The 54,027-nt window shown below is 67.3% G+C and carries 59 protein-coding genes and 3 tRNA genes (2 of these 62 only partly in view); 28 read left to right on the top strand and 34 right to left on the bottom strand.

The features are described 5' to 3' along the window. From MAA8898_RS16680 to MAA8898_RS16670, 3 genes are all read left to right on the top strand, one after another. Positions 1–1,259 carry the 3' portion of an AAA family ATPase gene (locus tag MAA8898_RS16680; protein WP_245853441.1) on the top strand. It extends 1,042 nt beyond the left edge of the window, so 1,259 of the gene's 2,301 nt are visible here — the last part of the coding sequence; its start codon lies beyond the left edge, outside the window; its stop codon occupies positions 1,257–1,259. Next, complete coding sequence (locus tag MAA8898_RS16675) at positions 1,256–2,560, top strand: McrC family protein (protein ID WP_094022157.1); 1,305 nt, start codon at positions 1,256–1,258, stop codon at positions 2,558–2,560. Before MAA8898_RS16680 ends, MAA8898_RS16675 begins: the two co-directional genes overlap by 4 nt. 92 nt (positions 2,561–2,652) lie before the next feature. Then, a protein-coding gene (locus MAA8898_RS16670) for an IS3 family transposase (protein ID WP_094022156.1) occupies positions 2,653–3,788 on the top strand; the annotation gives its coding sequence in 2 pieces (ribosomal slippage) (positions 2,653–2,943 and positions 2,946–3,788; 1,134 coding nt in all). Between the two features lie 347 nt (positions 3,789–4,135). Here the strand turns inward: MAA8898_RS16670 and MAA8898_RS16665 are convergent. Together MAA8898_RS16665 and MAA8898_RS16660 are read right to left on the bottom strand one after the other, a co-directional pair. Further along, positions 4,136–5,116, bottom strand: coding sequence for a phosphopantetheine-binding protein (locus MAA8898_RS16665; protein WP_094022155.1), 981 nt, complete (start codon positions 5,114–5,116; stop codon positions 4,136–4,138). Continuing rightward, complete coding sequence (locus MAA8898_RS16660; protein ID WP_176445199.1) at positions 5,113–6,069, bottom strand: radical SAM/SPASM domain-containing protein; 957 nt, start codon at positions 6,067–6,069, stop codon at positions 5,113–5,115. The genes MAA8898_RS16665 and MAA8898_RS16660 overlap by 4 nt, the downstream gene beginning before the upstream one ends. A gap of 288 nt (positions 6,070–6,357) precedes the next feature. On the opposite strand from MAA8898_RS16660, the gene MAA8898_RS16655 reads away from it, so the two are divergent. Then, positions 6,358–7,344, top strand: coding sequence for a UDP-glucuronic acid decarboxylase family protein (locus MAA8898_RS16655; protein WP_094022153.1), 987 nt, complete (start codon positions 6,358–6,360; stop codon positions 7,342–7,344). A gap of 28 nt (positions 7,345–7,372) precedes the next feature. On the opposite strand, the gene MAA8898_RS16650 is transcribed toward MAA8898_RS16655, so the two are convergent. After that, positions 7,373–7,795 (bottom strand): DUF6768 family protein, encoded by a 423-nt coding sequence (locus MAA8898_RS16650; protein ID WP_094022152.1) that lies wholly within the window; start codon positions 7,793–7,795, stop codon positions 7,373–7,375. Positions 7,796–7,923: 128 nt separating this feature from the next. Here MAA8898_RS16650 and MAA8898_RS26325 point away from each other — a divergent pair, with 128 nt between their 5' ends. Next, positions 7,924–8,139, top strand: a complete 216-nt coding sequence (locus tag MAA8898_RS26325; RefSeq protein ID WP_176445191.1) for a Mu transposase C-terminal domain-containing protein — start codon at positions 7,924–7,926, stop codon at positions 8,137–8,139. A gap of 39 nt (positions 8,140–8,178) precedes the next feature. Then, positions 8,179–8,691: a tyrosine-type recombinase/integrase gene (locus MAA8898_RS26320; RefSeq protein ID WP_245853440.1), complete on the top strand. Its 513-nt coding sequence runs from the start codon at positions 8,179–8,181 to the stop codon at positions 8,689–8,691. A gap of 90 nt (positions 8,692–8,781) precedes the next feature. Here the strand turns inward: MAA8898_RS26320 and MAA8898_RS16640 are convergent. Next, positions 8,782–8,856, bottom strand: a tRNA-Phe gene (locus MAA8898_RS16640). A gap of 135 nt (positions 8,857–8,991) precedes the next feature. Here MAA8898_RS16640 and mnmH point away from each other — a divergent pair. Further along, positions 8,992–10,050 carry a tRNA 2-selenouridine(34) synthase MnmH gene (gene mnmH, locus MAA8898_RS16635; protein WP_094022151.1) on the top strand — a complete coding sequence of 353 codons (1,059 nt, stop codon included), beginning with the start codon at positions 8,992–8,994 and terminating at the stop codon, positions 10,048–10,050. Here the strand turns inward: mnmH and selD are convergent. From selD to MAA8898_RS16585, 10 genes are all read right to left on the bottom strand, one after another. Next, positions 10,032–12,158 carry a selenide, water dikinase SelD gene (selD, locus tag MAA8898_RS16630; protein ID WP_094022150.1) on the bottom strand — a complete coding sequence of 709 codons (2,127 nt, stop codon included), beginning with the start codon at positions 12,156–12,158 and terminating at the stop codon, positions 10,032–10,034. The two genes, mnmH and selD, sit on opposite strands and share 19 nt — an antisense overlap. Positions 12,159–12,241: 83 nt before the next feature. Next, positions 12,242–12,778 (bottom strand): chemotaxis protein CheD, encoded by a 537-nt coding sequence (locus MAA8898_RS16625; protein WP_094022149.1) that lies wholly within the window; start codon positions 12,776–12,778, stop codon positions 12,242–12,244. Beyond that, the gene (locus tag MAA8898_RS16620; RefSeq protein ID WP_245853439.1) at positions 12,778–13,965 is read right to left on the bottom strand and encodes a CheB methylesterase domain-containing protein; all 1,188 of its coding nucleotides are present in this window, start codon (positions 13,963–13,965) and stop codon (positions 12,778–12,780) included. The genes MAA8898_RS16625 and MAA8898_RS16620 overlap by 1 nt, the downstream gene beginning before the upstream one ends. A gap of 56 nt (positions 13,966–14,021) precedes the next feature. Then, complete coding sequence (locus MAA8898_RS16615) at positions 14,022–14,381, bottom strand: DUF8776 family protein (RefSeq protein ID WP_094022148.1); 360 nt, start codon at positions 14,379–14,381, stop codon at positions 14,022–14,024. Next, positions 14,378–14,764 carry a response regulator gene (locus tag MAA8898_RS16610; RefSeq protein WP_094022147.1) on the bottom strand — a complete coding sequence of 129 codons (387 nt, stop codon included), beginning with the start codon at positions 14,762–14,764 and terminating at the stop codon, positions 14,378–14,380. Before MAA8898_RS16610 ends, MAA8898_RS16615 begins: the two co-directional genes overlap by 4 nt. Before the next feature lie 9 nt (positions 14,765–14,773). Next, positions 14,774–15,655 carry a CheR family methyltransferase gene (locus MAA8898_RS16605; RefSeq protein WP_094022146.1) on the bottom strand — a complete coding sequence of 294 codons (882 nt, stop codon included), beginning with the start codon at positions 15,653–15,655 and terminating at the stop codon, positions 14,774–14,776. After that, positions 15,652–16,119: a chemotaxis protein CheW gene (locus MAA8898_RS16600; RefSeq protein WP_094022145.1), complete on the bottom strand. Its 468-nt coding sequence runs from the start codon at positions 16,117–16,119 to the stop codon at positions 15,652–15,654. The genes MAA8898_RS16605 and MAA8898_RS16600 overlap by 4 nt, the downstream gene beginning before the upstream one ends. Beyond that, positions 16,112–18,271, bottom strand: coding sequence for a chemotaxis protein CheA (locus MAA8898_RS16595; protein WP_094022144.1), 2,160 nt, complete (start codon positions 18,269–18,271; stop codon positions 16,112–16,114). Before MAA8898_RS16595 ends, MAA8898_RS16600 begins: the two co-directional genes overlap by 8 nt. 1 nt (position 18,272) lies before the next feature. Continuing rightward, on the bottom strand, positions 18,273–18,647 hold the full coding sequence (locus MAA8898_RS16590; RefSeq protein ID WP_094022143.1) for a response regulator: 375 nt from the start codon (positions 18,645–18,647) through the stop codon (positions 18,273–18,275). Continuing rightward, positions 18,644–18,928 carry an STAS domain-containing protein gene (locus MAA8898_RS16585; RefSeq protein WP_094022142.1) on the bottom strand — a complete coding sequence of 95 codons (285 nt, stop codon included), beginning with the start codon at positions 18,926–18,928 and terminating at the stop codon, positions 18,644–18,646. Before MAA8898_RS16585 ends, MAA8898_RS16590 begins: the two co-directional genes overlap by 4 nt. A 339-nt stretch (positions 18,929–19,267) precedes the next feature. Here MAA8898_RS16585 and MAA8898_RS16580 point away from each other — a divergent pair, with 339 nt between their 5' ends. Continuing rightward, on the top strand, positions 19,268–19,729 hold the full coding sequence (locus tag MAA8898_RS16580) for a thiol-disulfide oxidoreductase DCC family protein (protein WP_094022141.1): 462 nt from the start codon (positions 19,268–19,270) through the stop codon (positions 19,727–19,729). Next, positions 19,726–20,259 (top strand): DUF4166 domain-containing protein, encoded by a 534-nt coding sequence (locus MAA8898_RS16575; protein WP_176445198.1) that lies wholly within the window; start codon positions 19,726–19,728, stop codon positions 20,257–20,259. The genes MAA8898_RS16580 and MAA8898_RS16575 overlap by 4 nt, the downstream gene beginning before the upstream one ends. A 9-nt stretch (positions 20,260–20,268) precedes the next feature. On the opposite strand, the gene MAA8898_RS16570 is transcribed toward MAA8898_RS16575, so the two are convergent. From MAA8898_RS16570 to MAA8898_RS16515, 12 genes are all read right to left on the bottom strand, one after another. Then, entirely contained in the window at positions 20,269–20,772 is a 504-nt protein-coding gene (locus tag MAA8898_RS16570) for an HD domain-containing protein (protein WP_176445197.1), read from the bottom strand. Between the two features lie 58 nt (positions 20,773–20,830). Further along, positions 20,831–23,029 carry a 3-hydroxyacyl-CoA dehydrogenase NAD-binding domain-containing protein gene (locus MAA8898_RS16565; protein WP_094022138.1) on the bottom strand — a complete coding sequence of 733 codons (2,199 nt, stop codon included), beginning with the start codon at positions 23,027–23,029 and terminating at the stop codon, positions 20,831–20,833. 2 nt (positions 23,030–23,031) lie between these two features. Further along, complete coding sequence (locus MAA8898_RS16560; RefSeq protein WP_094022137.1) at positions 23,032–23,469, bottom strand: hypothetical protein; 438 nt, start codon at positions 23,467–23,469, stop codon at positions 23,032–23,034. Beyond that, entirely contained in the window at positions 23,466–23,933 is a 468-nt protein-coding gene (locus MAA8898_RS16555) for a cupin domain-containing protein (RefSeq protein WP_094022136.1), read from the bottom strand. Before MAA8898_RS16555 ends, MAA8898_RS16560 begins: the two co-directional genes overlap by 4 nt. Before the next feature lie 85 nt (positions 23,934–24,018). Continuing rightward, positions 24,019–24,936: a hypothetical protein gene (locus MAA8898_RS16550; protein ID WP_094022135.1), complete on the bottom strand. Its 918-nt coding sequence runs from the start codon at positions 24,934–24,936 to the stop codon at positions 24,019–24,021. A 9-nt stretch (positions 24,937–24,945) separates the two neighbouring features. Next, the gene (locus tag MAA8898_RS16545) at positions 24,946–26,157 is read right to left on the bottom strand and encodes an acetyl-CoA C-acetyltransferase (RefSeq protein ID WP_094022134.1); all 1,212 of its coding nucleotides are present in this window, start codon (positions 26,155–26,157) and stop codon (positions 24,946–24,948) included. Positions 26,158–26,172: 15 nt separating this feature from the next. Beyond that, positions 26,173–26,811 (bottom strand): glutathione S-transferase family protein, encoded by a 639-nt coding sequence (locus MAA8898_RS16540; RefSeq protein WP_094022133.1) that lies wholly within the window; start codon positions 26,809–26,811, stop codon positions 26,173–26,175. A 321-nt stretch (positions 26,812–27,132) separates the two neighbouring features. Further along, positions 27,133–28,272 carry an acyl-CoA dehydrogenase family protein gene (locus tag MAA8898_RS16535; protein ID WP_094022132.1) on the bottom strand — a complete coding sequence of 380 codons (1,140 nt, stop codon included), beginning with the start codon at positions 28,270–28,272 and terminating at the stop codon, positions 27,133–27,135. A gap of 10 nt (positions 28,273–28,282) precedes the next feature. After that, positions 28,283–28,495, bottom strand: a complete 213-nt coding sequence (locus tag MAA8898_RS16530) for a hypothetical protein (protein WP_094022131.1) — start codon at positions 28,493–28,495, stop codon at positions 28,283–28,285. A gap of 60 nt (positions 28,496–28,555) precedes the next feature. Further along, positions 28,556–30,337: an acyl-CoA dehydrogenase C-terminal domain-containing protein gene (locus MAA8898_RS16525; RefSeq protein ID WP_094022130.1), complete on the bottom strand. Its 1,782-nt coding sequence runs from the start codon at positions 30,335–30,337 to the stop codon at positions 28,556–28,558. 34 nt (positions 30,338–30,371) lie between these two features. Continuing rightward, the gene (locus tag MAA8898_RS16520) at positions 30,372–30,773 is read right to left on the bottom strand and encodes a MerR family transcriptional regulator (RefSeq protein ID WP_094022129.1); all 402 of its coding nucleotides are present in this window, start codon (positions 30,771–30,773) and stop codon (positions 30,372–30,374) included. 233 nt (positions 30,774–31,006) lie between these two features. Continuing rightward, the gene (locus tag MAA8898_RS16515; protein WP_094022183.1) at positions 31,007–31,384 is read right to left on the bottom strand and encodes a MerR family transcriptional regulator; all 378 of its coding nucleotides are present in this window, start codon (positions 31,382–31,384) and stop codon (positions 31,007–31,009) included. Positions 31,385–31,508: 124 nt separating this feature from the next. On the opposite strand from MAA8898_RS16515, the gene MAA8898_RS16510 reads away from it, so the two are divergent. The 11 genes from MAA8898_RS16510 (at position 31,509) to MAA8898_RS16460 (ending at position 39,405) form a co-directional block, all read left to right on the top strand. Then, positions 31,509–31,931 (top strand): PaaI family thioesterase, encoded by a 423-nt coding sequence (locus MAA8898_RS16510; RefSeq protein WP_094022128.1) that lies wholly within the window; start codon positions 31,509–31,511, stop codon positions 31,929–31,931. Then, entirely contained in the window at positions 31,931–32,440 is a 510-nt protein-coding gene (locus MAA8898_RS16505) for a PaaI family thioesterase (protein ID WP_094022127.1), read from the top strand. The genes MAA8898_RS16510 and MAA8898_RS16505 overlap by 1 nt, the downstream gene beginning before the upstream one ends. A gap of 134 nt (positions 32,441–32,574) precedes the next feature. Continuing rightward, a complete protein-coding gene (locus tag MAA8898_RS16500) occupies positions 32,575–33,897 on the top strand; it encodes an MATE family efflux transporter (RefSeq protein ID WP_094022126.1) in 1,323 nt (440 codons plus the stop codon). Between the two features lie 36 nt (positions 33,898–33,933). Further along, a complete protein-coding gene (locus tag MAA8898_RS16495) occupies positions 33,934–34,164 on the top strand; it encodes an N-(5'-phosphoribosyl)anthranilate isomerase (protein WP_094022125.1) in 231 nt (76 codons plus the stop codon). A 273-nt stretch (positions 34,165–34,437) separates the two neighbouring features. Continuing rightward, positions 34,438–35,682, top strand: a complete 1,245-nt coding sequence (gene trpB / locus MAA8898_RS16490) for a tryptophan synthase subunit beta (RefSeq protein WP_094022124.1) — start codon at positions 34,438–34,440, stop codon at positions 35,680–35,682. Between the two features lie 268 nt (positions 35,683–35,950). Then, entirely contained in the window at positions 35,951–36,385 is a 435-nt protein-coding gene (locus tag MAA8898_RS26315) for a hypothetical protein (RefSeq protein WP_094022123.1), read from the top strand. Positions 36,386–36,436: 51 nt separating this feature from the next. Next, entirely contained in the window at positions 36,437–36,838 is a 402-nt protein-coding gene (locus tag MAA8898_RS16480; protein WP_094022122.1) for a hypothetical protein, read from the top strand. A 27-nt stretch (positions 36,839–36,865) separates the two neighbouring features. Next, a complete protein-coding gene (locus MAA8898_RS16475; protein WP_306456461.1) occupies positions 36,866–37,471 on the top strand; it encodes a helix-turn-helix transcriptional regulator in 606 nt (201 codons plus the stop codon). 246 nt (positions 37,472–37,717) lie between these two features. Then, positions 37,718–37,790: transfer RNA gene (locus MAA8898_RS16470), tRNA-OTHER, on the top strand. 4 nt (positions 37,791–37,794) lie between these two features. Next, positions 37,795–37,869 (top strand) — tRNA-Asn (locus tag MAA8898_RS16465). 387 nt (positions 37,870–38,256) lie between these two features. Then, complete coding sequence (locus MAA8898_RS16460; RefSeq protein ID WP_094022121.1) at positions 38,257–39,405, top strand: slipin family protein; 1,149 nt, start codon at positions 38,257–38,259, stop codon at positions 39,403–39,405. A gap of 235 nt (positions 39,406–39,640) precedes the next feature. Here the strand turns inward: MAA8898_RS16460 and MAA8898_RS16455 are convergent, their stop codons facing one another. Genes MAA8898_RS16455 through pth form a run of 3 tightly spaced genes read right to left on the bottom strand, consistent with a single transcriptional unit; the run spans position 39,641 to position 41,875 of the window. After that, a complete protein-coding gene (locus MAA8898_RS16455; protein WP_094022120.1) occupies positions 39,641–40,021 on the bottom strand; it encodes a DUF2237 family protein in 381 nt (126 codons plus the stop codon). A 16-nt stretch (positions 40,022–40,037) separates the two neighbouring features. Further along, positions 40,038–41,186, bottom strand: a complete 1,149-nt coding sequence (locus MAA8898_RS16450) for a serine hydrolase domain-containing protein (protein WP_094022119.1) — start codon at positions 41,184–41,186, stop codon at positions 40,038–40,040. After that, positions 41,183–41,875: an aminoacyl-tRNA hydrolase gene (gene pth, locus MAA8898_RS16445; RefSeq protein WP_094022118.1), complete on the bottom strand. Its 693-nt coding sequence runs from the start codon at positions 41,873–41,875 to the stop codon at positions 41,183–41,185. The genes MAA8898_RS16450 and pth overlap by 4 nt, the downstream gene beginning before the upstream one ends. A 71-nt stretch (positions 41,876–41,946) precedes the next feature. On the opposite strand from pth, the gene hmuQ reads away from it, so the two are divergent. Then, positions 41,947–42,261 carry a heme-degrading protein HmuQ gene (gene hmuQ / locus MAA8898_RS16440; protein WP_094022117.1) on the top strand — a complete coding sequence of 105 codons (315 nt, stop codon included), beginning with the start codon at positions 41,947–41,949 and terminating at the stop codon, positions 42,259–42,261. Between the two features lie 79 nt (positions 42,262–42,340). Here hmuQ and MAA8898_RS16435 read toward each other — a convergent pair whose 3' ends face one another. After that, a complete protein-coding gene (locus MAA8898_RS16435) occupies positions 42,341–42,973 on the bottom strand; it encodes a 50S ribosomal protein L25/general stress protein Ctc (RefSeq protein ID WP_094022116.1) in 633 nt (210 codons plus the stop codon). A 168-nt stretch (positions 42,974–43,141) separates the two neighbouring features. On the opposite strand from MAA8898_RS16435, the gene MAA8898_RS16430 reads away from it, so the two are divergent. Then, positions 43,142–44,305 carry an MFS transporter gene (locus tag MAA8898_RS16430; protein ID WP_094022115.1) on the top strand — a complete coding sequence of 388 codons (1,164 nt, stop codon included), beginning with the start codon at positions 43,142–43,144 and terminating at the stop codon, positions 44,303–44,305. Positions 44,306–44,366: 61 nt separating this feature from the next. On the opposite strand, the gene MAA8898_RS16425 is transcribed toward MAA8898_RS16430, so the two are convergent. Then, positions 44,367–45,530, bottom strand: a complete 1,164-nt coding sequence (locus MAA8898_RS16425) for an alpha-hydroxy acid oxidase (protein WP_094022114.1) — start codon at positions 45,528–45,530, stop codon at positions 44,367–44,369. Positions 45,531–45,660: 130 nt separating this feature from the next. Here MAA8898_RS16425 and MAA8898_RS16420 point away from each other — a divergent pair, with 130 nt between their 5' ends. Then, the gene (locus tag MAA8898_RS16420; RefSeq protein ID WP_094022113.1) at positions 45,661–46,197 is read left to right on the top strand and encodes a heme NO-binding domain-containing protein; all 537 of its coding nucleotides are present in this window, start codon (positions 45,661–45,663) and stop codon (positions 46,195–46,197) included. Between the two features lie 3 nt (positions 46,198–46,200). Continuing rightward, positions 46,201–47,556, top strand: coding sequence for an ATP-binding protein (locus MAA8898_RS16415; RefSeq protein ID WP_094022112.1), 1,356 nt, complete (start codon positions 46,201–46,203; stop codon positions 47,554–47,556). Positions 47,557–47,639: 83 nt separating this feature from the next. Here the strand turns inward: MAA8898_RS16415 and trpA are convergent, their stop codons facing one another. Beyond that, positions 47,640–48,431, bottom strand: a complete 792-nt coding sequence (gene trpA, locus MAA8898_RS16410) for a tryptophan synthase subunit alpha (RefSeq protein WP_094022111.1) — start codon at positions 48,429–48,431, stop codon at positions 47,640–47,642. A 162-nt stretch (positions 48,432–48,593) separates the two neighbouring features. On the opposite strand from trpA, the gene ppk2 reads away from it, so the two are divergent. Next, positions 48,594–49,631, top strand: a complete 1,038-nt coding sequence (gene ppk2 / locus MAA8898_RS16405; protein ID WP_094022110.1) for a polyphosphate kinase 2 — start codon at positions 48,594–48,596, stop codon at positions 49,629–49,631. Between the two features lie 21 nt (positions 49,632–49,652). On the opposite strand, the gene MAA8898_RS16400 is transcribed toward ppk2, so the two are convergent. Further along, a complete protein-coding gene (locus tag MAA8898_RS16400) occupies positions 49,653–50,294 on the bottom strand; it encodes a TIGR02453 family protein (RefSeq protein ID WP_094022109.1) in 642 nt (213 codons plus the stop codon). A 103-nt stretch (positions 50,295–50,397) separates the two neighbouring features. On the opposite strand from MAA8898_RS16400, the gene MAA8898_RS16395 reads away from it, so the two are divergent. From MAA8898_RS16395 to ychF, 3 genes are all read left to right on the top strand, one after another. Further along, positions 50,398–51,771 carry an MATE family efflux transporter gene (locus MAA8898_RS16395; protein WP_094022108.1) on the top strand — a complete coding sequence of 458 codons (1,374 nt, stop codon included), beginning with the start codon at positions 50,398–50,400 and terminating at the stop codon, positions 51,769–51,771. Positions 51,772–51,914: 143 nt separating this feature from the next. Next, positions 51,915–52,313, top strand: a complete 399-nt coding sequence (locus tag MAA8898_RS16390; protein ID WP_094022107.1) for a DUF805 domain-containing protein — start codon at positions 51,915–51,917, stop codon at positions 52,311–52,313. Positions 52,314–52,452: 139 nt separating this feature from the next. Beyond that, the gene (gene ychF / locus MAA8898_RS16385) at positions 52,453–53,550 is read left to right on the top strand and encodes a redox-regulated ATPase YchF (RefSeq protein ID WP_094022106.1); all 1,098 of its coding nucleotides are present in this window, start codon (positions 52,453–52,455) and stop codon (positions 53,548–53,550) included. Positions 53,551–53,952: 402 nt separating this feature from the next. On the opposite strand, the gene MAA8898_RS16380 is transcribed toward ychF, so the two are convergent. Further along, positions 53,953–54,027 carry the 3' end of a hypothetical protein gene (locus MAA8898_RS16380; protein ID WP_094022105.1) on the bottom strand. 453 nt of this gene lie beyond the right edge of the window, so the window shows 75 of its 528 coding nt (coding positions 454–528); its start codon lies beyond the right edge, outside the window; the stop codon is at positions 53,953–53,955.

Genomic DNA, 54,027 nt, shown 5'->3' with positions numbered 1-54,027 from the left:
TTGGCTTTCGTCTGGAACCGACGCGGGGGATATTCCGGGAAGTTGCCGAAAGGGCCGAAACTGCGTGGCGCGCGGAGGATGCATCCCGACTTGATCCCCGGCAGCGCATCTACCGATTTGCGCTCTCGGGCAACGACTGGCGCGACAGGTTTTCGCGGATCCTGACGACCGGTCTGCTCGACTGGCCTTTTGGCGGGGACATCGATTGGTCAGCACCGGAGTACGAAAACTGGGAGGAAATCAAGGCGCGCAGGAAGCTGGACGATCCGGCGGTGCGCGGGCACCACGCGTCCGTCTACGGCACGTGGTTGTTCCGCGGCACAGCTGAAAACGGGTCCTACGTTCTTCTGACCAATGGACGAAACAGCATCCATGCCTTGGGACGGATCGCAGGCAACTACCGCTTCCAGCCTTCGAAAGGCTCAGAGCCGGCGCGGCATGAGCGTCCCGTGGAGTGGCTGTGGCATGATGCCGACGGAATAGACCGGGCGGGTCTTTATGAGTCCGCATTCACAGGGGGGCATCCCTTCTACCCTCTTTTCGAGGAAAAACTTGATCGGGTCATGCTTGAGCGCGCCATCTTCGGGCAGGTGGCAACGCCCTCCGGCCCAGGCCCGGCGCATGTCCTGATCATCGACGAGATCAACCGCGCCAACATCTCCAAGGTCTTCGGAGAGCTCATCACCCTGCTCGAACCCGACAAGCGGCTGGGGATGCACAATGAAATCCGCCTCACGCTACCCTATTCGAAACGCGCCTTCGGCGTTCCGGCAAACCTGCACGTGATCGGCACGATGAACACGGCCGACCGCTCCATCGCGTTGCTCGACACGGCGCTGCGGCGGCGGTTCCGGTTCCGCGAACTGATGCCTCGTCCGGACCTGCTGGGCGAAGACGTCGACGGAATTGACCTGCGCAGTCTGCTGACCCGGCTGAACGAGCGGATCGAATATCTCTTCGACCGCGAGCACCAGATCGGCCATGCCTATTTCATCGACTGCAAGACGAAGGCCGATGTGGAGGCGATGCTGCGCGACGCCGTGATTCCGCTGCTGGCCGAGTATTTCTACGAGGACTGGTCGAAGGTCGCGATGGTCCTCGAGGGCAGGCCGATCCCAGAGGACGCCGATTTCCAAGGGCAATTCCTGACAGGTCGCCGGTTCACTCCGAACGGCTTCGACTTGGCCGAGGAAGGCCGCGCCCGGATGCGCTGGAGCGTCAACGCGAGCTTCGACTTCACGGCCTACGCCGCGGGATGATCCAGCGCACGATCCTGGAGTGGCGATCGCTGCCCTACGGCCCGGATCCGGCCAGCCCGGAGACGATCCCGGACTGGGCCGCCGACCGGATCGCGGCGGTCGCCGCTGCTTCGGCGCTTTCGGGCGGCGGCACCGGTGTTCTGGAACACGGGCGCAAGGCGCTGCGGGCGAGGGGTGTCGTGGGCGTGATCGCGGCCGAGGGCTGCGCGCTTGAGATCCTGCCCAAGATCGATATGGCCTGCCCGCCCGAGGGCCGGACGCCCGCGATCCGACGGCGGCTGATCCATATGCTCGCCGTGGCGCTGGACCTGACGATCGAAGCCGGTGCGCTGAGCACGCTCGACTGGCAGGACGAAACCATCCTGGAGATCCTGATCCGCCTCTTCGCCGACAAGCTGGCCGATGCGCTGCGCCAGGGAATGCCGCGCGCCTACCTCGGCGAGGAGGACGATCTGCGGGCCCTGCGCGGTTCACTCGACGTGGTGCAGCAGTTCACCCGGCATGCCGTGAACCCGTCGCGGCTTGCCTGCCGGTTCGACGAGCTTTCGCCCGACATCGCTCTGAACCGGATCATGAAGGCGGCGGTGCAGCGCCTCTTGCGCGCGACCCGCAGCCTGCGGAACCAACGCCGCCTGCAGGAGCTGTCCCTTGCCTATGCCGATATCGCGGATATCCCGGTGCCGCGGCTCGACTGGGATGCGGTGCGAATCGACAGGACGAACCGGCGCTGGAGCGAATTGCTGGCGCTGGCCCGCCTGTTGTTGTCGGACCGCTTCCAGACCACGACGAGCGGCGACAGCCGTGGTTTCGCGCTGCTCTTCGACATGAACGTTCTGTTCGAGAGTTACGTGGGCCAGCTGGTCCGCCGGGCGCTGGCGGGCAGCGGTTTTCAGGTCAGCCTGCAAGGCGGGCGCCTGTTCTGCTTGACCGAGGAAGAGACCGGTCGCGCGGTCTTTCAGACCCGGCCCGATATCCTGATCCGCCAGGGTGGGGCGGTGGTGCACGTGGTCGATACAAAGTGGAAGCGTATCGCCGCGCAGGTGGACGACCCGAAACGCGGGGTATCGCAGGCCGACGTCTACCAGATGATGGCCTATGCGCAGGTCTACGACGCGCCGCTCCTGACGCTGCTGTTTCCGCACCACGACGGGTTGCCGCTCGCAGAAGGCGGCCATGCGCGTCACAAGGTAGGACAGGGCGAAGCACGGCTTCAGACCATGACCTTCGACGTGGCGCTTGGTGTTGATGCGGTAGCGCGGTTGCGTGCGATGCTGTTGCCAACCTCTGCTCCAGCCATGTGACATGGACGAGGCCGGCAAGTCTGTGGTGAGAGGTGGTCGCAGGATTTCGGACCAGTTGCTAAGCTGTAGCGACTGACGAAGGAACGACCCAGATGACGAAGCGGAAACGCTATTCGGCAGAGTTCAAGGCCAAGGTTGCGCTTGAAGCCATCCGCGAAGAGCTGACGACGGCCGAACTGGCCAAGAAATACGGCATCCACCCGACGATGATCAGCGGGTGGAAAAAAACGGCGATCAAGAACATGGCATCCGCGTTCGGCGGGAAGGCCGAAGAAGAGCCGCCGATTTCGCAGAAGGACGTGGAAAAGCTGCATGCCAAGATCGGCCAGTTGGTAGTGGAATGCGATTTTTTGTCCGAAGCCTCCAGCCTTATCCTCGGGACTGGAGGCAGAAAGCGGTGACGCAAAATTATCCCGATCTCAGTGTCCGGCGGCAGTGCAGTCTGCTGTCACTGGTGCGCTCCGGTCTTTATTACCACCCGCGCGGCGAAAGCATTGAAAACCTGGCATTCATGGAAATCATCGATCGCCAGTTCCTCGAAACGCCTTGGTACGGCTCGCGGCAAATGGCCCGTCACATGCAGCGAGAGGGGCATAAATGCGGTCGTCATCGCGTGCGCAGGCTGATGCGTCTGATGCGACTGGTGCCGATCTATCAGGAGCCCAAGACCAGCCAGAAGCACCCGGAACACAAGATTTACCCGTACTTGCTCAGAGACTTACCCATCACCCGGCCCAATCAGGTCTGGTGTACCGACATCACCTACATCCCCATGCGCCGGGGCTTCCTGTATCTCGTGGCGATCATGGACTGGCACAGCCGGAAGGTGCTGAGCTGGCGGCTGTCGAATTCCATGGACGCCGGGTTCTGCGTCGAGGCGCTGAAAGAGGCACTGGCCAGATACGGCCCGCCAGAGATATTCAACTCGGACCAGGGCTCGCAGTTCACCAGCATCGACTTCACTGCAGTACTGCACGACGCCAAGGTGAAGATCTCGATGGACGGCCGCGGTCGCTGGATCGACAACCGGATGATCGAGCGCTTCTGGCGATCCCTGAAATACGAGTGCGGCTACCTGAACGCCTTCGAGACAGGCTCAGGAGCCCGCGAGGGGATCGGCGCCTGGATTACCTACTACAACGAAAAGCGCCCGCACTCATCGCATGGGCTGCTGACGCCAAACGAGGCCTATGATACGCCGCCTCAGACCCTGAAAGCCGCCGCCTGACATGAAACCAATGCCACAGCTTAGCCAGGCGGAAAACTGGTCGAAAATTTAGGACCACCTGTGTTCCGATCCAGACCACAAAGTGTCACCTAACGATTCTGAACCCCGGTCAGTGCGGGGACAGCCCGAACGGGGCGCCCCCGCAGTGCCGCCTGTGCGGCGGCTCACGATGACCGGTGCAACTGATGATGCCTCACCCCCGGACCGGATGATCCGGAGCGCCGTTCAAGGACCGTTCGGGGGCAATTCCCGGCCACCTGCGTAGCTGCTGAAGCGGCCTCACCGCCGGCCTGACGTCGCAGCAAGGCAACCTGCCCGAAGGCCGAGAGGCCCCCACAGGGACAGCATCAGGAGCGCGCGTGCAGGCGGCGCTGGCGCAGGGTTGCCCTGGAGGGGCGGGCGGGGGTGCCTTGTCCCCCGAGCACATGGGCCGCCAGCAGGGCCGGGGTCGGGAACTGGAAGATGTCGACGATCCGCACGGGACGCCCGAGCCTTTCCCCCAGCATCAGCTGCAACTCCAGCGCGCGCCGCGAGTCGCCTCCGGCGTGGAAGAAGTTGACCTCGCTGCCGATCGAGGACACGCCCAGGACCTGCGCATAGATGGCGCGCACCTCGGCCAGGAGAGCCGATCGGTCGGCCTCCGGCACGGGTGCAGGGGCTTGCGGGGGCGCTTGCGGGACGGACGCCGCCGACATCGGTCCGCCAAGGTTCTCGGCAGGCACCCCAAGCGCGGTGGCGCCGGGCGGGACGTCGAAGACCGCCGCCGAGCAGGCGCTGACGGTGGCGTCCTCTCCGATCTCGAGGTCAGGCAGAACCGAGGCGTTGGAGCCGATATAGGCGCGCGCGCCGACCCGGACCCGCGCGTTGACCACCGCCCCGGGGGCGAGCACGGCGCCGGCGCCCAGCGTGGCCCCGTGTCCGAGCACCGCCTGCGTGAAGATCACCGCGTGATCGCCGACCGTGGACAGCGCCGAGACGACGCTGCCGCCATAGATCGTGACCGCCCGCCCCTGGGTGGTGCCGCGCAGGTCCACCGCGGGGTGGACAAGGCTGGCAAGTGCGATCCCGAAGCCCTCGATCTTTTCCCGGGCGCGGTCGCGTCCCTTGGTCGAGCGCGCCACCAGGTTCACCGCCTCGTCGCCCGGCTGGTGCCCGGCCAGCGCCGCGAAGGGGCCGACGACCGGCACCCCCATGATCTCAACGCCCTGTTTCGCAGGATCATCGTCCAGCAGCACGATGCGGTCCCAGCGCGGGCTGGCCTCGTTGACCGTGAGCGCGAGGCGGACCGCCTCGGGGTTGCCCGCCGCGCAGAGATAGAGCGTTGTCATGACGGCGAGCGCCGGCGGTCGTAATGGTCCTTCTGGCCCGGCCGCAGCTTGACCGAAACGCCGGTCTTCCAGTCGGTGCAGGTGTCGCAGCGGGCGGGAAGTTCGTCGAACCGGTGGTCGAGGTGCAACTGGCGATAGCCGCGCAGGTTGGCCCAGAGATCGACCAGGCTGTCGTCCCAGGCATTGCCGGCGCTTTCCTCGCCCTCGGTATCGCCCGGGCAGCGCGGCACGCGGCCGTCCCAGAACAGGTGCATCATGGTGATCGCCCAGGGGCAGGCGATGCGCTTTTCGTCGGCCACATCGATCGCGGTCTCGAACTTGCCGCCCCAGCTCAACTGCCGGCGCAGCTTGACCGTGGCGCCCAGGCCCAGCCAGTGATCGCGGTAGACCTCGAACTCGGTGACATTGTCTTCCATCTCGATGAACTGGACCATGATCTCGGGGCCGCTGCCGCGGCGCTGGCGCTCTTCCAGCAGGAACTGGACATTGGCATAGACGATGTCGCGATTGCCGAGGAACCGGTATTTCTCATAGGTAGCCTTCTCGAACCCGTCGATCCCGATGACGATCGTCGACAGCCTGGTATCGAGCAGCCTTCTGGCCACGTCTTTGGTCAGCCGCATGCCGTTGGTATTGAGGTTGAGCGAGCGCAGGCCGACGCCGGCGCCATAGGTCAGCATCTCGATCAGCCGGTCGGGCATCAGCAGCGGCTCGCCGCAGAACGAGAACCAGACATTGGTGGCCGGGGCCACCTCGGCGATCTCGTCCGCACATTTCTGCCAGAGCTGCATGGGAAGATTGCCCTTCGGGCGCTGCATCCGGTCGTGGTGGCACATGGTGCAGTTGAGGTCGCAGTCGGCGCAGAGCTCGACGGCAAAGATCTTCGGGAAGGCCGGGTTCCTGAGCCCGGACTCGATGCGGGTCAACTCGGCGATGTGTTCGGGCTTTTCCATGCAATTCGGCTCCAACCGCTGGATCAATTGAATTGCCCCACCCTCCTTCTTGATACGGGATCGCGGGGCTGCCCGATTTGACATGGATCAACTCAAATTGGCTGCAAAACCGGCTTAGTTGTCAGGCCGGGCGCCACCCTGCGTGTGCCGCCGACAGGGGCTCGGATCGGGACCGCGACGGCGCCGGGCGCGCGTCTGCGGCAGTTCGGGCGTTTCCGGGGATACCGAGGGCCATGCGGGTAACATCATGAGGACAAGAGAAAAACGGATGATGGGATCGCAGGCGGCATGACGACGCGACAGTTTCGCCGCACCCGCAGCCTCGTCACCGGGGGCGCGGGGTTCATCGGCTCGCACCTGTGCGACAGCCTGCTGGGTTCGGGCCACGAGGTGATCTGCGTGGACAATCTGTTTACCGGAACGAAACGCAATATCGACCATCTGCTCGGGCGGCGCCGCTTCGAGTTCCTGCGCCATGACGTGACCCGCCCGCTGAAACTCGAGGTGGACGAGATCTACAACCTCGCCTGCCCCGCCTCGCCGATCCATTACCAGCATGACCCGGTGCAGACCATCAAGACCTCGGTGCATGGCGCGATCAACCTGCTGGGCCTGGCCAAGCGCCTCGACTGCCGGATCCTGCAGGCCTCCACCAGCGAGGTCTACGGCGATCCGCTGGAGCATCCGCAGCGCGAAACCTACTGGGGCAACGTCAACCCCATCGGCATCCGGTCGTGCTATGATGAAGGCAAGCGCTGCGCCGAAACCCTGTTCTTCGACTACCACCGGCAGCACGGGGTAAAGATCAAGATCGCGCGGATCTTCAATACCTACGGGCCAAGGATGACCCCCGATGATGGCCGGGTCGTGTCGAACTTCATCGTCCAGGCGCTGTCGGGCGCGCGCATCACGGTGCACGGGACGGGCGCGCAGAGCCGGACCTTCTGTTATGTCGATGACCTCGTCACCGGGTTGCGGCGCCTGATGGACACCCCGGACGGGATCTGCGGGCCGGTCAACCTGGGCAGCGCGCGGGAATCCTCGATCAAGGATCTCGCGGTCCTGATCCGCGATCTGACCGGCTCGACCGCGCCGCTGGATTTCGTCGCCCGGCCGAGCGACGACCCGAGCCGCAGGCAACCCGACCTGCGGCTGGCCCGGGATCTTCTCGACTGGCAACCGGTGACCGATCTGAGAACCGGGCTGCTGGAAACGATCGGTTTTTTCCGCGCCGTGCTGGCCGAGGCACCCCCCGCGCGGCCTGCGAAGCACTAACCGCGCCGCCTCGGTGAGGCGAATTGCATCAGCTGTCGCCCTCGGTGGTTTGCATCGCCGCAGACGGATCGGCCCCGGCCTGCGCTTCGATTTCGTGCCGCGCCAGGACCAGGATCTCGATACGTTTGAGGGCGCGCAGGATGCGTTCGCTGTGAAGATGCGGCGCCATGCTGGTCTTGATCTGCACCGCCAGGATCAGCGCCGTCGTCGCGGGCAAGCCGGATTTCAGCGCCGCCAGTGCATCGGTCGCCGCGAAAAAGCGCAGCCCCCAGATTACGGCCAGAACGAAGAGCGCCAACTGGACCACCCAGCTGATCCAGAATATCCAGGCCAGCCGCCCGGCCCGCATGGCCCTCACCAACCCGAGCCACCCATGCGGCTGCGAGGACCGCAGCAGGTGCTGTTCGGTGTCGGTTGCCAGTTCCTTGATCCGAGCATCGAGATACGACATGGTGCCCCCTTTGAAGCCTCTGGTCCGTTTCCTGTGCAAGGTCACAGTCGAAGTCGCGCCCGGAACCGTCAAGAGAGGCGCAGTGCCGCACTTTCCCTGTCACCAAATGGGAGGCGCTCTCATCGGAGATGATGGGCGACATCCCCTTCGAGATTGAAGCCTTTCAGGTGAGCTTCCTGCCCAGCGAACTGCGCAAGGCCTGGCGTGACGGCATCCATCTCTTCGAGATACGGCACTGGTCCGATGCCCTTGCAGGCCGTGTTGGGCGCGGGGAAAGAAAGGTGGTCGTTCGCTATGACCCTCGCGATCTTTCGGTGATCTGGGTCGAACTGGACGATGGCTGATACGTTGAGGCGCGGTATCGCAACCTGGAATTCCCGCCCGTGTCTCTTTGGGAATATCGCGAGGCCATTGGGAAGGCGCGTGCCCTTGGAAAGTCGGGGGCGAATGAATTGGTCCTCGCTGAGCTGATCCGACAGCAACGCCAGATCGAGGCTGAAAGCCGGGGCCTGACCTTCATTCAGCACAAGGGGCGGAACCGCAATCCTGTGCGCATGGAAATTCCGATCATTCCCGAACTTCAACGGATCATCGAAGCAACCCCAACCGGCGATCTCACCTATCTTGTGAACGAGCGTGGCACGCCCTGGACGGCGGGCAGCTTTGGCAACCGATTCCGAAAGTGGGCGCGTGAAGCGGGGCTTGAAGATTGCCCCCTGCATGGGTTGCGGAAGGCGGCGGCTGCGCGGCTGGCCGAACTTGGCTGCACGGAATTCGAGATCATGGCGATCACCGGGCACCGGACCTTGAAAGAAGTGACGCGCTACACATGCGCAGCGCGACAGAAGACACGCGCGGAGTCCGCTCTCAGGAGGCTTACAGATGGACAGAACTAGAACGAAAGTGTCCCACTTTTGGGGGCGGTGCGAACGGGTGGGACAGAACCGACATGCAACCCGTTGAAATCACATGATGCGCTCAGGAAGTGGTGCCCGGGGGCGGAATCGAACCACCGACACGAGGATTTTCAATCCACTGCTCTACCCCTGAGCTACCCGGGCACGGGAGAAGGAAGTCCTTCGGGTGCGGGCGGTTTAGCCGAGGTCTCAGCCGGTGTCCAGCGGGTTTTGCAGCGGAAATCGAACCACCCGTGCAGGGCGCTTTTCAACCCCGACGGGGCGGGATAGACCGTCGGAATGACCCTCGCCGCCGACAGCCTCGATACCTTCTACACGCACGGCTTCGACGCCGTCATCGACGTCCGCAGCCCGGCCGAGTTCGCCGAGGACCGGGTGCCCGGGGCCATCAACCTGCCCGTCCTCGACAACGACGAACGCGCCCGGGTCGGCACGATCTACAAGCAGGAAAGCCCGTTCAAGGCGCGCAAACTGGGCGCCGCGCTGGTGTTCCGCAACGCCGCCAACCATATCGAGCAGCGTCTGTCGCATCACGACGGCGCCTGGCGGCCGCTGGTCTACTGCTGGCGCGGCGGGCAGAGGTCCGGCGCCTTCACCTGGATGCTGCGCGAGATCGGCTGGCGCGCCGACGTGGTGCAGGGCGGCTACCGCACCTATCGCCGGCTGGTGACCGCCTGTCTCTACGACATGCCGCTGCCGCACCGGCTGGTGCAACTGGGCGGCTATACCGGCACCGCCAAGACGGCCCTGTTGCCGCGGCTGGCCCGACGCGGCGTTCAGGTGTTGGACCTCGAAGGGCTGGCGCGGCACCGCGGATCTCTGCTGGGGGACATGCCGGGCGGGCAGCCGGCGCAGAAGGGATTCGAATCGGACCTGGCGCAGGCCCTGCATCATCTCGATCCGGCGCGACCGGTCGTGGTCGAGGCGGAAAGCAGCAAGATCGGCCAGATCAACCTGCCGCCCGCGCTCTGGGACGCGATGAAAACCGCCCCCTGGGTCGAGATCGCGGCCCCGCTGAAGGCACGCGCGCGCTACCTGGCCGAGGCCTACGAGGATATCCTGGCCGACGGCGAACGGCTGAAGGCAAAGCTCGCGCCGCTGCGCTTTCACCGTGGCCACGCGCTGGTCGACGCCTGGGAGACGCTGATCGCCGATGGCGACCGCCTGGCCCTCTGCCGCTCGCTGGCCGAGGATCACTACGATCCGGCATACCGCACCTCGATGCGCGCGACCGCGCCGCAGGTGCTGCACCGCGAGGAGACCGCGGCGCTGGATCCCGCATCGCTGGACGATCTCGCCGACCGGCTTGCCGAGCGTCTTCACACGATCCGGATCTGACCCGCCGCGTCGGTCATCCGGCCGATGCAGACCGCGCCGTAGCCCGCCGCCGCCAACTCTGCCAACAGCGCCGCCGGGTCGCCGGGCACCGCCGCCAGCAGGCCGCCGGAGGTCTGCGGGTCGATCAGCAGGTCATGCCGGGGCGTGTCGGCCAGGTCGGGGAAGGGCGCGCGATTGTCAGGGTAGAGACTGGAGCGGACGCCTTCCGCGGCCAGCCGCAGCGCCCCGGGCAGGACCGGCACGGCTTCCAGCTTGATCTCGGCGCCGGTGCCGGAGTTCAGGCAGATGTTGCGCAGGTGGCCCAGCAGGCCAAAGCCGGTGACATCGGTCATCGCATGGGCCCCCCGCAACACCGCAGCGGCCGCCCCCTGCGACACCTGCATCGCCTCCAGCACCGCCGCCACCTCGTCGCCCCGCGCCGTGCCGGCCATCTCGGCGGCCATGACCACGCCGGATCCGATCGGCTTGGTCAGGATCAGCGCGTCGCCCGGCCGGGCGCCGGACAGGCGGATCGGTGCGCCCTCGCATATCCCGGTCACGGTAAAGCCGATCGTCAGTTCCGCCCCTTGCGAGCTGTGGCCGCCGACGATCTCGGCCCCGGCCTCCGCCATGACCTCGCGTGCCGCCGTCATGATCTCGGTCAGGCTGCGCGCGGCGAGAGTCGGCGCCATGCGCGGCAGGATCACGCTGGCGACCGCCGCCCGGGGCCGCGCGCCCATGGCCCAGATGTCGCTCAGCGCGTGTTGCGCCGCGATCCGCGTCATGACCACCGGATCGGCCTCCATCTCGCGCAGGTGGTCGGTGCTGAGCACGGTGTTCACGCCGCCGATCTCGATGACCGCCGCGTCGTCGCCCGGCAGCAGCCCGCAGCCCAGCGCGGCGTTCAGCGCGCCCTGGCCCAGCTTGGCGCCGCAGCCACCGCACAGCACCTTGTCGCCCAGCTCCGCGCTGCCGGCGGCGCGCGGCCGGGGCAGGGCGGGCGCGGCCATCTTCGGCAAGCGCTTGAACTTGTCCATGAAGCTGCGGTCGATGCGGTCCTTCCAGCGCCAGACCCAGGGGCCTGAGAATGTCAGGCCAAAGCGGTCGCCCATCGCGGATTTTTCGCCCAGCGAGATCAGCTTGAGGTAGTCGCTCTGTGGCCGGTACGTCTTGAACGGCCCGGTTTCGCGCAGCGCGGCCAACAGGTTCCGGTGCAGGACCGGGGCCTGCCGGACGGCGTAGACCCCGGCCTTGGGGCGCGGCGCATAGGCCATGTGCGCGCAGTCTCCGGCGGCAAAGACGCGCGGGTCCGAGGTCCGCAGCTGTGGGTCCACCGTCAGGAACCCTGCCGAATGGGTCAGCCCGGTCTCCGCCAGCCAGGGGTGCGGCCGTGCGCCCGCCGCCCCGCAGACAAAGCCCGCGTGGATCGTCCCGTCCGACAGCGCCAGGCCTTCGGCGGTGACAGCCGTGACCTCGGCCTGTTCGCGCAAGCAGACACCGGCCTCCGCCAGGCCGCGCCGCAGGCGCCGTGCCGCGGCCGGGCGCAAGGCGCTCAGCGCGGTGCCCTTCTCGACCAGGTGGATCACCGCCGCCCGCCCCTTTGCGCGCAAGGCGTGCCCCATGGCCAGCGCCAGCTCGGCCCCCGCCACGCCGCCGCCGATCACCGCCACCTCGGCCGGTCCGTCCCCGGACAGGTAGGCCTGCCAGGCCGTGGCAAAGGCATCAAGCGGCTTGGCCGGCACGGCATGGTCTGCAAAGCCGGGCAGGTCGGGCAGGTCCGTGGTGATGCCGATGTCGATCGACGCGATGTCATACGCGACGGGCGGGCGCCCGGGGACATGGATCAGCCGCGCGGCGCGGTCGATCCCCGTGGCCGCGCCGATGACCACCCGCGCCCCGGCGAACCGCGCCAGCCGCACCAGGTCGATCTCCAGCGCGTCCCGCAGGTAGTGTCCCGCCACGTGGCCCGGCAACATGCCCGAATAGGGTGCGGTCGGTGCCGGGTTGATCACCGTGACCCGCGTGCCGGGCAGCGGGTTCATGCCCCACATCCGCAGCACCAGCGCATGCGTGTGCCCGCCGCCGATCAGCACCAGGTCACGGGTGAAGGGATGTGCGCTGTTCTGCATTCCGGCCTTCCTGACTGGGCGCGGGCGAGGTCCTGCCTTGGGACGCCGCACCGCCGCAGGTCGGGATAGCGCCGAACGCCCGGTCAGAAAAGCGTGATTTCCTCCGCACGTTTCGGGCGCGGGATCGGCGCGGGCTTTTCCACCGGCAGCGCCGCCACGTCGCCCGAGACCATCAGCTGCCGCACCCGCCCGGTTGTCGGCCAGAAGCGGATGCGCCGGGCCGAGGTGCCGCCCACGCTTTCCGCGACGCAGGGGATCCCCTCGTCGGACAGGAATTTCCGCGCAAAGGCGGCGTTCGAGGCGCCGATGTCGCGCAGGTTGCCCATCATGCTGGCCCCGCCGAACATCTTGGCCCGCAGTTCGCTCCGGTCCGCGCCCTGCCGCAGCAGCCCGTTGATCAGCAGCTCCATCGCGTAGGCGCCGTAGCGCACGTTGGCAACGTGCTCACCCTCGCGGCTGGGCAACAGAAAGTGGTTCATGCCGCCGATCCGGCGCATCGGGTCAAACATGCAGACGGCGATGCAGGAGCCCAGCACCGTCGTGAGCATGACCTCCGCCTGCTCGGATATGCTGAATTCCCCCTGCACGACGTTGATCACCTGTTCCTGGTCTTTTGTCATTAGTGCAACTCCCTGCCATGGCGTCTGTCGGATGCCCGGGCGGCAAGCAGCGCATCGCCGATCCGGTCGAGAGGCAGCACTCTTTGCACCGCGCCGCAGTCCACCGCCGCCCGCGGCATGCCGTAGACGACGCAGCTTGCCTGGTCCTGGGCGATGGTGCAGGCCCCGGCATCGAACAGCGCCTTCATCCCGGCCGCGCCGTCGCGCCCCATGCCGGTCAGCAGCGCCGCCGTCACCCGGGCCGCGACGGGCACGGCAGAGTAAAACAGCATGTCCACCGAGGGCACGTGCCCGGAAACCGGCCCGTCCTCCAGCAGGCAGGCCCGGGTGGCCGATCCCTTTTGCAGGACCAGGTGCGCCCTGGTCCCGGCGCCGATCAGGACCTGCCCGCGCCCCACGCTCTCGGTCCCGGTCGCCAGCCGCACCTGCGGCAGGCATTGCCGGTTCAGCAGCCCGGCAAGGCTTTCGCCGAAACCGGACCCGGTGTGCTGCACGACGAGGGTCGGCGGGCAGTCGGCCGGAAAGCGCGACAGCACCGTGAGCAGCGCATCGACCCCCCCGGTGCTCGCCCCGATCAGGATCACCCGATCCTCACCCTCCGGCGGCACCGGGGCCGGAGGCGGCGGCCGCGTCATCGCCGGGACCGCCGCCAAGGCCGGCGAACGGCGCGCCGAAAGCGGCTGCACGGGGCCGGCGGCCAGCCGGTCGGCGACGGCAGGCCGCGGCGTGGACACGGCGGCACGGGGTGGCGGGGCCATGTCCGGTGTCGCGTCCGGCGTCGCGGCCGGCACGGCGCGCCGTTCGGTGCGGGTCAGGGCGTACATCTGCTGGGCAAATGCCTCGTCAGAGGCGTCCGCGCCGATCGAAAACAGGTCCGACCCGGCTTCGCGGCCGCCAAAGACCTGTTTGCCGCCAGCCACGCCGCCGCTGCGATGCGCGGAGGTCATCACCAGCCAGCGCACGTCCAGCGTCGCGAACAGCGCCCGCATGACCTCGAACTCGGGCAGCGTCGCCAGCACGTCCGAGATCAGCACAGCCTGCGGTTGCCGCTCTTCGACCTCGTTGTAGGTGTTCATCAGGTCCGCGGTCCGGGCGACGATCCGGAACTCCGGCAGAGTGTCCACCAACTGCTCCATCAGGGTCCGCTGGCGGGCATCTGGTGAGGCGATGACGACGGTCTTCTTCATGGGACTGGCACCTGGACAACAATCGACCTCACCGCGCACAGCAGCCGCGCGCGGTGTCAGAACAGTTCGGGATGGCCGGCCGCCGCGGCGGGTTTCTGCCGGCCGCCCAGCCGCTCGGCCATGTCGCGCAGGGGCACGGCGCTGAGCGCATCGGCGGTGTTCACCAGGCCGTCGGACCCGGTCTCGGCCGCGACCTGCCCAAGGTAGTCGGCCAGGGCGCCGATGGACTGCCGCAGCATGTCCAGCTCCTGCAACATCCCGATGGACTGGGTGTCCAGCGCCGCGGGCGTCGCCACCAGCACCGCGTCAAGCCCGCGCTCCAGCCGTTCCAGGCGCATGTACAGCCCCTCCAGTTCGGACGATGCGCGCTGCGTCGCGACGCGCAGCGGCAGAACGGTCCCCGTGCCGAAACTCATAGGCGCCCAACCACGCTTTCGATGCATTGCTTCATGGAGGCCGAGGTAAAGGGCTTCTTGATCATGTTGTTCAGGCCCAGGCGCTTTGCCTCGGCGACGATCTCCGGTGTCGGCCGTCCCGTCACCAGGATAAAGCCGATCTTCTGCGTCGCCTGATGGCTGCGCACCGCCTTCAGCAGGCCCAGCCCGTCGAGACCGGGCATGTTGAAATCCGACAGCACCAGGTGCACCGGGTTCGTCGCCATCCGTTCCAGCGCGGCGCGGCCGTCGTTCTCGGTGACGTAGTTCTTGACGCCGATGTCATCGAGCGCCTGGGTGATCAGGCCACGGCTTGTCGCCATGTCGTCGACGACCATGACCCTGAGTTGGTCCTTCAATCCCATCTTGCTCTCCTATTGCAGCGGCGGCTTTGCCGCGCCTTGCAGCTTGCGGTAGCTGGTGATCCCGACGCCCTGGACGTCTTGCAGGGCGGGGCCGGAGACCCGCTCGGAATGACCGATGAACAGCAGGCCCCCGGGTGGCAGCATCGCGATGAACCTCTGCCAGAGCGTCTGCTGGGTCTGCTGGCTGAAATAGATCGCCACGTTGCGGCAAAAGATGACGTCGAAAGGCCCCTTGACCGGCCAGCTGTTGACCAGGTTCAGCTCGTTGAAGGTGATCAGGGCCTTGAGGTCCGCCGACACGGCATGGCGCGTCTCGTCGCCGGGCAGGGCGGACAGCCATTTTCCCCGCGGACCGGCCGGGATGCCGGCGACCTCCTCGGCCGGGTACGCCCCGGCGCGGGCCTTCTCGACGATCTTGGGGTCGATGTCGGTGGCGAGGATCCGCAGGTCCAGCCGCGCGGCCTCGGGGACCGCCTCCAGCACCGTCATCGCGATCGAATAGGGCTCCTGGCCCGAGGAACACCCGGCCGACCAGATCCGCACCCGGCCGCCGTCGCGCGCGCGTTTGCCGAGGTCGCCGGCCAGTGCCTCGCGCAGCGTGTCGAAATGGTGCCTTTCGCGAAAAAAGCTGGTGACATTGGTCGTCAGGGCCGAGATCAGCTCCAGCCGCTCGGCTTCCTCGTCGCGCCGGTTGAGCAGCGCAAGGTAGTCGGAAAAGCTGGTCACCTGCCGCGACTTCAACCGCCGCGAGAGGCGGGAATAGACCAGCGGCTTCTTGCTTTCGGCGAGGTTGAGGCCAAAGCGGGCCTGCGCCAGTTCCGCGATGGCCCGGAAATCCGCGTCGCTGAAGGGAATGTCGCGCATGAAGGCGCCCGGCGGCGGCGTGCTCATGAAGGCAGGCCTTTCCCGGAGTCGATCACCGCGCCCAGGTTGACCACGCGCACCATGGCGTCATCCACCGAGATCATGCCCAGGATGCTGTTGCGCGTCGCCTCGGACTTGATGTCCGGGGTTTCCTGGATGGCGCCTTTTTCCACCGACAGGATTTCCGACACCGACTCCACCAGCAACCCGATGGTGGCCCCCTCCACCGCGGCGACGATCACCACGTTGCGTTCGTTCGCCGGGGTGCGGCCCAGGCCGAAGCGCGCCGAGAGGTCAAAGATCGGGATCACCGCCCCGCGCAGGTTCATCACTCCCAGCACGTCGTCCGGGGTGTGCGGCAGGGCGGTGACCGGGGTCCAGCGGCGGATCTCGCGGATCTGGGTGATCTCCAGGCAGTAGCTCTGGCCGCCGGCCGAAAAGGTGATGAATTCGAATTGCGTATCGACAAGCGCTTCCGCGGGCTCAGCCATGACGAAGCTCCATTCTGCTGTGCTGTGCAAAGGGGTCGGTGCCCGAGGTGTGGGCGAGCCTGATCAGCTCTTCCGGGTCCAGGATCAGGGCGATCTTGCCGTCGCCCAGGATCGTCGCGGCCGAGACGCCGGGGATCGCGGCATAGTTGCTTTCCAGGCTCTTGATCACCACCTGGCGCTGGTCGTGGATGGCCGTCACCCGCAGCGCGGTCAGCCCCTGCATCTCGGTGCTGACCAGCAGCAGGATGCCGGTGCCCTTGTCGTCGCCGCTGCCGTGCAGGCCCAGGCTCTCGGCCACGTCGACGATCGGCACGTAGGACCCGCGCACGCTGACCACCTCGCTGTCGGTCCCCACCACGTGGATGTCGCGCGGGTTGGGTCGGATCGTCTCCAGGATCGACGAAATCGGGATCACCATCGTCTGGTCGCCGACGGAGATCACGAAGCCGTCCATCACCGCTAGCGTCAGCGGCAGGACGATGGCAAAGGTCGTGCCCTTGCCCGGGGTCGAGGTGATCGACACCCGCCCGCCCAGCGCGTGGACCGCGTTCTTGACCACGTCCATGCCCACGCCGCGCCCGGACAGGGCCGAGACCTGGCCCGCGGTGGAAAAGCCGGGCAGGAACAGCAGGTTGTCGATCTCGGCATCGGACAGTTCGGCCTCCGGCGGCACCAGCCCCTTCTCGACCGCCTTCTGCAGGATCCGTTCGCGGTTGAGCCCGGCACCGTCGTCGGCGATTTCGATGAACACGCTGCCCGAGCGGTGCGCGGCCGAGAGGCGGATCGTGCCGGTCGGGTCCTTGCCTTCGGCGGTGCGGACCTCGGGCTGTTCCAGGCCGTGGTCCACCGCGTTGCGCACCATGTGCGTCAGCGGATCGGCCAGCCGTTCGATCACCGTCTTGTCGACCTCGGTCGAATCGCCGACCGTCACCATCTTCGCCTTCTTGCCGGTGGCGTCCGAGGCCTCGCGCACGATCCGCGACATGCGCTGGAACAGCGGCTTGACCGGCTGGGCGCGGATCGCCATCACGCCTTCCTGGATGTCGCGCGCCAGCAGCTTGTAGGCTTCCAGCTCGTTGGTCAGATGGGCGACGGTCGGCAGGTCCAGTTCCTCGATCCGCTGCGAGATCATCGCCTGGTTGATGATCAACTCGCCCACGGTGTTGATCAGCCGGTCCACCCGGTCGAGATCGACGCGCAGCGTCGGCTTGGGGCCACGCGCCTCCTTGGAGGCGGATGCCGCGGCGGCAGACCCGGCGGCGGCCTTGCGGTCCGGCTCCGGCCCGCTGCGCGGCTCGGGGCGCGATGGCCCGGCCTCTGCCGACGCGGCCGGGCTGCTCTCGTCCTCGGCGACGTCGTCATCGGTTTCCGGCACCGCCACGGGCACGGCCGGCAGGGGCAGGGCGGAGGCATCCACCGACACCTCGAGCGCGCACAGCCCCTCGACGAATTCGAACACCTCATGCAGCGTCGTTTCCGGCTCGGAGGTGGTCAGGCGCAGCGTCCAGGACAGCACCGCGTCCGACGGGTCAAAGCTGTCGAACTCCGGCAGCTTGCCCAGGTCCGCCTCGACCTCCAGCGTGCCCAGTTCGGCCAGCGCGTCGAAGATCAGCAGCGGCTCGTGCCCGTTCTCGTACAGCGCCCGTGTCGGGGCAAAGCGGATGTCGAACACCCGCAGCCCGGCGGCGTCGTCGGCCGGCGGCAGCGCCACCTCGGGGCCGTCGAAATCCAGCGTCACCGCTTCAAAGCTGAATTCTTCCTCGGCGCTCTCGGTGCCGAGATAGGCCTCCAGCTCCTTCAGCAGTGCGGTTTCCGCGTCGTCGTCAAGCGGGCTGTCGTCCCGCGCGGCGGCGACAAGGTCGGCCAGCTGGTCGCCGGACCTGTGGAACAGGCTCATCAGCTTGGCATCGACGGCAAGCTCGCGGTCGCGGACCTTGTCCATCACCGTTTCGAACGAATGCGCAAAGGACACGAGCCGGTCCAGGCCAAAGGCCCCGGCGCCGCCCTTGATCGAATGGACCGACCGGAAGACCGCGTTGATCACCTCCATGTCGTCGGGGCTCGCCTCCATCTGGGCGAGCCCTTCGACCAGGGCTTCGAGAAGCTCTTCGCATTCCTCGAAGAAGGTGTCCTTGATGGAATTGCCTGACATTTCAGCCCATATGCCCCGTCAAACGCCGCAGCACCGACACCAGCGAGGCATCGTCGAAAGGTTTCACGATCCAGCCGGTCGCCCCGGCCGCCCGCGCCCGCGCCTTCAGCGCGTCCGAGCTTTCGGTGGTCAGCACCAGGATCGGCACGTTGGTGCGGTTCGGCCCGCTGCGCAGGGTGTCGATCACGCCAAAGCCGTCCATCTTGGGCATGTTGATGTCGGTGATGACGACATCCGGGTCCACGTCGGGAAAGACATCGACCCCTTCCTGCCCGTCGCAGGCCGAGTGGAATTCGAACCCCGCGCCTTCGAGGGACACGCGCAGCAGGTTCCGGATCGTTCGTGAATCGTCGATTGCCAGGACTTTTGTCGTCATTGCAGCTGTTCCTTGTCGAAATGATCGGGGGAGAGACCAAGCCTTTCGAGCCCCTCGCGGAAACTGGGCGCCATCTCGGTCACCTCAAAGCCGATGCCGTCGACCGCCCATTGCCTCTGCGCCACCAGCAGCAGTTGCAGCCGGTGCGAGTCGAGTCGCGCGACATTGCGCGCCGAGACGGTCACCGGCATCCGCCGGGCGTCGAGCAGGAAAGAAACCAGTGGATCTTCGCCGGATCGGGCCCGGGCCGGACCCAGGGCATGGAAACTGATGTCTGACATCGCGATATGGCATCCTCGGTGGCACGGCATGTGCGTCGTCACGGCACATCTGACGGACCGCAGGATTACGGACGCGAAATTAACAAAGCGTTCCAAAAGCCGGTCCGGCCGCCCCGGCGCCCCCAACCGCCACGGGGGCAAATGTCCGCCCGGTGCCATCAGGGGTTGTGCGCGTCGTCAACTGCATGGTTTCGTTCTGAAAATCGGAATGCACCCGGGCCGGGCCGGACCGTGGCGCGCAGGCGCCGGAAAACCGACAATTCTAGCCATTGCCCCGGGCCGCGCCTTTCGATTGGCGCGCGCCGCGACCCCGGCTATACCACCATCCGGAGGTTCCACATGCGCCCCATCGACAGACAGCCCTATTCCTGGCGCGACGATCCCGCGGTGCCGGCGTTCGACGAAACCCGCATGCTGGTGGTGCTGGATGGCGCCTGCGGGTTGTGCTCGGCGACGGCGCGGCGCATTGCGCGGCTGGACCGCGGCGACGCGGTGCGCCTGTGTACCGCGCAATCGGCGCTGGGGCAGGGGCTGCTGGCGCACTTCGGCCTCGACCCGGAGGACCCCGACACCTGGCTGCTGATCCGTGACGGCCGGGCCCAGGGCTCGCTCGACGCGGCGGCGACGCTGTTTCCCCTTCTCCACCGCGCCTTTGTGCCCCTGCGGCTGCTGCACCTCTTGCCGCGCCGTGTGCAGGACTGGCTCTACGCCCGCGTCGCGCGCAATCGCTACCGGCTGTTCGGCGGCGGCGATCTCTGCGGCCTGCCGGACGCCGAAGTGCGCCGCAGGCTGGTCGGGTGACCCCCTATGCCCAGCTGCTGGGCGCGGCGCTGGCCGATCTGCCAGGGCCGTGCCGGGCGCTGCATGGCGGTTTCGGCCGGTTTCAGGGGCGGATCACCGTGTTGGCCGCCCCGCTGGCCCCGCTGCGCCTGCTGGCGCGGCTGGCGGGGTTGCCCGGCGCGGTCACCGATGCCCCGCTGGTGTTCGAAACCGCACCCGAAGGCGGCGGCGCGCGCTGGACCCGGCGCATCGGGGCGCATGTCATGGCCTCGCATCAGACCGCCATGCCCGATGGCACACTGGCCGAGCGGCTGGGGCCGTTGACCCTGGCCGCATGGCTGCGCCCCGGGCCGCAGGGGCTGGCGCTGGAGACCGCCTGGGTGCGCGTGCTGGGCCTGCCGCTGCCGCGCCTGTTGTGGCCCCGGGTCACCGCGCGGGAATGGGCCGAGGGCGGGCGCTACCGCTTTGACATTTCCATCGCGCTGCCACTGGGCGGGCCCCGCCTCATCGCCTATTCCGGCCATCTCGACACGGGGCCGCCGGGCGTCTGACACCACGGTTCAGCCGCGCGCGGCCAGTTCCTCGGTCAGGCGGGCAATGGCGGCGCGATACCGCGCGCCCAGGCTCGCGGCACGCTCGGGCGGCAGCGTGGCCAGCCGCGCCGGGTCCGAATTGTCCGACAGGTCGGCCAGCTTCACCCGCAGCGCGCCCAGCGGCGCCTCGCGGGCCATCAGGTCGATCCGCTCGGCATAGCTGATCGCCGCGTCGGTCTTGGTCACGGCCCGCACGATGGCGATGACCGTCTCGGAATACCCCAGCGCGCGCAGGTCCTCCGGCGTGGTCGCGGTGTCCTCCACGGCGTCATGCAGCCAGGCGGCGTGGCGTTCGTCCGGGGTGGCGTCGGGAAACAGCCGCAGCAGGTGCCGCGACACCCGCACCAGGTGACCGATGTAGGGCTGTCCCGCCTTGTCCACCTGGCCCGCGTGCAGATGCCCGGCCAGCGCCGCCGTCTCCTCCAGCCTGGGCGGTCCGGGTTTCAGGGCGGTGAACACGGGTTCGGGCATGATGGGCTCCTGCGGGGGCGCTAGGGGAGGCCAGCCTTGGGGCCTCCCCGCTGCAATGTCAGGCCGCCGCCTTCGCGCCGCCGAACCGCTCATAGAACCCTTCGCCGCTTTCGGCGAGGTCGCGCAGCAGGGCAGGGCAGGCAAAGCGCGGCCCGAACGTCGCGGCCAACTCGTCGCAGCGTTCGGCGGCATAGGGCGCGCCGATCATGTCCAGCCAGGACAGCGGGCCGCCCGACCAGGGCGCAAAGCCCCAGCCCAGGATCGCCCCCACGTCGCCTTCGCGGATGTCCATCAGAACGCCGTCCTCCAACGCGCGCACCGCCTCCAGCGACTGCACGAACAGCAGCCGGTGCTGCACCTCGGTCACGTCGGGCTGCTCGGCCGCCTGCGGGTACTTCGCCGACACGGCCGCGCTCAGGCCCGCGCGCTTGCCCTTCTCGTCGTAGTCGTAGAAGCCGGCCCTGGCCTTGCGGCCCAGCCGTCCCTCGCCCTCCATCCAGAAGATGACCTCGTCCACCGCGCCATCGGGATAGGCGTCCCCCATCGCCGCCCTGGTCGCGCGGGCGATCTTGGCCCCCAGGTCGATCGAGGTTTCGTCCACCAGTTGCAGCGGACCCAGCGGCATCCCCACCATCTTGGCGGCATTCTCGATCAGCGCCGGGGCGACGCCCTCGGCCACCATGCGGATGCCCTCGTTGATGTAGGGAATGATGCAGCGGTTGGCGTAGAAGAAGCGCGCGTCGTTCACCACGATCGGCGTCTTGCGGATCTGGCGCACGAAATCCAGCGCCTTGGCCACCGCGCGGTCGCCGGTCGCCTTGCCCTTGATGATCTCGACCAGCAGCATCTTTTCCACCGGGCTGAAGAAGTGGATGCCGATGAACTGCTCCGGGTTCTTCGACGCCTTGGCCAGGTCGGAAATCGGCAGGGTCGAGGTGTTGGTGGCAAAGATGCAGTCGGCGTCCGTCACCGCGTCCACGGCCTTGGTCACCTCGGCCTTGACCTTCGGATCCTCGAACACCGCCTCGACGATCAGGTCGCAGCCCTTCAGATCGTCATACGAGGCGGTCGCGGTGATCCGCGCCAGCATCTCGTCGGCCTTGTCCTGGGTGATCTTCTTGCGGCTCACCCCCTTGGCGGCATAATCCGCGCTGTAGGCCTTGCCCTTCTCGGCGGCGGCCAGCTCGCGGTCCAGCAGCACCACCTCGATGCCCGCCTGCGCGGACACCAGCGCGATGCCCGCGCCCATCATGCCCGCGCCCAGCACGCCCAGTTTCCTGACCCGCTGGTCGGACACATCCGCCGGACGCACCGCGCCCTTTTCCAGCGCCTCCTTGTTGATGAACAGCGACCGGATCATCGCCCCCGACGACGGGTGCATCAGCACGTGGGTGAACCACCGCGCCTCGATCTTCAGCGCGGTATCAAAGGGCACCAAGGCGCCTTCGTAGACCGCCGACAGCAGCGCCTTGGCCGCCGGGTAGACGCCCTTGGTCTTGCCATTCACCATGGCCGAGGCCCCGACAAAGGTCATGAAGCCCGCCGGGTGATAGGGCGCGCCGCCCGGCATCTTGTAGCCCTTGGCGTCCCAGGGCTTGACGATATCGGCATCCTTGGCCGACAAAACCCACTCTTTCGCAGCGGCCAGCGGATCCGCGACCACCTCGTCGATCAGCCCCGCCGCCTTGGCCTTCTTCGGGTCCGACAGCTTGCCCTCCAGCAGGAAGGGCGAGGCCGCCATCGCCCCCATCTTGCGCACCAGCCGCGTGGTGCCGCCCGCGCCCGGAAAGATGCCGACCATGATCTCGGGCAGGCCGATCTTGGCCTTGGGGTTGTCGGCGGCAAAGATCCGGTGCGTCGCCAGCGGGATTTCCAGCCCGATGCCCAGCGCGGTGCCGGGCAGGGCGGTGGCGATCGGCTTGCCACCCTTCAGGGTCTTGGGGTCCATGCCGGCGCGCTCGATCTTGCGCAGGATGCGGTGGGCGTTCATGATCCCGTCGAACAGCCCCCTGGCCGGGTCGTCGCCGGCCATCTCCTTCATCTTCGCGATCACGTTCAGGTCCATCCCGCCGGCAAAGCTGTCCTTGCCCGAGGTGATGACGATGCCCTTGACGGCCTCATCGGCCAGCGCCTCGTCGACCAGCCCTTCCAGCACGTCCCAGGCTTCCAGCGTCATCACGTTCATCGACTTGCCGGGAACGTCCCAGGTGATCACCGCGACGCCATCGGCGCCTTTTTCCATCGTGAAATCAGTCATTGTCACTCTCCAGAGTTTGTTGGCGGGCGCCCGGTCCAGGTATGGTGGCCACGGGCGTTGAGGATGGCCGACATGCGCCAGCCGTCAGGGCAGGGATGCAGCAGCGCGGTCGAGGTATAGGGGTCGGCAAGCCGCGTCGCGTTGTGCATCAGGTGGGTGCGGTAGGTGGCCAGCACGGTGCCGTCCGGGCACTGCTCGATCCCCATCGGTTCGCGGTGCACCAGGTTCAGCCCCATCGCCTCGCAGGCCTTGAGGTACAGCGCAAAGTTCCGCGCCACGTCGGCGTCGGTGTGCAGCGTGACCGGGCCGTCCGCCGTCACCATGCTGAACGGCAACAGCAGGCGGCGCCGCCATAGCGTGAACTCCGGCCGCATGAAGGCGACCGAGATGTCCTTGAGGAACCGCTCGAATTCGGCATCGGTAAAGGTGGGGTCGGTCATGACGGGTCAAGCTCCCCTCCATCGCGCCGCAGGAACCGCATCCTGCCGTCCGCCATCTCGACCTTCATGTCGACGTCGGAATACCAGCCCGTCTCACTCTCGGTCCTTGTGCCGACCACGACAAAGGCGCCGGGGGTCTCCGCGCGGTTGACGATGTGGTGCCCGTTGGCGTCGCCGGCCGGAAAGGCGCAGCAATCGCCGGGCACCAGAGGCGTCTCGCCGGTGTCATCCACCAGCACCAGCGCGCCCTCGGTCACCACCAGGAATTCGTCCTGCCGTTCGTGCCAGTGCCGCAGCGAGGACATCGCGCCCGGCGCCAACCGCACCAGGTTGACGCCGAACTGGGTCAGCCCCGAGGCGTCGCCCAGCCGCTGCGCGCTGCGCCCGGCCATCGCCGCGTCATGCGGCGGCGGGTAGGAGGACCCGGTGGATACCGGCACGCGGGACAGGTCGATCTTGGGCATCACGCCGCTCCTCTCTTTGTCCGGTCGCCGCCGGTCTTGCAGGTCAGTCCGGCGGCAACGGCCGGACGCCGGTTCCGCACCCCGCTCATGACCTGCCGTCCCCGGGGCACGGCAGGTTCCGCGCCTCCGACTTGTCCGTCAGCGTCAGGTGCCCCATCGGGTGGATGATCGACGTCATCCGCCAGGCCAGGTCGTCGCCCTGTTCCACCGTCATCGCGCTCTTGTAGGCCGGAACGACCAGCTGCGCGCCGCTCAGGATATGCGTGCGATAGCCGCCGGTGATGCGCCGTGCGCCCACCATCTCGGCGCTGGTCACCTTGCGCACGGCATCCGTCACCCCGTGGACGCGGAATTCCGTGACGTAGCGGCGAAAGTCGGCCTCCACCTCGTCCCGGGTGGCAAAGACCCGCGTGCCCTGGCTGGCCTGCACGAACAGCGGCAGCTGCACGGCGGCGAACATCGTCTCGAAATCGCCGGTCAGAAAGGCCCGTGTCACCCGGTCCAGGATGCCCTGAAAGACCGCCGCCGCCGGGCTGTCCGGTCCGGCTTCGGCCTCGGGCCGCACGCCCGCGCTCAGCAGCGCGCGGCCATGGTCGGTGTCCGTCTCGACCGTGTACTGGTTGCCGACGACTTGCCAGCGCCCGTCCTCCCTCACGATCTCGGCAAGATCGGTAAAGGGCGGCCGCAACAGCGCGCCTTCCTTCGACAGCAGGTGCGTGACATGCGCCTGGCGGATCCGGTCGGGCCCGTCGAACAGCGCCGCCTCGACCCAGCGGTCCAGCCGCGCCACGCCCAGCTCGGCATAGAGCCCGCGCACCTCGTCAAACACCCGCCGCAGGTCGTCGCGCGTGCGCAGCACCCGCGCGCCGTCCATCGTCGCCACCACCTGCGGCAGCCGGAAACACTCGGCAAAACGGTCGAACGCGCCGGACAGCAGCGCCTCCCCGGTGATCTCCAGGAGTTGCGTGGCCACCTCGGCGGCGCTGTCCGGCGCGGTCGTCACCGTCCTGCCTCAGACCCGTTCGATGATCGTCGCAGCACCCATGCCCGAGGCGATGCACAGCGTGGCGAGGCCGGTGCCCTTGCCGGTCCGCTCCAGCTCGTCCAGCAGGGTGCCCAAGATGATCGCCCCGGTCGCGCCCAGCGGGTGCCCCATGGCGATCGACCCGCCGTTCACGTTCACCCGGTCGGCATCCACGTCAAAGGCCTGCATGAAGCGCAGCACCACCGAGGCAAAGGCCTCGTTCACCTCGAAGAGGTCGATGTCGCCGATCGACATGCCGCTGTCCTTGAGGATCTTCTCGGTCGCCGGCACGGGGCCGGTCAGCATGATGGTCGGGTCGGTGCCGATCTTGCAGGTGGCGCGAATGCGCGCGCGCGGCTTCAGCCCCCACTTTTCGCCAAAGGCCTTGTTGCCGACGAGGATCGCGGCCGAGCCGTCGACGATCCCAGAGGAGTTGCCGGCATGGTGGATGTGCTCGATCCGCTCGAGGTGCGGGTACTTCATCAGCGCGATGGCGTCGAACCCGGGCATGACCTCGCCCATATCCTTGAACGACGGCCTCAGCGCGCCCAGCGACTGCATGTCGGTGCCCGGGCGCATGTATTCGTCCTGCTCCAGGATCGGCAGGCCGTTGATGTCGCGCACCGTCAGTATGGATTTTTCGAACCGCTTCTCGGCCCAGGCCTTGGCGGCGCGGCGCTGGCTCTCGACGGCCAGCGCGTCGGCGTCGTCGCGGCTGAACCCGTACTCGGTGGCGATGATGTCGGCGCTGATGCCCTGCGGCACGAAATAGCGCTCCATGGCGATGCTCGGGTCCACGGCGATGGCCGCCCCGTCCGAGCCCATGGCCACCCGGCCCATCATCTCGACCCCGCCGGCGATATAGGCTTCACCGGCACCGCCGCGCACCTGGTTCGCGGCCAGGTTCACCGCCTCAAGGCCGGAGGCGCAAAAGCGGTTGATCGCGAGGCCGGGGATCGACTCGTCAAGGTCGCTGGCCAGCACGGCGGACCGCGCCAGGCAGCCGCCCTGTTCACCGACCTGGGTGACATTGCCCCAGATCACGTCCTCGACGGCGTGCCCGTCCAGCCCGTTGCGCGCCTTGACCGCGTTCAGCACCTGTGCCGACAGGCGCAGGCTGGTCACTTCGTGCAGCGCCCCGTCGGCGCGGCCCTTGCCGCGCGGGGTGCGGACGGCGTCGTAGATATAGGCTTCGGTCATGGGATGTCCTTTTCGTCAGGCCCGGTCCGCGGGGGAGCCGGGCATCAGGTCATAGGGGTGCTTCCAGCCGGGAAGCGCCTGGATGTTGGAAAGCCAGCGGTCGATCTCGGGCCAATCGGCACGGGTGAAACCGAAGGGCTCGGGGTAGAAGAGATAGCCGCAGCAGGTCAGATCGGCGTTGGTGGGACCGTCGCCCACGATCCAGTCGCGCCCCTTCAGGTGCCCGTCGAGCAGCGCGTAGGCGCCCTTGAGCCGCGCCTGCAGAAAGCCGATCACCTCGGCCGGGCGCTTGTCCTCTGGCAGGAAGTTCATCAGGAACCGCGCGATCCCGGCGTTGGCACTGAGCTTGTGGTTGTCCCACAGCACCCAGCGCAGCACCTCGCGCGCCTCTTCCGGGGTCTTGCCGCCGAAATGGCCGTAGGTGTCGCTCAGGTACTGCTGGATCACGCCGGACTGGGTGAGCTTGACCTCGCCATCGACCAGCACCGGGCATTCGCCCATCTCGTTGACAGTGGTCCGGTAGGCTTCTCCGCGAGTCTCGCCGTTGAAGAAGTCGACCTTGACCGGCGCCCAGTCGAGCCCGGCCAGTTCCAGCGCCAGCGCGGCCTTGTAGGAATGCCCGGATTCGCCGAAGCAGTAGAGTGTCATGGTCATCGCGACTTGTCTCCCGTCGTTCCCGTTTGCCCCGTCGGAGCGGGGGTTTCACACCCCCGCACCCCCGTGGAGGTATTTTCACCAAGAAGAAGCAGCAGGCACCTCATTTGGTAACTGCGCGTTAAGGTTAACGCGCCACTCTTGTAGGTGCGGTACAGGCTGGAGAGCCGATGACCGCCCAAGGAGAAGCCCCGCCCCTAGCCAGAGGAGCGGGCACCGCAGGAAGGTCGACTGCTGCCCTGGCCTTTGGGTCCGATGTGCGACCTTCCTGTTTCTTCTTGGTTCAAATACTCAATTCCGTGCTTGCCACCCGCACCGCCGTCACAATTTGCGCGCGATCAGTTCCTTCATGATCTCGTTGGTGCCGCCGTAGATGCGCTGCACCCTTGCATCCGCCCACATCTCGGCCACCGCGTATTCCTGCATGAAGCCGTAGCCGCCGTGCAGCTGGACACAGTCGTCCAGCACCTCGCCCTGGGTGTCGGTCAGCCAGTATTTCGCCATGGCCGCCTTTTCGACGCTCAGCTTGCCCTCCAGGTGCTCGGCGATGCACTGGTCGAGAAAGCTGCGCGCCACCACCGTCTTGGTCTGGCATTCGGCCAGCTTGAACCGGGTGTTCTGGAACTGGGTCAGCGGGCCGCCGAAAGCCTCGCGCTCCTTGCAGTAGGCGATGGTGCGGGACACCGCGCCCTCCATCGCGCCCACCGCGCCGCAGCCGATGATCAGCCGTTCCTGCGGCAGCTGCTGCATCATCTGGTAGAAGCCCTGGCCCTCTTCTCCGCCCAGCAGGTTCTCGGGCGGGATCTCGACATTGTCGAAGAACAGCTCGGAGGTGTCCGCCGCGTGGCAGCCGATCTTTTCCAGGTTGCGCCCGCGGGTGAATCCCTCGGCCTTGTCGGTCTCGACCACCATCAGCGACATGCCCCTGGCGCCTTCGCTGGGGTCGGTCTTGGCCGCCACCACGATCAGGTTGGCGTGCTGGCCATTGGTGATGAAGGTCTTTTGCCCGCTCAGCCGGTAGGCGTTGCCTTCCTTCAGTGCGCGGGTCTTGAGCCGTTGCAGGTCCGACCCGCCCGACGGTTCGGTCATCGCCAGCGCGCCGACCAGCTCGCCGCTGACCATCTTCGGCAGCCAGCGCTGTTTCTGCTCTTCCGTCCCATAGGCCAGGATGTAATGCGCCACGATCCCGGAATGGATGCCGTGCCCCCAGGAGGCCAGGTTGGCGCGCGCCGCCTCGATCAGGATCACCGCCTCGTGGCCGAAATCGCCGCCCGGCCCGCCGTAGGCCTCGGGGACCGAGGGGCAGAGCAGGCCCAGCGCACCCGCCTGCGCCCAGGTCTCGCGGTCCATCTGCCCCTGCTTGCGCCACTTGCCGTACAGCGGCTGCCATTCCGTCTCGATGAACCTCGCGGTCATCTCGGACAGCATTTCATGCTCTTCGGTCATCCAGTCCCGCGGCATGATCCCTCCCTTATCTCTTTCTGTCGTCCAGCTCGGCGTTGAACAGGCGCAGCCGGTGCGCCAGCGCGTCGGCGTCCGTCACGCTGTCGAAGTGCTCGAACAGGAACGACAGCGCCTCGCCCTCGTCCAGCCCCGCCTCGTGCGCGAATTTCTTCAGCTTGCGATAGCCGTCCTCGGTCATGGCGACCGGGAACCGGCGGGTCAGACGAAAACGCTTGGGCATGAAGGCTCCTTCGGCCGTTGGTGCAGGGCGGGGGGGGGGGCCCGCCGCCCCACCATTCCCTCAGAACGCGTCCGCCTCAAGGGCCATGACGGGCTCGGCGCCGGATTCGATCCGCTTGAGGTGGACGGCCGTCATCGGCAGCTGCCGCACCATGTAGTAGCGCCCGGTCGCCAGCTTGGCGGCGTAGAAATCGTGGTCACCCTCGCCGGCGGCCAGTTTCGTCTTGGCGGTCCAGGCCATCCGGCACCACATCAGCCCCAGGCAGACATGGCCGAACAGGTGCATGAAGTCATAGGACCCCGCCAGCGCCGCATTGGGGTTCTTCACCCCGTTCTGCATGAAATACATGCCCGCCGCCTGCAGATCCTTCGACGCTGCCTTGAGCGGTTCGAGGAACTGCGCGTCGAACTCCTCGTCCTGGCCCTTGTGCTCGGTGGCGAACGACTTGACCATGTCGAAGAAGGCCATGACGTGCTTGCCGCCGTCCTGCGCCAGCTTGCGGCCCACCAGGTCCAGCGCCTGCACGCCGTTCGCGCCCTCGTAGATCATCGCGATGCGGGCGTCGCGGGCGAACTGCGACATGCCCCATTCCTCGATGTAGCCGTGCCCGCCGTAGACCTGCTGCGCCGCGGTGGCGTAGTCAAAGCCCTTGTCGGTCAGGAAACCCTTGATCACCGGCGTCAGCAGCGAAATCAGCCCCTCGGCCTTGGCGTCCTCGGCGCGGTGGCCGCGGTCGATCATCGAGGCACCCCAGTAGACAAAGGCGCGCGCCCCTTCGACAAAGCTTTTCTGGTCCATCAGGCTGCGGCGGATGTCCGGGTGCACGATCAGCGGATCGGCCGGGCCGTCGGGGTTCTTGGCGCCGGTCACGTCGCGGCCCTGAAGGCGGTCCTTGGCGTAGGCCAGCGCGTTCTGGTAGGCGACCTCGGCCTGGGCATAGCCTTGCAGGCCGACGCCCAGCCGCGCCTCGTTCATCATGGTGAACATGGCGCGCATGCCCTTGTGCGCCTCGCCCAGCAGGTAGCCGGTGGCCGCGTCGTAGTTCATGACGCAGGTCGAATTGCCGTGGATGCCCATCTTTTCCTCGATCTTGCCGACCGAGACGGCGTTGCGCTCGCCGACCGAGCCATCCTCGTTCACCAGGAATTTCGGCACGATGAACAGCGACACGCCCTTGATGCCCTCCGGCCCGCCGGGGATCTTGGCCAGCACCAGGTGGATCACGTTCTGCGCCATGTCGTGATCGCCGGCCGAGATGAAGATCTTCTGCCCGGTGATCTGGTAGCTTCCGTCGTCCTGCGGCACCGCCTTGGTGCGCATCAGGCCCAGGTCCGTGCCGCAGTGCGGCTCGGTCAGGTTCATGGTGCCGGTCCATTCGCAGCTGACCATCTTCGGCAGGTACAGCGCCTTCTGCGCGTCCGACCCGTGCGCATGGATCGCCGAGTAGGCGCCGTGCGTCAGGCCCGGGTACATGTTGAACGCCATGTTCGCGGCGGAAAACTGCTCGCCCACCGCGGTGGCCAGGACATAGGGCAGGCCCTGGCCGCCGTATTCGGGATCGCAGTCCAGCGCGGTCCAGCCGCCCTCGCGCATCTGGTCAAAGGCCTCGTGAAAGCCCTCCGGCGTGCGCACCACGCCGTTTTCCAGCACGCAGCCCTGCGTGTCGCCCACCTGGTTGAGCGGCGCCAGCACGTTCTCGGCCATCTTCGCGGCCTCGCCAAGGATCGCCTCGAGCGTGTCGCGGTCAAGGTCCTCGTAGCCGGGGATATCCGCCGTGCTGAGCTTCAGAACGTCGTCCAGGACAAAGATCTGGTCCCGTGTCGGCGCCGTGTATGTGGGCATGTCTGTCTCCCTCAGGTCCTGCCTGCGGCCGGGGTCACTCGGCCGCGCGTTTGTTTTCCATGGAGCCGAGCATCTTCTCGCCCCATTTCATCTGTGCCTCGAGCTCGCCGATGGCGGCGTTCAGTTCGTCGCGCTGCCGGATCAGGTCCTGCAACCTGCTCCGCGCCACCGCGTAGGCGGCCGACAGCTGGGTGCGTTGCTGGTCGCCGACGTGGTAGAGGTCCAGCAGTTGGCGGATTTCCTCCAGGCTGAAGCCAAAGCGCTTGCCGCGCAGGATCAGCTTCAGCCGCGCCCGGTCGCGCCGGGTGAACAGCCGCTTCTGGCCCTCGCGGATCGGGAATAGCAGTTCCTTCTGCTCGTAGAAGCGCAAGGTCCGAGGCGTCACCTCGAACTGGTCGCACATTTCCCGGATCGTCATCAGTTGCTCTTCTGTCATGTCTCGCATCCTCGGCTCCCTGCCGTGTTGTCACACATTCACGAAACGGGAAGTGAGGCTTTCCGGGAGTCCATACAACGGGAATTATCGTTGACGTAACTCATACGCTACGTCATTTCAGGATTGACGTAAGATAAGGCAAGGTCAATCGTCTTGTCGTGAAACATTCTTTCCAAAGCGCTTTGGCCGAATCCCGGCACGCGGGCGTCGCGCCGTTCGGGGAATCACACGATTCAGCCGGCCCGGCCCAGCGACTCGGCGGTCTGGTCGCGCAGCGCCTTCAGCTCGTCCATGGCCGCGTCCAGCTGCGCGAGCTCCTCGGCCAGCTGCGCCAGCTGCCGGTCCGCCATCTCCAGCCAGGCGCGCATCTGCGCCTCGGTGCCCTCGTTCTCGTAGATCAGCAGCCACTGCCGGATGTCCTCCAGCTGAAAGCCGAACTTGCGGCCGCGCAGGATCAGCGTCATCCGGGCAATCTCGCGCGGGCCGTAGCTGCGGCTGCGGCCGTCGCGTTCGGGCGCGAGCAGCTCGATGTACTCGTAATACCGCAAGGTGCGCGGCGTCACATCGAACTTGGCGCACATCTCCTTGAAGCTCAGGCGTGTGTCGGGCATGGCCATCTCTCCCCCCGGTCACTTGTTCAAACCTAGGCCGATGCCGCGGGCGAGACAAGCCGCCGGCAACACGGCTTGCAGCTCTCCCGGCCCGCGCCCATAAAGACCGCCAAGGAGACACCGCATGACCGCAGACAAGGCCCGCATCGCGCGGCAGTTCATCGAAACCATCCCGCATTCCCGCGCCCTCGGCATGGCCATCACCGAAATCGGCGATGGCGTGGCCGAGATTCGCATGCCCTACGACCTCCGCATTGTCGGCGATCCGGAAACCGGGGTGATTCACGGCGGCGCGGTCTCGGCGCTGATGGACACCTGCGGCGGGGCGGCGGTGATGAGCCACCCCAATTCGCCCGCCGGCACCGCCACCATCAACCTGCGGATCGACTACATGCGCCCCGCCACGCCCGGCCAGACCATCACCGCGCGCGCCACCTGCTACCACATCACCCGCTCCGTCGCCTTTGTCCACGCCACCGCCACCGACGAGGACACCGCCCGCCCGGTCGCCACCGCCACCGGCGCCTTCACGGTGGAGGGCGCGTGATGGCCCGCAAACCGCCCGAACCCGTCCAGGTGATCAAGCAGCGCCGCGACGCCGCGCTCTCGGCGCTGGTCTCCGGCGTGCCCTACATCCAGTACCTCGGCGTCCGCTTCGACCGCCGCGGCGACGAACTGACCGCCCTCCTGCCGTTCGACGACAAGCTGATCGGCAACCCCTTCCTGCCCGCCATCCACGGCGGCGTGACGGCGGCGTTTCTCGAGATCACCGCCATGATCACGCTGAACTGGTTCTGGCTGTGGGAGGACATCGAATCCGGCGCGCTCGACCCCGAGACCATGACCGTGGGCAACCTGCCGCGCCTGCCCAAAACCATCGACTTCACCGTGGACTACCTGCGCACCGGCCTGCCGCGCGACGCCTATGCCCGCGCCCGGGTCAACCGCTCGGGCCGTCGCTACGCCTCGGTCCACACCGAGGCCTGGCAGGACAACCGCGACCGCCCCTTCGCCCAGGCCACCGCGCATTTCCTGATGCCGCGCAAGGACGGCTGACACACCCCGACCCGCCGCCCGAAACACGCCCGAAACACGCCCGAAGCACAGCTGCGTTTCTTCTGGCCAGAAATATCCTCGGGGGGTCCGGGGGGCAGACAGCCCCCCGGCGCCCGCCGCCAGAGCCACCGCCGATGCAAGACGCCACGTCCATCACCCACGCCCGCGTCCTGCGCATCGCGCTGCCGATCGTGCTGTCGAACCTGACCATCCCGCTGCAAGGCGTGGCCGATACCGCGGTGATCGGCCAGATCCCCGACGCCACGCCGATCGCCGCCGTCGCCGTGGGGGCGGCGCTGATCACCGCCGTGCTGTGGATCTTCGGCTTTTTGCGCATGGGCACCGCCGGGCTGACGGCGCAGGCGCAGGGCGCGGGCAACCGGGCCGAGGTGGCGGCGCTGCTGACCCGCGCGCTGATGATCGGCGGGGCAGGGGGGCTGCTGCTGGTCCCGCTGCTGCCGCTGATCGCCGGGATCGGCTTTGCCGTCTCGCCCGCCGATGCGGCGGTCGAGGAACTGGCCGCGGCCTACATGCAGATCCGCATCCTGTCGGCCCCCGCCGCCGTGGCGATCTACGGCATCAACGGCTGGCTCGGCGCGCTGGAAAACACCCGCGCCATGCTGGCGCTGCAACTCTGGATGGTCAGCCTGAACGTCGCGCTGAACGCGCTCTTCGTGCTGGGCCTGGGCTGGGGCGTCGAAGGCGTCGCCGTGGCCACCGTGATCGCCGACTGGACCGGCCTCGCGCTGGGCCTCTGGCTCTGCCGCCCCGCCTTCGCCACCCCCGCCTGGCGCGACTGGCCGCGCGTGTCCGACCGCGCCCGCCTGCGCCACATGGCGATGGTGAACGCCGACATCCTGCTGCGCTCGCTGCTGCTCCAGGCGATCATGCTGTCCTTCATCGTCTACTACAGCGCCGGTTTCGGCGTGGTGGTACTGGCCGCCAACCAGGTGCTGATGCAGTTCATCGCCGTGATGGCCTACGCGCTCGACGGCTTTGCCTTCGCGGCCGAGGCGCTGGTGGGCCAGGCGGTCGGCGCGCGCCGCATCGCCGCGCTGCGCCGCGCGGTGGCGCTGACCAGCCTCTGGGGGTTCGTGACCAACCTCGTCTTCGCGCTGGGCTTCGCGTTGCTCGGCAGCGCGATCATCGACGCCATGACGCGCGAACCGCAGGTGCAGGACACCGCGCGCCGCTTCCTGCCCTGGATCGTCGCCACGCCGGTGCTGGGCCTGCCGTCCTGGATGCTCGACGGCATCTTCATCGGCGCCACCCGCACCCGCGACATGCGCAACATGATGGCCATTTCCACGCTGGTCTACTTTGCCGCCGTGTCGGCGCTGATCCCGCTCTGGGGCGCGCATGGCCTCTGGGCGGCGCTGATGGTCGCCTACGTCGTCCGCGCCGTGACCCTGGCGGCACGCTACCCGGCGCTGGAACGGGCGGTCCGGGCGGCTTAACCGCGCATTAACCAGACCGGGTGTGATATCCCGAAGATGGCCCAGCTACCCGATCATCTCACCTCCGACCTCTGGCTCGACCAGCTGTTCTCCTCCGCCGAGGCGCGGCGCGGCGGCGTGGTCAAACGCCAGGTCCGCGATGTCGAACGCCTGGTCGGCCGCCGCGCCTTTGTCGAGGCCCTCGCGCACCGCGGTTTCCAGGCGGTCGAGAACGGGCGGCACTTCGTCATCTTCTGCAACGGCGCCCCGATCCGTCGGGTGCGCTGAAAGGGCCTTCGAAGGCCCTTTCCAACGCCCTTCCAAGGGCGTTGCCAAGCGCGTTGCAACGCGCTTGCAAGCGGCCGCGCGGCCGCTTCCCAAGGCGCTTCGAAGCGCCTTGACCCCCAGCCCACCCGCTGCGCCGGCCCGGAATTTGTACAAAACGACATTTTTCGCGTACAGGACGTACCTTTTGTACCAAACCCGCCGCCCGGTTTTGCCTCTGGCCTTTCCCGCCGCACATGCCATATTCAGGCCCCGAGAGCGCAAGGGAGAGGCGATATGGACGACCTGGTGAACAGCTTCATGACCGGCCCGGACGAAAAGGGCCGCTTCGGCATATTCGGCGGGCGCTTCGTCTCGGAAACCCTCATGCCGCTGATCCTCGAGCTTGAGGCGGAATACGAAAAAGCCAAGACGGACAAGAGCTTCTGGGACGAGATGGAGTTCCTCTGGAAGCACTACGTCGGCCGCCCCAGCCCGCTCTACTTTGCTGAACGGCTGACCGACCGCCTCGGCGGCGCCAAGGTCTACATGAAGCGCGACGAGCTCAACCACACCGGCGCGCACAAGATCAACAACGTCCTCGGCCAGATCATCCTCGCCCGCCGCATGGGCAAGACCCGCATCATCGCCGAGACGGGTGCCGGCCAGCACGGCGTCGCCACCGCCACCGTCTGCGCAAAATTCGGTTTGAAATGCGTGGTTTACATGGGCGCGCACGATGTTGAGCGGCAGCAGCCCAACGTCTTCCGGATGAAGCTGCTGGGCGCCGAGGTGGTCCCCGTGACGTCGGGGCGCGGCACGCTCAAGGACGCGATGAACGACGCGCTGCGCGATTGGGTGACCAACGTGCGAGACACCTTCTACTGCATCGGCACCGTCGCCGGCCCGCACCCCTACCCGGCCATGGTGCGCGACTTCCAGTCGATCATCGGCAAGGAAACCAAGGTCCAGATGATGGAGGCCGAGGGCCGCAACCCCGACACCCTCGTCGCCGCGATCGGCGGCGGCTCCAACGCCATGGGCCTGTTCTACCCCTTCCTCGACGACAAGGAGGTGAACATCATCGGCGTCGAGGCCGGCGGCAAGGGTGTCGACGACCGCATGGAACACTGCGCCTCGCTGACCGGCGGCCGCCCCGGCGTGCTGCACGGCAACCGCACCTACCTGCTTCAGGACGACGACGGCCAGATCCTCGAGGGCTTTTCGATCTCCGCCGGGCTCGACTATCCCGGCATCGGCCCGGAACACAGCTGGCTGCACGACGTGGGCCGCGCCAAGTACGTCTCGATCACCGACAAGGAGGCGCTGGCCGCCTTCCAGCTGTGCTGCGAGACCGAAGGCATCATCCCCGCGCTGGAGCCCAGCCATGCGCTCGCGCATGTGGCCAAGATCGCGCCCGATCTGCCCAGGGATCACATCATCTGCATGAATCTCTGCGGCCGGGGCGACAAGGACATCTTTACCGTGGCCAAGCACCTCGGCGTGGACATGTCCGGTACCGAGGGCCGCAAGGCCGGCTGACGGGTTCCCTGCGCATCGACCCGAACAGGGCCCGGCAGGTCAATAGGATCGCCGGGCCTTTTTCATCGCAGGTGAGACCCCGAAACCGGGCAAAAGGCCCCCAAAACCCCGCATAAACCCAGGTTTATGCGCGTGGTCCGCAGGTTTATCGGCGCCGGGATAAACCGAGGGTCCATTTCCCGGCCGCCGTTCCCGCGGCAAGGACAGGGCAGGCGACACAGCCTCGTGCGGTGTCGTCGGTTCCACCCCTGACCAAAGGATATTTACCGTGAAACCCACTCTTCTTGTCACCGCCCTTGCGGGCCTGCTGTCTGCTTCCATCGCCACCGCCGATGTTCTGACGGACCAGATCGTTTCGGACCTGACCGCCGCGGGCTATACTCACATCGAGATCAAGCGCGGCCCGTCGCAGATCAAGGTCGAGGCCATCCGCGGCACAGAGAAACTGGAACAGGTCTGGTCCCGCACCAATGGCGACCTGCTCAAGCAGGAGGTCGAAACCGCCGAGCCCGGCGACATCTCGCAACCGGGCGTGGTGACGCGCGACCGGACCGAAGACTCTCTGGACGATGACGATCTCCGGGACGATGATCATCAGGATGACGACATGCACGACGATCGGGACGACGACGATCACGACGACGATCACGATGACGATCACGATGACGATCACGACGACGACGACGATGGCGATGACGACTGAGCCAACCGCCGCGGACCTCCCGGTCCGCGGCCCTTTTGGAGGACAGCGCAGATGATGCGCAGACGCCTGCTGTGCGGCGTGGTGGCCTGCCTGGTCGCAGGCGTCCCTGCCGCCCGTGCGGAAACCGTCGAGGAGCGGATCGTCGGTCAACTCTCGCGCGAAGGCTACAGGCAGATCGCGGTGTCCCGCACCTTCCTGGGCCGCATTCGCATCACGGCCAGCGGGTCACGGGGCAGGCGCGAGATCATCCTCAACCCCTCCACCGGGGCCATCCTGCGCGACTACCTCGACGACGACGACCGCGACGACAAGGTCAGGACCCGGGACGACCGCCGCAAAGACGACACCCCCGAGGCGGATGACCCCGAGGATGACGACGACGACGATGACGACGACAAGGAAGACAAGGACGACGACAAGGACGACGATGACAAGGATGACGACGATGACTGACCGTCGCCGCGGCATCGGAGCGGCCCGGTGAAGGCTTCGGCGATCTTCGCCCTGCTCATGGCCTTGCAGCTGTTGTGCGGCGGCTTCCTGCTGCGTGAAGTCATCGCTTCGGTCTTTGCGCTGCGGTTTGAGCCGGTCTCCTGGGCGCTGGTCGAACTGGTCGAGGTCGGCGCCATCCTGGGCCTGCTGTTCGGCGTCGTGGCCAGCGGCCTCCTGTTGCGCCAGTCTCTGCGCCGCCAACGCAGCGCCGAGGCCAGCCTGCGCGTGGCGTCCGGCGCCTTCATGCAGGTGCTGGACGAAAAGTTCACCGCCTGGCGGCTGACCCCGGCAGAGCGGGATGTCGCCCTGTTCGCGATCAAGGGCCTGTCGATCTCCGAGATCGCCGGTCTGCGGTCCACCTCCGAAGGCACCGTCAAGGCGCAGACCAACGCGATCTACCGCAAGGCCCAGGTCAGCGGGCGGCCGCAACTGCTCAGCCTGTTCATCGACGAGCTGATGGGCGATGCCCTGCCCGGGGTCACCCCGGCCCCCGAACTCCGGATCATGAGCCCACCGGAGCCGGAGGCCGAGCCGGACAGCGTCCCGGACCCGCCCTCAAAACCGGCAATTTCCGCAAATCCGCAATCACTTTGAACGCCACAAAAGATCGGGCATCCGCCACGTATCTTTGCATTTGTTGCCTTGATGCGTAATATTGTTGCGCGCGCGACACGCGGCCGCAGGGGCAGGAATTCCTGACTGGAGCGAGTCACCCAACCCCGGCTATCCAGCAGTCCCGGCCATCATGGATCGGACCCTAGCGGGCGGAGCTTCCAAACCTCCCCCGGTGCAGTCGGCACTGCCGTTCCTGTATGCCAGGGCCTGTCCGGACCCCGGGTCGACGTTGTAGCTCAGCCTGGTAGAGCAGCGGGCCTTTGCCTGCCGGTCGGGGGTTCGAATCCCTCCAGTGTCACACCGCAAACGTAGCTCATGGGAAGAGCATTCGGCTGTTAACCGAAGTGTAGCAGGTTCGACTCCTGCCTTTTGCTCCAAACGTCCCTCATGGGGGCGCCGGCCTTAAACGCCGGTCCGCGAAAGCGGTCCAAACTTCACGGGTCCGGGGCGTCCTCCGCAGGAGGGGCCCCAGCCAACCCTTGTCCGGCAACGGGCGGGGGGCGGCACGGGCTTCGCCTGCTCCGGCCATGGTCCGGAGCGCCGGATGACGGTTCCACCGGGTTCCGGTCCGCTGCGCGCCCCTCGGGGCGGTGGCGCGCCGGGGCTCCGCGCCCCTCTCGCCGGTCTCCCGCCCGCGGTCGCGGCAGGGGGGCGTTCCGGGCTCACCCCTTTACACCTGCGGGGCATTGCTGCCTCCAACCCTCTGCAACCAAAGGAACATCGCATTGCGACGACGATAGGCGCGACGAAGAAGGAGACATGAGATGACCAACGTGCTGATCCGAATAGCCCGGACCCTGGCCGGGCGCGAACGCATCACCCTGTCCGAGAACGAGCGCATGCTCGTCCTCGTCAACGGGCGGTTCGACGCGCTGCTTGGCCCCGGGGACCACTTGATCCGCCGCGACGACAGCACGCGCGAACTGCACAGCATCGAGCGTCTCCGCTTCACCTCGACCTACGACCGGGCGCTGTTCCGCACCCGGCCCGACCTGGCCGAGGGGCACCTGACCGAAGTGCGCACCGCACCCGGCGAGGTCGCCGTGGTCGCGCGGGACGGACGGCCCGTCGAGGTGCTCTTTCCCGAAGAGCGGGTGGTCTACTGGACCGACGCGGGGCCCTTCACGGTCGAACGCTTCGACCTGGCCGAGCAGCCCCGCGTGGCGCCCACGCTGGCGCGGCGTCTGGAACAGGCGGGCCTGTCGCGGGCGCTGACCACGCTGCGGGTGCCGGACGGGATGGTCGGGATGCTGTTCCTTGACGGGGTGCTGGCGGGCCGGCTGGCGCCGGGGGTGCATGCCTTCTGGGCGCAGCGCCCCGCCGCGACGGTCAAGCTGGTGGACCTGCGCCAGCGGGCGCACGAGGTCGCCGGGCAGGAGATCCTGACCAGGGACCGCGTGACGATCCGGGTCAACCTGACGGCGGTCTACCGCGTGACCGACCCCGAGCTTGCGGTGACCACGGTGACCGACTTCGAGGAGGCGCTGCACCGCGCGGTGCAACTGGTCTTCCGCCGGCGCCTGGGGGCGCTGACGCTGGACCAGCTGCTGGCCGAAAAGGGGGCCGTGGACGTCGAGGCGGGGGAAACCCTGCGGGCCGAGATGGCCCGGATCGGGATCGAACTGCAGGAAATCGCCCTCAAGGACGTGATCCTGCCCGGCGAGATCCGCGAGATCCTGAACCGTGTGGTCGAGGCCGAAAAGGCGGCCGAGGCCAACGTGATCCTGCGGCGCGAGGAAACGAACGCGATGCGGTCGCTTCTGAACACCGCCAAGGTGATGGAGAACAACCCCGTAATGCTGCGGCTCAAGGAACTGGAGGCGCTCGAGGCCATCGCCGCGAAGGTGGATCACCTGACCGTGCACAACGGGACGCAGGGCCTGCTGCAGGACATCGCGCGGCTGCGCGACTGACCTGCGAGACACGAAAAAGCCGCTCCGGGAAACCGGGGCGGCAGTTTCGTGAGTGGGGCCCCGGACCGGAGGAAAAGTCTGGGGATAGATTGCCTTGCCTTAAGTGGCAGGGCGTTTGAGAGGCAACCAGCCTGTCCTTATGTTGTAATCGGATAAGAGTTAACGATCGGTAAATTCTTGCCAAACATCGCTGACATCGCCGTGAACGTCACTGGACCGGACCGTGACCCGGCGATCAGTCCCCGGCCGCGATGTCGTTGGCTTCGAGAACGTCCAGCGGCACGATATCCAGCGCGCGCGCGTGGGTTGCGGCCAGGTTCACCTTCGGCGCGCAGCCCTCGTTGTGCGCCTGGAGAAAGCGCGCGGCGCAGAGGCACCACTGGTCGCCCGGTTTCAGCCCGGCGAACTGGAATTCCGGCCGCGGCGTCGACAGGTCGTTGCCGACATACTTGGAAAAGGCCAGGAACTCGGCCGTCATGACCGCGCAGACGGTATGGCTGCCGCGGTCCTCGGCGCAGGTGTTGCAGTGCCCGTCGCGAAAGAACCCGGTCAGAGGCTTCTGCGAGCAGACTTCAAGTTTGCCGCCCAGAACGTTGGAAGAAGGGTCTTTCTTCATGTTATCCGATCCTCTGTCACAACGCCGCGAGACGGCGGAACATCTGCAACGCGTCGTCGAATGCGCCGGCCTCGCGAAAGTGCAGGTCTGCCGCGGTCACGGCCACGACCGTGCCGCTCTGCCTGTCGATATAAACATATTGCCCATAGATGCCACGCGCCATGAATTCACCGGCGCGGGCATCGGCGGGCATCCACCACTGGTAACCGTACTTCAGCTTGCCGGGGTCGGTCCGGGCCGAAGGCGTCGTGCTTTCGATCACCCAGGCCTCGGGCACCACCTGGCGGCCCTCGATCCGCCCGCCATCGCGGAACATCTCGCCCAGCCGGGCATAGTCGCGCAGCGTCATGTTCAGACCACCCAGCGCGAAGGCCACGCCGTAACCGTCTGTCAGATAATAGGGTTTTCCGACTGTCCCCATGGGGTCCAGCAGTTCTTCGGCCAGCAGGTCCGGCAGGGGCTGCCCAGTCGCGCCGCGCACCACCATCGACAGCACATGCGTGTCGATCGAGACGTAGCGCCAGGCCGTGCCCGGCGGGGTGTCCGTCTCGGTCAGGTCGGCGGCAAATCCGTCCATCGACCCGCCCAGCGCAAGAACGCGCCCCATCTTGTTGATGTCGCTCCAGAAATCCAGGTAATCCTCGTCAAAGACGACCCCGGTGGACATCTGCAACACGTTGCGCAACGTCGCCCCGTCATAGGCGGTGCCTTTCAGTCGGGGCGCGTAGGTCGTCACCGGATCGTCGAGGCTGGCGATCTTGCCCTGCGCATGAACGATCCCCACCAGCGCCGAGAGGTAGGATTTTGCGATCGACCACGAGATGCGCAGATCCTCGGGGCCGGTGCCAAGGCGATAGCTTTCGTGCACGACCGCGCCCTGTTTCAGCACGATCACGCCGGTCACCGCGCGCCGCACCAGCCAGTCCTGCCAGTCACCCGGCAGCGCCATCGCGGGGCCCGTGGGCAGCGGGACAGCCGTGGTGTGGACCGGGATCGGCACCGACTCGAACAGCCGGTCCATGTGGCTGAAGTTCTGGACGATACTGTCCTCGTCGAACAGCGTCACCGTCGCGCCCAGCCGCATCAGCGGCTCGCGGTAGCTGACGCCAACCCCGGCCACCCCGGCCAGCAGCACCAGCGGCACGAGGGTGAGCCAGCGTTTCATGATCGGAACTTGTCGGCCAGCCGTTGTAGCGGAGAGCGGGGCGGGGAGGCTTCCGTTGGTGGCTCCGAGGCGGCGTCAGGCGGCGTCTCCGGCGCCTTCGCAGGGGTCCTGGACGACCGGGGCGGCGCGGTGCGCAGCGCGACGGCGTTCATGAACTTGCCCGCATCGCCATCGGCCAGCTGCGGCGCGCCGTCCGCGATCCCGCGCAGCAGGTCGTCCAGCCAGTCCTGGTCCGCCTTGTGGAAATCGTGCAGCACATAGGCCGCCACCAGCTCCTTGCGGCCGGGATGGCCGATGCCCAGCCGCACGCGGCGGTACGCCTCGCCGATGTGGGCGTGGATCGACCGCAGCCCGTTGTGCCCCGCGTGCCCGCCACCCATCTTGACCTTGCACTTGCCCGGGGCAAGGTCCAGCTCGTCGTGGAACACCGTCACGTCGCCCGGTTCCAGCTTGTAGAACCGCATCGCCTCGCCCACCGACTGGCCGGACAGGTTCATGTAGGTCTCGGGCTTGAGCAGCAGCACCTTGTCGTCGCCCAGCCGGCCTTCGGCGCACTGGCCCTGGAACCGCGCCTTCCACGGGCCAAAGCCGTGTTCCTCGGCGATCCGCTCCACCGCCATGAAGCCGATGTTGTGCCGGTTGCCCGCGTATTTCGTGCCGGGATTGCCGAGACCAACGAATATCTGCACTGTGTCCTCCGGGATCCTGCCTGCCGCCCTATCTAGGCCAGAGCGGGCATCATTCACAACGGGAGAGCGGAATGTACCTCACCATGAACCGCTTCAAGGTGGTCAAATCCGAGGCCGAAGCCTTTGAGGAGCTGTGGAAGAGCCGCGACAGTCACCTCAAGACGGTGCCGGGCTTTCGCAGTTTCGCGCTGATGCGGGGGCCGGAGGGGGACGACCACGTTCTCTATGCCTCGCACACGCTGTGGAAGGACGCGGCGAGTTTCACCGCCTGGACCCGCTCCGAGGCGTTTCGCGCCGCGCATGGCGGGGCGAAAAGCTCGGCACACATGTACCTGGCGCCGCCGGAGCTGGAGATCTTCGAGGCGGTGCAGGTGCTGAACGCCTGACGCGACGTGCCGCGCGGCACAAACGAAAACCCCCCGCCCGATGGGCAGGGGGTCCGATTTCCGGAACGGTCCGGCAAACTCAGTCTTCGTCGCCCTCGTCGGCCGCGGCTTCTTCGGCCGCTTCGTTGTCCTGCGACTGCAGGCCCGACGGAGCCGAGATGTTGGCGATGACAAAGTTCCGGTCGATCGTCGCCTTGGTGCCTTCGGGCAGCGTCACGTCGTTGATGTGGACGATGTCGCCGATCTTGAGGCCGGTGAGGTCGACGGTGATCTTCTCGGGAATGTCACCCGCGGTCACCAGCAGCTCGACTTCGGGGCGCACCACGGTCAGCACGCCGCCGCGGCGCAGGCCGGGGGCTTCGTCTTCGTTGATGAACTCGACCGGGATGTAGAGCGTGACCTTGGTGGTGCGGCGCAGGCGCATGAAATCGACATGCGTCGGCAGGTCCTTGACCACGTCGCGCTGCACGTCGCGGCAGATGACGCGCACGTCCTCCTGGCCTTCGACCTGCAGGTTGAACAGCGTGGACTTGAAGCGGCCCTGCTTGAGGCGCTTGAGCAGCACGTTGAACGGGATCTGGATCGGCAGCGGCTCTTTCTCGCCACCGAAAACGATGCCCGGAACCATGCCCGCGCGGCGGGCCTGACGAGCGGCGCCCTTGCCTGTCCCCGTCCGTTCCAGGGCCTTGAGATCAGGAATCTCACCAGCCATGTTGTTTCTCCATATGATCAGGGCAGGGTGCCTCCAAGGCTGTCACCCCGCGTTGAGGCCTGAGCGCCTAAACCGGATCGCCCAGGTTGGCAAGGCGATTCTGGGCCCGCGTTGCCGCGATGTCGTTTCCCGCTGGACGGCGCCTGCGCGGCGTGCCACCCGGGGGTCATGCTGCGTGATCTCTATATCAGCCGGGGCCCCGCCGCCGGTTTCGTTGCCGTGGGGCTGTACTGGGGCGCCTTTGCCGCGCTTGTGCCCGATCTCAAGCCGCAGGTCGGGCTGACCGATGGCGAATTCGGCCTGGCCATGCTGGTCTCGGCGGTCGGGGCGGTGATGGCCATGTGGCTGGCGCCGCTGGTGCAGCGCCGTCTGGGCGCGCGTGACCTGCCTCTGGCGGGGCTGGCGATGGCTGCGGCCTTCCTGTTGCCGGGGTTGGCGCCGGATGGCGTGGTCTTTGCGCTGTGCATGATGGGCGCTGCGATGGCCTCGGGCACGCTGGACGTGACCATGAACGCCCGCCTGTCGATGCTGGAAGAGCAGAGCCGGCGGTCCCTGATGAACCTCAACCACGGGCTGTTTTCCATCGGCTACGCGGTCTCGGCGCTGGCCACGGGGCTGGCGCGCGAGGCGGGGTGGACGCCCTTCATGGTCTTTGCCGCGCTGGGGGTGCCGGTGCTGGCGCTCTGCGTGCAGATGGCGCGCGCACCGGTGCGCGAGACGCCGCGCGCCGCCGATGCGCTGCCCGCCGCCCCGCTGTCCTGGGCGCTGCTGGCGCCGCTGGGGCTGATCGTGCTGCTGGGTTTCATGGCCGAGCAGGGGACCGAGGGCTGGTCGGCGCTGCACCTCGAACGCGGCCTGGGCGCGGGGGCGGCGGCCGGGGCGCTGGGTCCGGCGATCCTGGGGCTGACCATGGCGGCGGGCCGCTTTGGCGGGCAGATGGTGGCGCAGCGGGTGTCCGAGGCGGTCATGCTGCGCGGCGCGGCGGTGATGACCGCCGTGGGCGCGGTCGTGGCGGCCTGGGCGCCGGGGCTGGCCGTGGCCTACATCGGCTTTGCCGTGCTGGGGTTCGGCGTGTCGGTGGTGGCGCCGATGGCGTTTTCCTGGTGCGGGCGGCTGGTGCCGTCGGAACACAAGGCGCTGGCGATCAGCCGGGTGGCGGTGATGGGCTACGCCGGGTTCTTCGTCGGCCCGCCGTTGATGGGCGGTCTGTCCGAAGCCTTTGGCCTGGCCGCGTCGTTTACCGTGGTGGGCGGGCTGATGCTGGTGGTGCCGCTGGTGCTGGTGCCGATGGCGGCGCGCGCCGCCACCAGGGGCGCTATCCCCGCCAAGTGACCCGGCGGGGTGTTTCGCGTGCGAAACATTTCTTTTGTTAACAGTCGGTTAATCCGGGGTGTCAGCTCCAGTCGCCGGCGAAGCCCTTGGGCACCATCAGGATATCGCGGTCCACCTTCTCGATGTCGGTCCGGCCGGACAGCGCCATGGACAGCTCCAGCTCCTTGTGGATGACCTCCAGCGCGCGGGTCACGCCCTGCTGGCCCATCGCGCCCAGGCCGTAGACGTAGGCGCGGCCGATCCAGACGCCCTTGGCCCCCAGCGCGCGCGCCTTCAACACGTCCTGGCCCGAGCGTACGCCGCCGTCCATGTGGATCTCGATCTTGTCGCCGACGGCATCCACGATCGGCTCCAGCGCGCGGATGGATGACAGCGCGCCGTCCAGCTGCCGGCCGCCGTGGTTGGAGACGACGATCGCGTCGGCGCCCACGTTGCAGGCCTCCCGCGCGTCGCGCGGGTCCATGATGCCCTTGATGATCAGCGGGCCGTCCCACATCTTGCGGAACTCGCGGATGCGGTCCCAGTTCAGCGACTGGTCAAAGCTTTCCGCCGTCCAGGTCGACAGCGAGGAGGGATCGGTCACCCCCTTGGCATGGCCGACGATGTTGCCGAAAAACCGCCGCTTGGTCTGCAACATGCCAAGGCCCCACTGCACCTTGGTCATCATGTTGGCGACCGAGGCGGGCGTCAGCTTGGGCGGGGCGGAGAGGCCGTTCTTGACGTCCTTGTGGCGCTGGCCCAGAAGTTGCAGGTCAACGGTGATGACCGCCGCCGAGCATTTCGCCTCTTTCGCCCGGTCGAACAGGTTCTGCATGAAGGCGTTGTCCTTCAGCGTGTAGACCTGCATCCAGAACGGCTTGGAGGTGTTGGCGGCGACATCTTCGATGGAGCAGATCGACATCGTCGACAGGCAGTAGGGCACGCCAAAGGTTTCGGCCGCGCGGGCGGCCTTGATCTCGCCGTCGAAGTGCTGCATCCCGGTCAGCCCGACCGGCGCCAGCGCCACCGGCATGGACACGTCCTGGCCGATCATCTGCGTTTTCGTCGAGCGCCCCGCCATGTCCACGGCGACCCGCTGGCGCAGGTAGATCTTGTCGAAATCCGAAGAATTTTCCCGAAAGGTCTGCTCGGACCAGCTGCCTGACTCGCAATAGTCGTAGAACATCTTCGGGACCCGGCGGCGGTACAGGCGCTTGAGGTCCTCGATTTCGGCAATGACGGGCATGGGGACAGCCTTCTGTTGAAATTGGTAAGGTTCGATTACCAATGAAGCCTGGTTGGCGCAATGCGACTTTTAAGCCCGCGTTCACCGCATTGCGCTATCGCGGAGTGCGGAAGTCAGTCGGAGCGCCGGGATGAAGGGCATCGTGTTCACGGAACTGCTGGAAATGGCAGAAACGGCGGTCGGCGAAGAGGCCGTCGACGCGATCCTTGACCGGCTCGATCTTGGCTCGGGCGGGGTCTACACGGCGGTCGGGCACTACCCCTGCTCCGAACTGTTGCAGATCGTCTCGGCGCTGGGCGAGGCGACCGGCGTGCCCGACGCCGATCTTCAACGCCGGTTCGGTGTCTGGATGCACCGGCGCTTTGTCGACAGCTACCCGGAGTTCTTTCGCGACAAGGCGACGGCGCTGGACATGCTGGATGCGATCGAGACCGAGGTTCACGTGGAGGTGCGCAAGCTCTACCCGGACGCGGAGCTGCCGGTGTTCCGGACCCGCCGCCATGGCGCTGACCGGCTGGAGATGATCTACCGGTCCGAACGGCCGCTGGCGGCCTTCTGCCACGGGATGGTCGAAGCCTGCGTCGGCCACTTCGGGCAACCGGCCCGCATCACGGTGGAGCAGGCGTCTGACCGCGAGGCCGTCTTTGACGTCCGGCTGGAGCGATGAGGCATGGGGACGGTCCCGCGCAGCGCGGGCGATGACAGCGTCTCGCGTCGCCGCTACGAACGGGAGCGGCAGGCGCGCAAGGAGGCCGAACGCCTGCTGGAGGCGAAAAGCCGCGCGTTGTTCGAGGCCAACGCCGAACTGAAGGTGCAGGCGCAGGCGCTGGAACAGGCGGTGCGCGACCGCACGCTGGAACTGGAGCGCGCCAAGACCGCCGCGGAATCCTCCAGCGCCGCCAAGAGCGGCTTCCTCGCCATGATCAGCCACGAGATCCGGACTCCGCTGAACGGGGTGCTGGGCATGGCCACCGCGCTGGCGGAATGCGATCTGCCGCGTGAACAGCGCGAGATGGCCGAGATCATCCAGAACTGCGGCCTGTCGCTGCTGGAGCTGTTGAACGACCTGCTCGACCTGTCCAAGATCGAAGCCGACAAGATGGAGCTGGAAGAGCGTGATTTCGACCTCGACGCGCTGTGCCACGAAATCCTCCGGGTCTACGCGCCGCGCGCCGAGAGCAAGGGCCTGCGCCTGGAGCTGCGGCAGGGCGAGGGGGCGCGCGGCTGGCTGTGCAGCGATCCGACGCGGCTGCGCCAGGTGGTCATCAACCTGCTGTCAAATGCGCTCAAGTTCACGTCGCGCGGCCATGTGGAGATCGACCTGGTGCGCGACGGCGACCTGCTGCGCGTCGAGGTGCGCGACACCGGCCCCGGCGTGCCGCCCGAACGGCGCGGCCGCCTGTTCGAAGCCTTCACCCAGGCCGACGCGTCGATCACCCGCAAGTTCGGCGGCACCGGGCTGGGGCTGACCATCTCGAGACGCATCTGCCGGCTGCTGGGCGGCGACCTGGTCTATGCGCCGGCGCCGGGGGGCGGGGCCTGTTTTGTCGCCAGTCTGAGGGTCGCGGATGCCCGGCCAAGGACGGCGGCTGCGCCGCACCGCTCCGACATGGCGGAGGTGGTCCTGCGCGCCCGGCGCTGGCGCGTGCTGGTCGCCGAGGACAGCGATACCAACCAGCGGGTCCTGCGCCTGCTGTTGCGCCGTTACCGGATGATCCTGGACATGGTCGGCGACGGGGCCGCCGCGGTCGAGGCGCATTGCGCGGCGCCCTACGACCTGATCCTGATGGACGTGAACATGCCGGTCATGAACGGGCTGGAGGCGGCGGCGATGATCCGCCAGGTCGAGTTCGCGCGCGACCTGGCGCGGGTTCCGATCGTTGCGCTGACCGCCAACGCGATGACCCACCAGGTGTCCAGCTACCTGACGCAGGGCATCGACGCCCACGTGGCCAAGCCCATCCGGCGCGAGGAGCTGGCGGCCTGCATGGGCCGCCTGCTGAGTGCAACGCTCGGGACGGATTGATCGCCTCCGGCTAAGGCTGGAACACCGCCTCCGGCTCAGGTTGGAACACCGCCTCCGGCTCAGGCCAAGATACCGCCTCCGGCTCAGGCGGAATGCGCGCCCTCGGCCAGCCTGGCGACAAAGGACAACACCTGGTCCACCGGCTTGCCCGAGGCGATCTCGGCCACGATGGCCGAGCCGACGACGCAGCCATCGGCCACCTGCGCGATGGCGCGGCTGGTTTCCGGGGTGCGGATGCCGAAACCCACCACGATGGGCAGGTCCGTGGCGGCCTTGAGGCGGGCCACTTCGGGCCCGACATCGGTCGCCTGCGCGGCGGCGGCGCCGGTGATGCCGGTGATCGACACGTAATAGACAAAGCCGGAGGTGTTCTGCATCACCTTGGGCAGGCGGCGATCGTCCGTTGTCGGCGTGGCGAGGCGGATGAAGTTCAGCCCGGCCTTCTGCGCGGGAATGCACAGCTCATCGTCCTCTTCGGGCGGCAGGTCGACGATGATCAGCCCGTCGATCCCGGCCTCGCGCGCCTGTTCCAGGAAGCGGTCGACGCCGCGCGAATAGATCGGGTTGTAATAGCCCATCAGCACGATCGGCGTGTCCGGATCGCCGGCGCGGAAGTCGCGCACCATCGCCAGGGTCTTGTCCAGCGTCATCCTGGCCTCGAGCGCGCGCTGCCCAGCCAACTGGATGGTCGGGCCGTCGGCCATCGGATCGGTGAAGGGCAGGCCCAGCTCGATCACGTCGACGCCGGCCGCCGGCAGGCCCTTCATGATCGCCAGCGAGGTTTCGACATCCGGGTCCCCGGCCATGATGTAGGAAACAAAGGCCTTGCGGCCTTCGGATTTCAGCCGGGCGAAGGTGGATTCGATGCGTGTCATGTCTCACTCCGATCAGGGCTTTCGCGTCTTGCAGGATCGGGCAGGGAAAATCAATGCCACTGGGCGAGAGGGCGTTTCCCGGCCTTCATTTGACCTGCCGCAAGGACGGTTTCGGCCCTTTGTGCCATACTGCGCGCAACGAAAAACGCGAAGGGATTTCCAATGCCGCCAGCCGATACTGCCAATCTCGACACGACCGACGTTTCCGAGCCGCGCGCAAACGGCGCCGATGTGTCTCCGGCCCCGGAGACTGCGGTGGGACCCGCCGACGGCGACGCCAGGACCGCCACCACAGAGCCGCAAGCGCCGCTGCCCACTGGGGCACGCCCGGCCTCGACCCGCCGCCACCCGACCTCGGACGAGATCCGGCGCGCCTTCGAGAGCGGCGAGTACCCCTATGTGGACCGGCTGTCGCGGCGGACGTACGAGCGTGAAAAGGCGCGGCTTCAGGCCGAACTGCTCAAGGTGCAGCTCTGGGCGCAGGACACCGGGCAGAAGTTCGTCCTGATCTTCGAAGGCCGCGATGCCGCCGGCAAGGGCGGCACGATCAAGCGGTTCACCGAGCACCTGAACCCGCGGACCGCCCGCGTCGTCGCGCTGAACAAGCCGACCGAGCAGGAGCGCGGCCAGTGGTATTTCCAGCGCTACGTCCAGCACCTGCCCACCTCGGGCGAGATCGTGCTGTATGACCGGTCGTGGTACAACCGCGCCGGGGTCGAGCGGGTGATGGGCTTTTGCGAGCCCAACGACTACCTCGAATTCATGCGCCAGACGCCCGACTTCGAGCAGATGCTGGTGCGCTCGGGCATCCATCTCTACAAGTACTGGTTCTCGGTCACCCAGGACGAACAGCGCCGCCGCTTTGCCAGCCGCGAAACCGACCCGCTGAAACAGTGGAAGCTGTCGCCGATCGACATGGCGAGCCTGGGAAAGTGGGACGACTACACCGAGGCCAAGGAGGCGATGTTCTTTTATACCGACACCGCCGATGCGCCCTGGACGGTGATCAAGTCCGACGACAAGAAACGCGCGCGGCTGAACTGCATGCGGCATTTCCTGTCGACGCTGGATTATCCCGGCAAGGATTTCAAGCTGGTGGGCCATCCCGACCCGCTGATCGTCGGCGGGGCGAATCACGTCATCCACCGCTCCGACCACATCCTGGGCAAGGCGCTGCACCCCGAAGCGCGGCGGGTCTAGGCGCATCCCCGGCGGGCGGGGTCAGGCGATCTCGCCCAGCCAGTCCATCAGCGGCGCGAATGCGGCAAACACCGTTTTCAGGGCCTGTTCCGGATCGGCGGACAACTCGTCCTCGAGGTTGTCGCGCCAGGCGACGAACCCCTTGTGGCGCAGCAGTTCTTCGCGCGGGTGATCGGCGGGGTAGGGCGGTGGCGCCCGTTTCAGCGCCGGCGCATCGACGCGCCAGCCCGCCTCGCGCACCATGGTCTCCAGCGCCTCGCCGCGTTCGGACGCTGCGGCCTCGCGCCAGCGGTCCAGCTGGCCGTCCTCAAGGCGCATCAGGCCGGCGCCGGCGGTGGCGTAACTGCCCGAGATGCCCAGCATCCAGGCACGCCCGTCCGGCAGTGACCACATCATGTGCAGATGTGCGTGATAGGGTGTCTTGTCCTCGGTGAAACGGACATCGCGGTGCGGGCGGAACAGCTTGGTCCGCGGCACGGTGCCCCCTGTTTCGCCCAGCCAGGCGGCAATCTGCGCCAGCAGCTTTTCCGATGGCCGTTTCAGCGCACTGTCATAATGCGCCTTGTTGGCCTGGAACCAGGCCCTGTTGTTGTTCAGTTCGAGGTCCCGAAGAAAGGCCCGGGCGTCCGGCAGGAGCCGGCTTGGATCGACAGGGTCTGCCATGAAATGAGTCCAACGAATTGTATTATACTTTAGTGTAGCACAGGCCTTTCCAGAGCGCACCTGTGGCCTTGTCACAGGGCGGTGCGCTGAGTAAGGCCGGAACATGACCCAGCCCGTCCGCCACGCCGACCACACCCGCGCCGTTCTGCGCCTGGGCCTGCCGTTGATCGGCGGCAACCTGGCGCAATTCGCCATCGGGCTGACCGATACGGTCATGGTGGGCTGGTACGGGGTGCCGGAACTGGCGGCGCTGACTCTGGCGGGGTCGTTCTTTTTCACTTTGTTCCTGTTCGGCTCCGGTTTCGGCTGGGCGATCATGCCGATGGTGGCGACCTACGCGGCGCGCGACGACCACGTGCAGGTGCGCCGGGCCACCCGCATGGCGCTGTGGCTGTCGCTGATCTACGTCGCGCTGACCTTGCCGTTGTTCTGGCACTCGGGCGCGATCCTGCGCGCCATCGGTCAGACCGAAGAGGTCGCGGCGCTGGCGCAGGACTACCTGCGGTTCGCCGGGCTGGGACTCTTGCCGGCGCTGGGCGTCGTCACGCTGAAGAACTACCTCGCCGGGCTGGAACACACGCGGGTCGTGCTGTGGGTGACGCTGGTGGCGGCGCTGGCCAATGGCCTGGGCAACTACGTGCTGATCTTCGGCAACTGGGGCGCGCCGGAACTGGGCATCGCCGGGGCGGCCATCGCCTCGGTGCTGGTGCAGGTGGTCACGCTGGGCCTGGTGATCGCCTACGCCCTGCGGGTGCTGCCCGAGCATGACCTGTTCGTGCGGTTCTGGCGGCCGGACTGGGACATGTTCGGCCGGGTGTTCCAGCTGGGCTGGCCGATCGGGCTGACGACGCTGGCCGAGGTCGCATTGTTCGCCGGGTCGGCTGTGATGATGGGCTGGCTGGGGACCATCCCGCTGGCGGCGCACGGCGTGGCGATCCAGATCGTCTCGGCCGCCTTCACGGTCCAGTTGGGCCTGTCGAACGTGGCCACCGTGCGCGCGGGATCGGCGCTGGGCCGGGGAGATCTGCCGCACCTGCTGGGCGGCGCGCGGGTGGTGCTGGTGCTGGGCGGCGTGGCGGCGGCGCTGACCATCGCGGTCTTCGTCGCGCTGCCCGAGACGCTGATGGGCCTGTTCATCGACCCCGCCGACCCCGACCGCGATGCGATCATCGCCGCGGGGCGGGGGCTGCTGCTGATGGCGGCGCTGTTCCAGGCAGTGGACGCGGCGCAGGTGATCCACCTTGGCCTGCTGCGCGGGTTGCACGACACGCGGGTGCCGATGGTCATTGCGGCCATCGCCTACTGGGGCGTCGGCATGCCCTCGGCCTGGTATTTCGGTTTCGTGCAGGGCTGGGGCGGTGAGGGCATCTGGTTTGGCCTGGTGCTGGGGCTGGCCGCGGCGGGTGGATTGCTGGCGCAGCGGTTCTGGACCTGCGGCCAGGCGATCCTGTCGCGCCATGCGGCGCATTCGGGCTGACCGCCTTCGGCGGGCAGATCCCCGGCTCGGTGGTGGAATTCCCCCATTGAGGGTAAACCTGACTGGTGTTTAAGTGTTTTCCAGGAGCGGCGAACACGATCCGCGCCACTCAAGGGACACACGGAATTTCAGGAGACGGAATTATGGATACGGCAATGGACACGAGGATGCCCGCCGGCGGCTACAACCGCAAGGTCGGCATGGTCGAGGCGTTCAAGCTATTCTTCAGCAACTACATCAACTTCGAAGGCCGGTCGAACCGCGGCGAATACTGGTGGGCCTTCCTGGCCATCATCCTCGTCTCGGTGGTGCTGGGGGTCGTGGACGGCATGCTGACCGCCGGCGGCGGGATGCCGATCCTGGGCATGATCTTTTCGCTGGCGACGCTGGTTCCGGGCATCGCGCTCGGCGTGCGCCGGCTGCATGACATCGACAAGTCGGGCTGGTGGCTGCTGATCGGCCTCGTGCCGCTTGTCGGCTTTCTCGTGCTGATCTATTTCTTTGTGCAGCCCCCGACCCCGGGGCCCAACCGCTTCGGCTGATCCCTCATCCACCGAAGGCACGTCTGACCCCTCTTCCCCCAAGGAAGAGGGGTTTTGCGTTTGTGCGGGGTCCACGCCGCTTGCGCCCATGCCGGTGCCCGACTAGAAGCGGCCCGTCACGCAAGAGGGAGACGGGCGCATGGGCTTTCGGATGGGAATCGTGGGGCTGCCCAACGTGGGCAAGTCGACGCTGTTCAACGCGCTGACCCGCACCGCCGCGGCGCAGGCGGCCAACTTTCCCTTCTGCACGATCGAACCCAACGTCGGTGACGTGGCGGTGCCCGATCCGCGGCTGGACACGCTGGCCGCGATCGCCAAGTCCAAGCAGGTGATCCCGACGCGCATGACCTTCGTCGACATCGCGGGCCTGGTGAAGGGCGCGTCCAAGGGCGAGGGGCTGGGCAACCAGTTCCTGGCCAACATCCGCGAGGTGGACGCCATCGCCCATGTGCTGCGCTGCTTCGAAGACCCGGACGTGACGCATGTGGACGGTCGTGTCGACCCGGTGGCCGACGCCGAGACCATCGAGACCGAGCTGATCATCGCCGACATGGAGTCGCTGGAAAAGCGCCTGCAGAACATCGTGCGCAAGGTGCGCGGCGGCGACAAGGAAGCCGTCCAGCAGGAACGCCTGATGAAGGCCGCGCTGGCGGTGCTGGAAGAGGGCAAGCCGGCGCGGGTGGTCGAAGTGGCCGACGAGGACCGCAAGGCCTGGCGCATGATGCAGCTGCTGACCGCCAAGCCGGTGCTCTACGTCTGCAACGTCGACGAGGCCGACGCCGCCGAGGGCAACGCTTTGTCGGCCAAGGTAGGCGAGATGGCGGCGTCGCAGGGCAATGCGCATGTGGTGATCTCGGCCAAGATCGAGGAAGAGATCAGCCAGCTGGCGCCGGACGAGGCCGCCGAGTTCCTGACCGAACTGGGGCTGAGCGAGGCCGGGCTCGACCGCTTGATCAAGGCGGGATACGAGCTGCTGGGATTGCAGACCTATTTCACCGTGGGGCCGAAGGAGGCCCGCGCCTGGACGATCCGCAAGGGCACGCTGGCGCCGGCGGCGGCGGGCGTGATCCACGGCGACTTCGAGCGTGGCTTCATCCGGGCCGAGACCATCGCCTACGACGACTACCTGGCCTGCAAGGGCGAGGCCGGGGCGCGCGACGCGGGCAAGCTGCGCGCCGAGGGCAAGACCTACGAGGTCAAGGACGGCGACGTCCTGCACTTCCTCTTCAACACCTGAGCCTTAGGCCGCAACGCGCCGCATGGACGTGGGCGGCAGGCCCGCGTCCCTCGTGCCGAAGGAGACGCAGCAAGGCATTCCGGACCTTCGGCTCGGAGCATTGCGTGGTTTCCGGACAGGGCAGGGAGCTTTCGCAGGGGACGCCATTGGCGGCCGTGATCTGATGCCGGTCAAACAGCAGGGTCGCGCGAGGGGCTCGCCGCAACAGTCTGTGGTGCGGCGAGCCAGGGTGATGCGCCGTGCTCCGAAGGCGCATCTGGCGATCTTCACCGGAGCGTCGTTGCCTGGCATAAGGCGCGCGGAGAGACCCACCCAACGCAGGCGTTGCGAGCCGTGGTCCGAGGGCTCATCGGGGTGCCGGGGGCCGGCTCGTGACCGGACGCGGACCCGAAGGTGCGGCCGTCAAGGTGCCGCAACGAAACACGGCGCCGTCGTCCCCGGCAACCGGCGCGGACCGGCTGCTGTTTCCGCGGTCAG

Origin of the sequence: Antarctobacter aquimaris (assembly GCF_900184945.1) — a bacterium.
Taxonomy (GTDB): domain Bacteria; phylum Pseudomonadota; class Alphaproteobacteria; order Rhodobacterales; family Rhodobacteraceae; genus Maliponia; species Maliponia aquimaris.
This window is presented reverse-complemented; position numbering and strand designations above follow the sequence as displayed.

Bases quoted from the DNA above. Each gene is read 5' to 3' on its own strand.
- MAA8898_RS16675 (WP_094022157.1), top strand. From the start codon at position 1,256: ATGATCCAGCGCACGATCCTGGAGTGGCGATCGCTGCCCTACGGCCCG.
- MAA8898_RS16665 (WP_094022155.1), bottom strand. From the start codon at position 5,116: ATGACAACGCTCTATCTCTGCGCGGCGGGCAACCCCGAGGCGGTCCGC.
- MAA8898_RS16660 (WP_176445199.1), bottom strand. From the start codon at position 6,069: ATGGAAAAGCCCGAACACATCGCCGAGTTGACCCGCATCGAGTCCGGG.
- MAA8898_RS16655 (WP_094022153.1), top strand. From the start codon at position 6,358: ATGACGACGCGACAGTTTCGCCGCACCCGCAGCCTCGTCACCGGGGGC.
- MAA8898_RS16650 (WP_094022152.1), bottom strand. From the start codon at position 7,795: ATGTCGTATCTCGATGCTCGGATCAAGGAACTGGCAACCGACACCGAA.
- MAA8898_RS26325 (WP_176445191.1), top strand. From the start codon at position 7,924: ATGATGGGCGACATCCCCTTCGAGATTGAAGCCTTTCAGGTGAGCTTC.
- mnmH (WP_094022151.1), top strand. From the start codon at position 8,992: ATGACCCTCGCCGCCGACAGCCTCGATACCTTCTACACGCACGGCTTC.
- selD (WP_094022150.1), bottom strand. From the start codon at position 12,158: ATGCAGAACAGCGCACATCCCTTCACCCGTGACCTGGTGCTGATCGGC.
- MAA8898_RS16625 (WP_094022149.1), bottom strand. From the start codon at position 12,778: ATGACAAAAGACCAGGAACAGGTGATCAACGTCGTGCAGGGGGAATTC.
- MAA8898_RS16620 (WP_245853439.1), bottom strand. From the start codon at position 13,965: ATGAAGAAGACCGTCGTCATCGCCTCACCAGATGCCCGCCAGCGGACC.
- MAA8898_RS16615 (WP_094022148.1), bottom strand. From the start codon at position 14,381: ATGAGTTTCGGCACGGGGACCGTTCTGCCGCTGCGCGTCGCGACGCAG.
- MAA8898_RS16610 (WP_094022147.1), bottom strand. From the start codon at position 14,764: ATGGGATTGAAGGACCAACTCAGGGTCATGGTCGTCGACGACATGGCG.
- MAA8898_RS16605 (WP_094022146.1), bottom strand. From the start codon at position 15,655: ATGAGCACGCCGCCGCCGGGCGCCTTCATGCGCGACATTCCCTTCAGC.
- MAA8898_RS16600 (WP_094022145.1), bottom strand. From the start codon at position 16,119: ATGGCTGAGCCCGCGGAAGCGCTTGTCGATACGCAATTCGAATTCATC.
- MAA8898_RS16595 (WP_094022144.1), bottom strand. From the start codon at position 18,271: ATGTCAGGCAATTCCATCAAGGACACCTTCTTCGAGGAATGCGAAGAG.
- MAA8898_RS16590 (WP_094022143.1), bottom strand. From the start codon at position 18,647: ATGACGACAAAAGTCCTGGCAATCGACGATTCACGAACGATCCGGAAC.
- MAA8898_RS16585 (WP_094022142.1), bottom strand. From the start codon at position 18,928: ATGTCAGACATCAGTTTCCATGCCCTGGGTCCGGCCCGGGCCCGATCC.
- MAA8898_RS16580 (WP_094022141.1), top strand. From the start codon at position 19,268: ATGCGCCCCATCGACAGACAGCCCTATTCCTGGCGCGACGATCCCGCG.
- MAA8898_RS16570 (WP_176445197.1), bottom strand. From the start codon at position 20,772: ATGCCCGAACCCGTGTTCACCGCCCTGAAACCCGGACCGCCCAGGCTG.
- MAA8898_RS16565 (WP_094022138.1), bottom strand. From the start codon at position 23,029: ATGACTGATTTCACGATGGAAAAAGGCGCCGATGGCGTCGCGGTGATC.
- MAA8898_RS16560 (WP_094022137.1), bottom strand. From the start codon at position 23,469: ATGACCGACCCCACCTTTACCGATGCCGAATTCGAGCGGTTCCTCAAG.
- MAA8898_RS16555 (WP_094022136.1), bottom strand. From the start codon at position 23,933: ATGCCCAAGATCGACCTGTCCCGCGTGCCGGTATCCACCGGGTCCTCC.
- MAA8898_RS16545 (WP_094022134.1), bottom strand. From the start codon at position 26,157: ATGACCGAAGCCTATATCTACGACGCCGTCCGCACCCCGCGCGGCAAG.
- MAA8898_RS16540 (WP_094022133.1), bottom strand. From the start codon at position 26,811: ATGACCATGACACTCTACTGCTTCGGCGAATCCGGGCATTCCTACAAG.
- MAA8898_RS16535 (WP_094022132.1), bottom strand. From the start codon at position 28,272: ATGCCGCGGGACTGGATGACCGAAGAGCATGAAATGCTGTCCGAGATG.
- MAA8898_RS16530 (WP_094022131.1), bottom strand. From the start codon at position 28,495: ATGCCCAAGCGTTTTCGTCTGACCCGCCGGTTCCCGGTCGCCATGACC.
- MAA8898_RS16525 (WP_094022130.1), bottom strand. From the start codon at position 30,337: ATGCCCACATACACGGCGCCGACACGGGACCAGATCTTTGTCCTGGAC.
- MAA8898_RS16520 (WP_094022129.1), bottom strand. From the start codon at position 30,773: ATGACAGAAGAGCAACTGATGACGATCCGGGAAATGTGCGACCAGTTC.
- MAA8898_RS16515 (WP_094022183.1), bottom strand. From the start codon at position 31,384: ATGCCCGACACACGCCTGAGCTTCAAGGAGATGTGCGCCAAGTTCGAT.
- MAA8898_RS16510 (WP_094022128.1), top strand. From the start codon at position 31,509: ATGACCGCAGACAAGGCCCGCATCGCGCGGCAGTTCATCGAAACCATC.
- MAA8898_RS16505 (WP_094022127.1), top strand. From the start codon at position 31,931: ATGGCCCGCAAACCGCCCGAACCCGTCCAGGTGATCAAGCAGCGCCGC.
- MAA8898_RS16500 (WP_094022126.1), top strand. From the start codon at position 32,575: ATGCAAGACGCCACGTCCATCACCCACGCCCGCGTCCTGCGCATCGCG.
- MAA8898_RS16495 (WP_094022125.1), top strand. From the start codon at position 33,934: ATGGCCCAGCTACCCGATCATCTCACCTCCGACCTCTGGCTCGACCAG.
- trpB (WP_094022124.1), top strand. From the start codon at position 34,438: ATGGACGACCTGGTGAACAGCTTCATGACCGGCCCGGACGAAAAGGGC.
- MAA8898_RS16480 (WP_094022122.1), top strand. From the start codon at position 36,437: ATGATGCGCAGACGCCTGCTGTGCGGCGTGGTGGCCTGCCTGGTCGCA.
- MAA8898_RS16460 (WP_094022121.1), top strand. From the start codon at position 38,257: ATGACCAACGTGCTGATCCGAATAGCCCGGACCCTGGCCGGGCGCGAA.
- MAA8898_RS16455 (WP_094022120.1), bottom strand. From the start codon at position 40,021: ATGAAGAAAGACCCTTCTTCCAACGTTCTGGGCGGCAAACTTGAAGTC.
- MAA8898_RS16450 (WP_094022119.1), bottom strand. From the start codon at position 41,186: ATGAAACGCTGGCTCACCCTCGTGCCGCTGGTGCTGCTGGCCGGGGTG.
- hmuQ (WP_094022117.1), top strand. From the start codon at position 41,947: ATGTACCTCACCATGAACCGCTTCAAGGTGGTCAAATCCGAGGCCGAA.
- MAA8898_RS16435 (WP_094022116.1), bottom strand. From the start codon at position 42,973: ATGGCTGGTGAGATTCCTGATCTCAAGGCCCTGGAACGGACGGGGACA.
- MAA8898_RS16430 (WP_094022115.1), top strand. From the start codon at position 43,142: ATGCTGCGTGATCTCTATATCAGCCGGGGCCCCGCCGCCGGTTTCGTT.
- MAA8898_RS16425 (WP_094022114.1), bottom strand. From the start codon at position 45,530: ATGCCCGTCATTGCCGAAATCGAGGACCTCAAGCGCCTGTACCGCCGC.
- MAA8898_RS16420 (WP_094022113.1), top strand. From the start codon at position 45,661: ATGAAGGGCATCGTGTTCACGGAACTGCTGGAAATGGCAGAAACGGCG.
- MAA8898_RS16415 (WP_094022112.1), top strand. From the start codon at position 46,201: ATGGGGACGGTCCCGCGCAGCGCGGGCGATGACAGCGTCTCGCGTCGC.
- trpA (WP_094022111.1), bottom strand. From the start codon at position 48,431: ATGACACGCATCGAATCCACCTTCGCCCGGCTGAAATCCGAAGGCCGC.
- ppk2 (WP_094022110.1), top strand. From the start codon at position 48,594: ATGCCGCCAGCCGATACTGCCAATCTCGACACGACCGACGTTTCCGAG.
- MAA8898_RS16400 (WP_094022109.1), bottom strand. From the start codon at position 50,294: ATGGCAGACCCTGTCGATCCAAGCCGGCTCCTGCCGGACGCCCGGGCC.
- MAA8898_RS16395 (WP_094022108.1), top strand. From the start codon at position 50,398: ATGACCCAGCCCGTCCGCCACGCCGACCACACCCGCGCCGTTCTGCGC.
- MAA8898_RS16390 (WP_094022107.1), top strand. From the start codon at position 51,915: ATGGATACGGCAATGGACACGAGGATGCCCGCCGGCGGCTACAACCGC.
- ychF (WP_094022106.1), top strand. From the start codon at position 52,453: ATGGGCTTTCGGATGGGAATCGTGGGGCTGCCCAACGTGGGCAAGTCG.